Source organism: Mesorhizobium sp. M1342, from assembly GCF_040317955.1.
GTDB lineage: Bacteria > Pseudomonadota > Alphaproteobacteria > Rhizobiales > Rhizobiaceae > Mesorhizobium.
Genome location: NZ_JAMYLI010000016.1, coordinates 1 through 57671 on the forward strand (window position 1 = coordinate 1; position 57671 = coordinate 57671).

General features: G+C 63.0%; 51 protein-coding genes (1 of these 51 running past the window's edge). 18 read left to right on the forward strand and 33 right to left on the reverse strand.

Features of this window, described 5'->3' with window-relative positions; genetic code table 11:
- Positions 1-146: 146 nt before the first annotated feature.
- On the reverse strand, positions 147-1196 hold the full coding sequence (locus NKH06_RS17765; protein ID WP_352441859.1) for a threonine aldolase family protein: 1050 nt from the start codon (positions 1194-1196) through the stop codon (positions 147-149).
- Between the two features lie 493 nt (positions 1197-1689).
- Between NKH06_RS17765 and gltB the strand changes: the two genes are divergently transcribed.
- Together gltB and NKH06_RS17775 are read left to right on the forward strand one after the other, a co-directional pair.
- Positions 1690-6426 (forward strand): glutamate synthase large subunit, encoded by a 4737-nt coding sequence (gltB, locus tag NKH06_RS17770; protein ID WP_352893568.1) that lies wholly within the window; start codon positions 1690-1692, stop codon positions 6424-6426.
- A 140-nt stretch (positions 6427-6566) separates the two neighbouring features.
- Entirely contained in the window at positions 6567-8021 is a 1455-nt protein-coding gene (locus tag NKH06_RS17775) for a glutamate synthase subunit beta (RefSeq protein WP_352893570.1), read from the forward strand.
- A 161-nt stretch (positions 8022-8182) separates the two neighbouring features.
- On the opposite strand, the gene NKH06_RS17780 is transcribed toward NKH06_RS17775, so the two are convergent.
- Together NKH06_RS17780 and NKH06_RS17785 are read right to left on the reverse strand one after the other, a co-directional pair.
- A complete protein-coding gene (locus NKH06_RS17780; RefSeq protein WP_352893572.1) occupies positions 8183-9397 on the reverse strand; it encodes an SGNH/GDSL hydrolase family protein in 1215 nt (404 codons plus the stop codon).
- A gap of 128 nt (positions 9398-9525) precedes the next feature.
- On the reverse strand, positions 9526-10746 hold the full coding sequence (locus NKH06_RS17785) for a lytic murein transglycosylase (RefSeq protein WP_352751630.1): 1221 nt from the start codon (positions 10744-10746) through the stop codon (positions 9526-9528).
- Positions 10747-10955: 209 nt separating this feature from the next.
- Between NKH06_RS17785 and galU the strand changes: the two genes are divergently transcribed.
- Positions 10956-11861 carry a UTP--glucose-1-phosphate uridylyltransferase GalU gene (gene galU, locus NKH06_RS17790; protein ID WP_352610320.1) on the forward strand — a complete coding sequence of 302 codons (906 nt, stop codon included), beginning with the start codon at positions 10956-10958 and terminating at the stop codon, positions 11859-11861.
- Positions 11862-11901: 40 nt separating this feature from the next.
- Here galU and NKH06_RS17795 read toward each other — a convergent pair whose 3' ends face one another.
- Positions 11902-13692 carry an outer membrane beta-barrel protein gene (locus NKH06_RS17795; RefSeq protein WP_352677069.1) on the reverse strand — a complete coding sequence of 597 codons (1791 nt, stop codon included), beginning with the start codon at positions 13690-13692 and terminating at the stop codon, positions 11902-11904.
- A gap of 250 nt (positions 13693-13942) precedes the next feature.
- On the opposite strand from NKH06_RS17795, the gene NKH06_RS17800 reads away from it, so the two are divergent.
- Positions 13943-14944: a KpsF/GutQ family sugar-phosphate isomerase gene (locus NKH06_RS17800; RefSeq protein ID WP_352893573.1), complete on the forward strand. Its 1002-nt coding sequence runs from the start codon at positions 13943-13945 to the stop codon at positions 14942-14944.
- Positions 14945-15009: 65 nt separating this feature from the next.
- Here the strand turns inward: NKH06_RS17800 and NKH06_RS17805 are convergent, their stop codons facing one another.
- The 8 genes from NKH06_RS17805 to NKH06_RS17840 form a co-directional block, all read right to left on the reverse strand.
- On the reverse strand, positions 15010-15474 hold the full coding sequence (locus NKH06_RS17805) for an NfeD family protein (protein WP_352632051.1): 465 nt from the start codon (positions 15472-15474) through the stop codon (positions 15010-15012).
- Between the two features lie 11 nt (positions 15475-15485).
- Positions 15486-16436 (reverse strand): SPFH domain-containing protein, encoded by a 951-nt coding sequence (locus NKH06_RS17810; protein WP_352893575.1) that lies wholly within the window; start codon positions 16434-16436, stop codon positions 15486-15488.
- Positions 16437-16557: 121 nt separating this feature from the next.
- The gene (locus NKH06_RS17815; protein ID WP_352893576.1) at positions 16558-17769 is read right to left on the reverse strand and encodes an NAD(P)/FAD-dependent oxidoreductase; all 1212 of its coding nucleotides are present in this window, start codon (positions 17767-17769) and stop codon (positions 16558-16560) included.
- A gap of 52 nt (positions 17770-17821) precedes the next feature.
- Positions 17822-18886 (reverse strand): ferrochelatase, encoded by a 1065-nt coding sequence (hemH, locus tag NKH06_RS17820; RefSeq protein WP_352893577.1) that lies wholly within the window; start codon positions 18884-18886, stop codon positions 17822-17824.
- 236 nt (positions 18887-19122) lie between these two features.
- Positions 19123-21147: a 5'-nucleotidase C-terminal domain-containing protein gene (locus NKH06_RS17825; RefSeq protein WP_352893579.1), complete on the reverse strand. Its 2025-nt coding sequence runs from the start codon at positions 21145-21147 to the stop codon at positions 19123-19125.
- A gap of 187 nt (positions 21148-21334) precedes the next feature.
- Entirely contained in the window at positions 21335-21712 is a 378-nt protein-coding gene (gene omp10, locus NKH06_RS17830; protein WP_127259982.1) for an outer membrane lipoprotein Omp10, read from the reverse strand.
- A gap of 183 nt (positions 21713-21895) precedes the next feature.
- Positions 21896-23341, reverse strand: coding sequence for a homospermidine synthase (locus NKH06_RS17835; protein WP_128303116.1), 1446 nt, complete (start codon positions 23339-23341; stop codon positions 21896-21898).
- A gap of 219 nt (positions 23342-23560) precedes the next feature.
- On the reverse strand, positions 23561-24592 hold the full coding sequence (locus NKH06_RS17840; protein WP_352893581.1) for a LacI family DNA-binding transcriptional regulator: 1032 nt from the start codon (positions 24590-24592) through the stop codon (positions 23561-23563).
- A 213-nt stretch (positions 24593-24805) separates the two neighbouring features.
- Here NKH06_RS17840 and NKH06_RS17845 point away from each other — a divergent pair, with 213 nt between their 5' ends.
- Both NKH06_RS17845 and NKH06_RS17850 read left to right on the forward strand, forming a co-directional pair.
- Positions 24806-25135, forward strand: a complete 330-nt coding sequence (locus NKH06_RS17845; protein WP_023810059.1) for a MoaF-related domain-containing protein — start codon at positions 24806-24808, stop codon at positions 25133-25135.
- Between the two features lie 95 nt (positions 25136-25230).
- Positions 25231-25674, forward strand: a complete 444-nt coding sequence (locus tag NKH06_RS17850; RefSeq protein WP_031212814.1) for a hypothetical protein — start codon at positions 25231-25233, stop codon at positions 25672-25674.
- Here NKH06_RS17850 and NKH06_RS17855 read toward each other — a convergent pair.
- The 5 genes from NKH06_RS17855 to NKH06_RS17875 form a co-directional block, all read right to left on the reverse strand.
- Positions 25671-26621 (reverse strand): heme-dependent oxidative N-demethylase family protein, encoded by a 951-nt coding sequence (locus NKH06_RS17855; protein WP_352751637.1) that lies wholly within the window; start codon positions 26619-26621, stop codon positions 25671-25673. The two genes, NKH06_RS17850 and NKH06_RS17855, sit on opposite strands and share 4 nt — an antisense overlap.
- Positions 26622-26624: 3 nt before the next feature.
- Positions 26625-27287 carry an aminotransferase class IV family protein gene (locus tag NKH06_RS17860; protein WP_352751639.1) on the reverse strand — a complete coding sequence of 221 codons (663 nt, stop codon included), beginning with the start codon at positions 27285-27287 and terminating at the stop codon, positions 26625-26627.
- On the reverse strand, positions 27236-28381 hold the full coding sequence (locus NKH06_RS17865; protein ID WP_352893583.1) for an aminodeoxychorismate synthase component I: 1146 nt from the start codon (positions 28379-28381) through the stop codon (positions 27236-27238). The genes NKH06_RS17860 and NKH06_RS17865 overlap by 52 nt, the downstream gene beginning before the upstream one ends.
- Before the next feature lie 181 nt (positions 28382-28562).
- Complete coding sequence (locus NKH06_RS17870; RefSeq protein WP_352893584.1) at positions 28563-29315, reverse strand: helix-hairpin-helix domain-containing protein; 753 nt, start codon at positions 29313-29315, stop codon at positions 28563-28565.
- Positions 29316-29676: 361 nt separating this feature from the next.
- Positions 29677-31524, reverse strand: coding sequence for a M3 family oligoendopeptidase (locus tag NKH06_RS17875; RefSeq protein WP_502914501.1), 1848 nt, complete (start codon positions 31522-31524; stop codon positions 29677-29679).
- Between the two features lie 160 nt (positions 31525-31684).
- Here NKH06_RS17875 and NKH06_RS17880 point away from each other — a divergent pair, with 160 nt between their 5' ends.
- From NKH06_RS17880 to NKH06_RS17890, 3 genes are all read left to right on the forward strand, one after another.
- Complete coding sequence (locus NKH06_RS17880; protein WP_352893587.1) at positions 31685-33220, forward strand: sigma-54-dependent transcriptional regulator; 1536 nt, start codon at positions 31685-31687, stop codon at positions 33218-33220.
- A gap of 368 nt (positions 33221-33588) precedes the next feature.
- Positions 33589-35415, forward strand: coding sequence for a peptidoglycan L,D-endopeptidase MepK (locus NKH06_RS17885; RefSeq protein WP_352893588.1), 1827 nt, complete (start codon positions 33589-33591; stop codon positions 35413-35415).
- Between the two features lie 165 nt (positions 35416-35580).
- Positions 35581-35772, forward strand: a complete 192-nt coding sequence (locus NKH06_RS17890; RefSeq protein ID WP_023810050.1) for a hypothetical protein — start codon at positions 35581-35583, stop codon at positions 35770-35772.
- Between the two features lie 73 nt (positions 35773-35845).
- Here the strand turns inward: NKH06_RS17890 and NKH06_RS17895 are convergent, their stop codons facing one another.
- Positions 35846-36484, reverse strand: coding sequence for a 2-dehydro-3-deoxy-phosphogluconate aldolase (locus NKH06_RS17895; protein ID WP_352610349.1), 639 nt, complete (start codon positions 36482-36484; stop codon positions 35846-35848).
- Positions 36485-36781: 297 nt separating this feature from the next.
- Here NKH06_RS17895 and trhO point away from each other — a divergent pair, with 297 nt between their 5' ends.
- The 3 genes from trhO to NKH06_RS17910 all read left to right on the forward strand — a co-directional run bounded on the left by trhO (position 36782) and on the right by NKH06_RS17910 (position 39570).
- Entirely contained in the window at positions 36782-37702 is a 921-nt protein-coding gene (gene trhO, locus NKH06_RS17900) for an oxygen-dependent tRNA uridine(34) hydroxylase TrhO (protein WP_352893590.1), read from the forward strand.
- A 116-nt stretch (positions 37703-37818) separates the two neighbouring features.
- Complete coding sequence (locus tag NKH06_RS17905; RefSeq protein WP_127809400.1) at positions 37819-38556, forward strand: tellurite resistance TerB family protein; 738 nt, start codon at positions 37819-37821, stop codon at positions 38554-38556.
- A gap of 258 nt (positions 38557-38814) precedes the next feature.
- Entirely contained in the window at positions 38815-39570 is a 756-nt protein-coding gene (locus NKH06_RS17910; RefSeq protein ID WP_352893592.1) for an SDR family oxidoreductase, read from the forward strand.
- On the opposite strand, the gene NKH06_RS17915 is transcribed toward NKH06_RS17910, so the two are convergent.
- On the reverse strand, positions 39571-39945 hold the full coding sequence (locus NKH06_RS17915) for a YciI family protein (RefSeq protein ID WP_352893594.1): 375 nt from the start codon (positions 39943-39945) through the stop codon (positions 39571-39573).
- A gap of 58 nt (positions 39946-40003) precedes the next feature.
- Positions 40004-41188, reverse strand: a complete 1185-nt coding sequence (locus tag NKH06_RS17920) for a pyridoxal phosphate-dependent aminotransferase (protein ID WP_352863312.1) — start codon at positions 41186-41188, stop codon at positions 40004-40006.
- A gap of 83 nt (positions 41189-41271) precedes the next feature.
- Between NKH06_RS17920 and NKH06_RS17925 the strand changes: the two genes are divergently transcribed.
- From NKH06_RS17925 to denD, 4 genes are all read left to right on the forward strand, one after another.
- A complete protein-coding gene (locus tag NKH06_RS17925; RefSeq protein WP_352893595.1) occupies positions 41272-41958 on the forward strand; it encodes a GNAT family N-acetyltransferase in 687 nt (228 codons plus the stop codon).
- 26 nt (positions 41959-41984) lie between these two features.
- Positions 41985-42968, forward strand: a complete 984-nt coding sequence (locus NKH06_RS17930) for a cation diffusion facilitator family transporter (protein ID WP_352893597.1) — start codon at positions 41985-41987, stop codon at positions 42966-42968.
- Positions 42969-43046: 78 nt separating this feature from the next.
- Entirely contained in the window at positions 43047-43259 is a 213-nt protein-coding gene (locus NKH06_RS17935; protein ID WP_352632630.1) for a hypothetical protein, read from the forward strand.
- A 16-nt stretch (positions 43260-43275) separates the two neighbouring features.
- Positions 43276-44253: a D-erythronate dehydrogenase gene (gene denD / locus NKH06_RS17940; protein ID WP_352893599.1), complete on the forward strand. Its 978-nt coding sequence runs from the start codon at positions 43276-43278 to the stop codon at positions 44251-44253.
- A 25-nt stretch (positions 44254-44278) separates the two neighbouring features.
- On the opposite strand, the gene NKH06_RS17945 is transcribed toward denD, so the two are convergent.
- The 4 genes from NKH06_RS17945 to NKH06_RS17960 form a co-directional block, all read right to left on the reverse strand.
- Complete coding sequence (locus NKH06_RS17945) at positions 44279-45442, reverse strand: nickel/cobalt transporter (protein WP_352893601.1); 1164 nt, start codon at positions 45440-45442, stop codon at positions 44279-44281.
- Entirely contained in the window at positions 45439-46107 is a 669-nt protein-coding gene (locus NKH06_RS17950) for a DUF1007 family protein (protein ID WP_352863322.1), read from the reverse strand. Before NKH06_RS17950 ends, NKH06_RS17945 begins: the two co-directional genes overlap by 4 nt.
- 88 nt (positions 46108-46195) lie before the next feature.
- Positions 46196-47095, reverse strand: coding sequence for a LysR family transcriptional regulator (locus tag NKH06_RS17955; protein WP_352441886.1), 900 nt, complete (start codon positions 47093-47095; stop codon positions 46196-46198).
- Positions 47096-47097: 2 nt separating this feature from the next.
- Positions 47098-48294 (reverse strand): amidase, encoded by a 1197-nt coding sequence (locus NKH06_RS17960; RefSeq protein WP_023810037.1) that lies wholly within the window; start codon positions 48292-48294, stop codon positions 47098-47100.
- A gap of 540 nt (positions 48295-48834) precedes the next feature.
- Here NKH06_RS17960 and odc2 point away from each other — a divergent pair.
- Both odc2 and NKH06_RS17970 read left to right on the forward strand, forming a co-directional pair.
- Positions 48835-49968 (forward strand): ornithine/lysine decarboxylase, encoded by a 1134-nt coding sequence (odc2, locus tag NKH06_RS17965; RefSeq protein ID WP_023810036.1) that lies wholly within the window; start codon positions 48835-48837, stop codon positions 49966-49968.
- 171 nt (positions 49969-50139) lie between these two features.
- The gene (locus NKH06_RS17970) at positions 50140-50709 is read left to right on the forward strand and encodes a GNAT family N-acetyltransferase (RefSeq protein WP_023810035.1); all 570 of its coding nucleotides are present in this window, start codon (positions 50140-50142) and stop codon (positions 50707-50709) included.
- Between the two features lie 92 nt (positions 50710-50801).
- Here NKH06_RS17970 and NKH06_RS17975 read toward each other — a convergent pair whose 3' ends face one another.
- The 9 genes from NKH06_RS17975 to NKH06_RS18015 all read right to left on the reverse strand — a co-directional run.
- Complete coding sequence (locus tag NKH06_RS17975) at positions 50802-51110, reverse strand: SCP2 sterol-binding domain-containing protein (RefSeq protein WP_196815312.1); 309 nt, start codon at positions 51108-51110, stop codon at positions 50802-50804.
- A gap of 173 nt (positions 51111-51283) precedes the next feature.
- Positions 51284-51799 carry a hypothetical protein gene (locus tag NKH06_RS17980; protein ID WP_023810033.1) on the reverse strand — a complete coding sequence of 172 codons (516 nt, stop codon included), beginning with the start codon at positions 51797-51799 and terminating at the stop codon, positions 51284-51286.
- Positions 51800-51896: 97 nt separating this feature from the next.
- Positions 51897-52322 carry a hypothetical protein gene (locus tag NKH06_RS17985; protein WP_023810032.1) on the reverse strand — a complete coding sequence of 142 codons (426 nt, stop codon included), beginning with the start codon at positions 52320-52322 and terminating at the stop codon, positions 51897-51899.
- A gap of 13 nt (positions 52323-52335) precedes the next feature.
- The gene (locus NKH06_RS17990) at positions 52336-52947 is read right to left on the reverse strand and encodes a rod-binding protein (RefSeq protein ID WP_352441887.1); all 612 of its coding nucleotides are present in this window, start codon (positions 52945-52947) and stop codon (positions 52336-52338) included.
- A gap of 129 nt (positions 52948-53076) precedes the next feature.
- Complete coding sequence (locus tag NKH06_RS17995; RefSeq protein WP_023810030.1) at positions 53077-53970, reverse strand: carbohydrate ABC transporter permease; 894 nt, start codon at positions 53968-53970, stop codon at positions 53077-53079.
- A gap of 1 nt (position 53971) precedes the next feature.
- Positions 53972-54823 carry a carbohydrate ABC transporter permease gene (locus NKH06_RS18000; RefSeq protein WP_372337954.1) on the reverse strand — a complete coding sequence of 284 codons (852 nt, stop codon included), beginning with the start codon at positions 54821-54823 and terminating at the stop codon, positions 53972-53974.
- Between the two features lie 193 nt (positions 54824-55016).
- On the reverse strand, positions 55017-56342 hold the full coding sequence (locus NKH06_RS18005) for an ABC transporter substrate-binding protein (protein WP_352677083.1): 1326 nt from the start codon (positions 56340-56342) through the stop codon (positions 55017-55019).
- A 37-nt stretch (positions 56343-56379) separates the two neighbouring features.
- The gene (locus tag NKH06_RS18010) at positions 56380-57465 is read right to left on the reverse strand and encodes an ABC transporter ATP-binding protein (protein WP_352722611.1); all 1086 of its coding nucleotides are present in this window, start codon (positions 57463-57465) and stop codon (positions 56380-56382) included.
- A 179-nt stretch (positions 57466-57644) separates the two neighbouring features.
- Positions 57645-57671, reverse strand: the 3' portion of a protein-coding gene (locus NKH06_RS18015; RefSeq protein ID WP_352677085.1) for a hypothetical protein. Its footprint extends 357 nt past the window's final position; only the last 27 of its 384 coding nucleotides appear in the window; its start codon lies beyond the right edge, outside the window; its stop codon occupies positions 57645-57647.

The following is a 57671-nucleotide window of genomic DNA, read 5'->3' on the forward strand; positions in this document are numbered from 1 at the left end:
CGCCCCCCCCCCAACTCCCCCTTCCCGGGTGCCCCCCCCACCCCAAACCCCCCCCCCCCCCCCCCCCCCCAAAAAAACCCCGCCCCCCCCCGCCCCGCCCGGCCCCCCCCCCCCCCCCGCTTTTTTGTTGTCCGGGATATCCGTTATCAGGCGATCAGCTGGCCAAAACGGTCGACTTCATCGGCTGTCGTCGCAAAGCTGGTGACGAAGCGGTAGAGCAACTCGTCCTCGCCGATGTGGCCGTCAAAGCCATGCGGCTTGTGCCAGTCGTAGAAGGCGGCCCCCGCGGCCTGCAGCCCCTCGGCCTCGGCTTTCTTGATCACCGCGAAAACCTCGTTCGCCTGCGGCAGCCATGCCAGCTTGGCCGTGGCCGAATCCTCGATCGCGGCGGCAAGGCGTGCGGCCATAGCGTTGGCGTGGCGGGCGGTGTCCAGCCACAGTCCATCCTTGAAATAGGCCTCGAACTGCGCCGCGACGAAGCGCGATTTCGAAAACAGCTGGGCGGCGCGCTTGCGCAGGAAGGCCAATTCCCTGGCACGATCAAGATCGAACAGCACGACCGCCTCGGCGCACCAGCAGCCGTTCTTGGTGCCGCCGAAGGAGAGGATGTCGACGCCGCGTTTCCAGGTCATTTCGGCCGGTGTCGTGTCGAGTGCGACCAGCGCATTGGCAAAGCGGGCGCCATCCATGTGCAGGGGCACCGAATATTGTTTGGCGATCGCGGAGATCGTCTCGATCTCATCCAGGCCGTAGATGGTGCCGACCTCGGTCGACTGGGTGATCGAAACGGCCATCGGCCGTCCCCAATGGACGATTTCCGGTGCGAAACGGCCGATGGTCCTTTCCAGATTGGGCGGATCGATCTTGCCCAGCGCGCCATCGATGTCATGCAGGCGAGAGCCGCCGGAAAAATACACCGGCGCGCCGCATTCGTCCTCGATGACATGCGATTCGCGATGAGCAAAGGAAATGCCGCCCGGCTTGTTGTAAGCGGTGAGCGCCAGCGAGTTGGCGGCCGTGCCGGTGGCCACGAAGAACACCGCGACCTCGCGTTCGAAAATCTCACTGAAGCGCTGGTAGACTGCCCGGTCGAGCGCACCGTCGCCATAGGCGGTGGAAAAGCCGCCGGCATTGGCCGACAGGCCGGCGGCAATATTGGGATGGGCGCCTGCCCAATTGTCGGAAGCGAAGAACATGCATCTGCCTATGTCTTGGGAGATCGGGGCTTTGGGGAAATCAGCCTGAAGTTGACCGGTTTCGCGAGCGGACCGCAAGGGGCCAGGCGCCGGAAAAATGGTAAAGCCAGCCAACCGACAAAGCCCAGGTCGAAGACTGAAGCTTACGTTTTCCTCAACTTCACGACATTTTCTGTCGCGGAAAGCCCAAGTTTTTTGTGAATCGGTCTTGTGTGCGTCCCAGATTTCTGCGATAAAAATTTAGGACAGTAGTGCTGTCTTATTTTGTCGCACAAAACGAGCTGGATTGGCGTATCATTTGGGCCTCTCCGGCTGTTGCCGCGAGCGACAGGTGGACAGCCAGACTCTGGCCTGTACGATTACCAGATGCGATCCATGCGGAAAGCCGCCTGGTTCGGCAAGGATTTCGCAAGACGTGCCACAAGGATCAGGGTGAGCCAAGCGCTTGCCGAGGCAAACCAGCGCCTGAATGGCTGGGAATGGAGGACAGGAGATGACGGACATGACGCACTCTGCGACGAACGGCCAGGCCGCGCAGACGAAAGCGGCAACCGTCAAAACCATGTCCCGGACCGATATTGGCCGAACCGCCAACGGCCTTTCCGCCCAGGGCCTTTACGATCCTCGCAACGAGCATGACGCCTGCGGCGTCGGCTTCATCGTCAATATGAAGGGCGTGAAGTCGCATCAGATCGTCAAGGACGGGCTGGCTGTGCTCGAAAACCTGACGCATCGCGGCGCCGTTGGCGCCGATCCGCTGGTCGGCGATGGCGCCGGCGTGCTGGTGCAGCTTCCCGACCAATTCTTCCGTGAGGAGATGGCGGCCCAGGGCATCGACCTGCCGCCGGCCGGCCAGTACGGCGTTGGACACTGGTTCATGCCGCAGGACGCGGCCCTTCGCGCCCATATCGAGGACATCATTGCCGAATCGGCGCAATCCGAGGGGCTTCCGCTCATGGGTTTCCGTGACGTGCCCGTCGACAATTCGTCGCTGTCGAAGGCGCCTGACATCGTGGCATCCGAGCCGTTCCATCGGCAGATATTCATCGGCCGCACGCCAGACATTACCGATGACGAGGAATACGAGGCCAGGCTCTATCTGCTGCGCAAGGTGATATCGGGCCGCATCTACGCCGAGAACGACAACAAGGACATCGGCGCCTATTGCGTGTCGCTGTCGGCGCGCACCATCGTCTACAAGGGCATGTTCCTGGCCTACCAGGTCGGCGCCTATTACAAGGACCTGATCGATCCGCGCTTCGAGACCGCGCTGATCCTCGTCCACCAGCGCTTCTCGACCAACACCTTCCCGTCTTGGAAGCTGGCGCATCCCTACCGCATGGTCGCCCACAATGGCGAGATCAACACCGTGCGCGGCAACAACAACTGGATGGCTGCGCGCCAGGCGTCGGTCGATTCCGAACTGTTCGGCAACAACATCTCGAAGCTGTGGCCGATTTCCTATGACGGCCAGTCCGACACCGCCTGCTTCGACAATGCGCTCGAGTTCCTGTTCCAGGGCGGGTACAGGCTCAGCCACGCCATGATGATGCTGATCCCGGAAGCCTGGGCCGGCAACAAGCTCATGGATGCCGATCGCAAGGCCTTCTACGAATACCATGCGGCACTGATGGAGCCGTGGGACGGGCCGGCGGCGGTGGTTTTCACCGATGGACGCCAGATCGGCGCCACGCTCGACCGCAATGGCCTGCGCCCGGCACGCTACATCGTCACCGACGACGACCGCGTCATCATGGCCTCGGAAGCCGGCGTGCTGCCGGTGCCCGAGGAGAAGATCGTCAAGAAGTGGCGGCTGCAGCCAGGCCGGATGCTGCTGATCGACCTGGAGAAGGGGCGTATCGTCTCCGACGAGGAGCTCAAGTCGGAGATCGCGACCAAGCATCCCTACAAGACCTGGCTCGCCAACACACAGCTCATCCTCGAAGATTTGAAGCCGGTCGAGCCGCGCGCGCTGCGCAAGGATGTCAGCCTGCTCGATCGCCAGCAGGCGTTCGGCTACAGCCAGGAAGACACCAAGCTTTTGATGTCGCCGATGGCGACAACAGGCCAGGAGGCGGTGGGCTCGATGGGCACCGACACGCCGATCTCGGCGATGTCGGACAAGTCGAAGCTGCTCTACACCTATTTCAAGCAGAATTTCGCCCAGGTCACCAATCCGCCGATCGACCCGATCCGCGAGGAGCTGGTGATGAGCCTGGTGTCCTTCATCGGGCCACGGCCCAACATCTTCGACCTGGTCGGCAATTCGCGCCGCAAGCGGCTTGAGGTGCGCCAGCCGATCCTGACCAATGGCGATCTCGAAAAAATCCGTTCCATCGGCCACACCGAGGACCGCTTCGACACCAAGACGATCGACATCACCTATGGCTCGGCCGAAGGGGCCGCGGGCATGCAGGGCGCCATCGACCGGTTGTGCGAGCGGGCGGAGGCGGCGGTCGCCGGCGGCTACAACATCATCATCCTGTCCGACCGCCAGGTCGGGCCGGACCGCATCGCCATACCGGCGCTGCTGGCTACGGCTGCGGTCCATCATCACCTCATCCGCAAGGGGCTGCGCACCTCGGTCGGGCTCGTCGTCGAATCCGGCGAGCCGCGCGAAGTGCATCATTTCTGCTGCCTTGCCGGCTATGGCGCCGAGGCGATCAACCCTTACCTTGCCTTCGACACGCTGCTCGACATGCACAAGCGCGGGGAACTGCCGAAGGAGGTGGACGCCTACGAAGTCGTCACGCGCTACATCAAGTCGATCGGCAAGGGCATCCTCAAGGTGATGTCCAAGATGGGCATCTCGACCTATCAGTCCTATTGCGGCGCGCAGATTTTCGACGCCATCGGCCTGAAGACCGATTTCGTGCAGCAATATTTCACCGGCACCGCGACGCTGATCGAAGGCGTCGGGCTGGACGAGATCGCGGCCGAGACGCTAAGCCGCCACAATGACGGTTTCGGCAACGACCCCGTGCTGCGCAACAGCCTCGAGGTCGGCGGCGAGTACATGTACCGCATGCGCGGCGAGGCCCATATCTGGTCGCCCGACGCTGTCGCCACCTTGCAGCACGCCGTGCGCCAGGGATCGTGGGAAACGTTCAAGGACTATTCCGCCCAGATCGACAGCGAGACGGCCCGCGCCCAGACCATTCGCGGCCTGTTCAAGATCAAGCTGGCCGGAGAAACCGGCCGCAAGAAAGCGGCGCTCGACGACGTCATGTCAGCGGCCGACATCGTCAAGCGGTTCTCGACCGGGGCGATGTCGTTCGGTTCGATCTCGCGCGAAGCGCACACGACGCTGGCGCGCGCGATGAACCAGATCGGCGGCAAGTCGAACACCGGCGAGGGCGGCGAAGAGGCCGACCGCTATCTGCCGCTGCCCGGCGGCGGCAAGAACCCCGAACGCTCGGCGATCAAGCAGATCGCCTCGGGGCGTTTCGGCGTCACGGCCGAATACCTCGTCAATTCCGACATGATGCAGATCAAGGTGGCGCAGGGCGCCAAGCCCGGCGAGGGCGGCCAGTTGCCCGGCCACAAGGTCGACGCGACCATCGCCAAGGTCCGGCATTCGACGCCGGGCGTCGGCCTGATCTCGCCGCCGCCGCATCACGACATTTATTCGATCGAGGATCTGGCACAGCTGATCTACGATCTGAAGAACGTCAATCCGGCGGCCGACGTGTCGGTCAAGCTGGTGTCGGAAGTCGGCGTCGGCACGGTTGCGGCGGGCGTTGCCAAGGCACGCGCCGACCACATCACCATTTCGGGCTATGACGGCGGCACGGGCGCCTCGCCGCTGACCTCGCTCAAGCATGCCGGCAGCCCTTGGGAAATGGGCCTTGCCGAGACGCACCAGACGCTGGTGCTGAACGGCTTGCGGTCGCGCGTCGCGCTGCAGGTCGACGGCGGCTTGCGCACCGGGCGCGACGTGATCATCGGCGCGCTGCTCGGCGCCGATGAATTCGGCTTCTCGACCGCGCCGTTGATCGCGGCCGGCTGCATCATGATGCGCAAGTGCCATCTCAACACCTGCCCGGTCGGCGTCGCGACGCAGGATCCGGTGCTGCGCAAGCGCTTCAAGGGCACGCCCGAGCATGTCATCAACTTCTTCTTCTATGTCGCGGAAGAGGTGAGGGAGCTGCTCGCCGAGATGGGCTACACCCATCTCGACCAGATCATCGGCGACACCGATCTTCTGGAGAAGCGCGACCTGATCGTGCACTGGAAGGCACGCGGGCTCGATTTCTCGAAGATGTTCTTCAAGCCGGATGCGCCGCATGAGGCGGTGCACTGGACCGAGCGGCAGAAGCACCCGATCGACGACGTGCTCGACCGCAAGCTGATCGAGTTGGCCAAGCCGGCGCTTGAGAGCAAGCTGCCGGTCAAGATCGAGGTCGACATCCGCAATGTCGACCGCTCGACGGGCGCCATGCTGTCGGGTGAAGTGGCCAAGCGCTTCAAGCACAAGGGCCTGCGCGAGGACACGATCCAGGTGAAGCTGACCGGCACTGCCGGCCAGTCCTTCGGCGCCTTCCTGGCGCGCGGCATCTCGTTCGAGCTTGTCGGCGCCGGCAACGACTATGTCGGCAAGGGCCTGTCGGGCGGCCGCATCGTCATCCGGCCGCCGGAAGGGGCCAAGATCGTCGCGGCTGAGTCCATCATCGTCGGCAATACGGTGCTCTATGGCGCAACCGAGGGCGAGGCCTACTTCGCCGGCGTCGCAGGCGAGCGTTTCGCCGTGCGCAATTCGGGCGTCGCCGCCGTCGTCGAAGGCGTTGGCGACCATGGCTGCGAGTACATGACCGGCGGCATCGTCGTCGTCATAGGCAAGACCGGCCGCAACTTCGCCGCCGGCATGTCGGGCGGCGTCGCCTATGTGCTCGATGAGGCAGGCGACTTCGCCGAGCGCTGCAACATGGCGATGGTCGAGCTGGAGCCGGTTCCCGAAGAAGACGATTTGATGGAGAGGCTGCTGCACCATGGCGGCGACCTCGACCACAAGGGCCGCGTCGACGTGTCCGGCGACATGACCAGCCATGACGAGGAGCGGCTTTACCAGCTGATTTCCAACCATGTGCATTACACCGGGTCGGTGCGTGGCCGCGAGATCCTCGACGACTGGACGACTTTCCGGCCGAAGTTCCGCAAGATCATGCCGGTCGAATATCGCCGTGCCCTGATCGAGATGGAACGCATGCGCATGGGCGTCGCGGCGGAATAGGCTTGCAATTGCCGGGGAGCCCAGGCTTCCCGGCCCATCTTCATCGACAGTTTGACCTCCGGCGCAAGGTTGCCATGGCTGCCTCAAGGGGTTAACGGGTGCGGCGAAAACCGTACCATCTGGACAGCAGGAACTGGACTATGGGCAAGGTAACAGGCTTTCTCGAAATCGACCGGCAGGTGCACAAGTACCAGCCGGCCTCCGATCGCATCCGGCATTTCCGCGAATTCACGCTGCCGATGTCGGACAATGAGGTCGAGAAACAGGCCGCGCGCTGCATGGATTGTGGCATTCCGTTCTGCCACGGGCCGACCGGCTGCCCGATCCACAACCAGATTCCGGACTGGAACGATCTCGTCTACAATGGCGATTGGGACAACGCGATCCGCAACCTGCATTCGACCAACAATTTCCCGGAGTTCACCGGCCGCATCTGCCCCGCGCCCTGCGAGGAAGCCTGCACGCTGAACCTGGAGGACATTCCCGTCGCCATCAAGACGGTCGAGCAGGCGATCGCCGACAAGGCCTATGAAACCGGCCATATCAGGCCCTATCCACCGGAGAAGAAAACCGGCAAGCGCGTCGCCGTCATCGGCTCCGGCCCTGCCGGCATGGCGGCCGCCCAGCAGCTTGGCCGCGCCGGACACGATGTCCATGTCTACGAGCGCGAAAGCCGGCCCGGCGGGCTGATGCGCTACGGCATTCCCGACTTCAAGATCGAGAAGCACTATATCGACCGGCGCATCGAGCAGATGCAGGGTGAGGGCGTGACATTCCATTGCGGCGTCAATGTCGGCGTCGACAAGCCGGTTGCCGAGCTGCTCGCCGAACATGATGCCGTGCTCTATTGCGGCGGCTCGGAAACGCCGCGCGCGGCCGGCATTCCCGGCGACGATCTCGGCGGCGTGCATGACGCGATGCCCTATCTGGTGCAGCAGAACAGGCGAGTCGGCGGCGAACCGATCCAGTCGGTGGCGTGGCCGTCGCATCCGATCATCGCCGGCGGCCAGCATGTGGTCGTCGTCGGCGGCGGCGATACAGCGTCCGACTGTGTCGGCACGGCCTTCCGCCAGGGCGCCGTGCGTGTCACCCAACTCGACATCCGCCCGCAGCCGCCGGAGAAGGAAGACAAACTTTCGGTCTGGCCCTACTGGGCGACCAAGATGCGCACCTCGTCCTCGCAGGCCGAAGGCGCGGAGCGCGAATTCCAGGTGGCGACGCTCGAATTCATCGGCGAGGAAGGCCAACTGACCGGCGTCAAGTGCTGCGAGGTCGATGACAAGCGCAAGCCGATCGCCGGTACCGAATTCGTCATTCGTGCCGATCTCGCTTTCATCGCCATCGGCTTTGCCGGGCCGGCCGCGGCCGGTGTGGCGAGAGAATTGGACGGGCAGATGAAGATCGCCACCGACAGCCGCCGTTCCAGGAATGTCGAGGCCAATGACCGCGACTACAGGACCAGCGTGGACAGGCTCTATGCGGCCGGCGACGTGCGTCGTGGCCAGTCGCTGGTCGTCTGGGCGATCCGCGAGGGCCGCCAGGCGGCACGCTCGATCGACGAGGCGTTGGTGGGGTCGAGCGTCCTCCCGCGCTGAGCCCGTTTGGAAACTCTACTCCTGCGGCCATCTGAAGGCGTTTTCTGCGCTTCCGGTGCTCGCGTACTCAAATGTACGCTCCGCTCCGGTTCTCGAAAACACCATCATATGACTCGCAGGAGCGAGTTTCGAAACGGCCTCGGAGCCGGTGCGAAGCGATACTAACGATTGATCGCGGTCGTGGTGTCGGTTGCGGCTGCAGCCTTCGGCGGCCAGGAGAAATCGTCGGCGCGGCCGGGCGATGCAATCGGTGCCTTGCCCTCGACCACAAGCTTTTCACCGGGCAGGTCCGGACTTGCCTTCGCCGGCGGGGCCGCGCCAAGCAGCTCGGAGCCGCCATCGAGTGCCGGATCGCTGAGCAGCATCGGCGCGGTGCGGTCGATGACGATGGGTGCCGCGGCCGGCGCCGGCGCCTCGACAGGGGCGCCCGCCGGAGCGGACGGCGTAACCACGCTTCCCGGCGCGGTCAGGCCGAGGATCTTCAGCAGCGGTTTTTCGGTATAGAAGGCGAGCTTGCGCTTGCCCGCCCTCGAGACGTTGATGCCGTCATCGGCGCGCAGCCGCACCGGCTGGCCGTTGATGTCGGGGCCGCTGGTGACGAAAGCACCGTTCTCATCGACGAAGCCGTCCCAGACGTCGACGAATTCACCGCCATGGCTTTCAGCGGCCTGATGGTAGATGTCGTTGAAGGCCAGCATGTCGGAGGTCATCTTCGGCACCCGGAACGCCGGCATGCCGACCCATAGGAAAGGTACCTTTGCCTCCGCGATAGCTTTGCCGAACGCCTCGGTCCGGCGCTCATATTCCTTGGTCCAGGTTTCAGAGCGGGGCTGTTCGCGCACGTCACCCACCTTCATCTGCTGGCGGTCGTTGGAACCCAGCATGACGATCACGGCGGCGGGTTTTTCGGTCTCGATCAGCGATTTGATCTGTTCGGGCCAGTTGTAGAAGTCGTCGCGTACGAAGCCGGACGAGCCATTGCTGCGAACGACGATCCTGACGCCGGTATTCTCGGCAAAGGCGGTGTCGAGGCCTTCGGCGAGGCCGGCCGCCATGAAGTCGCCGACTACCAGGACGGTGCGGGCGTCCGGTGCCTTGTCGACCACCGGGATTTCCGGTTCCGCGGGCGGGCGAGGGGCGCGGGGTTTTTTTGCCTTGGGCCTGGGCCTTGCTTTCTGGATGTCCTGCGGCGGCTCGATGCGCTCGCTGCGGCGCGGGAACAGAAGGTCGCGCAGCGACCAGCCGCGGTTTTGCTGCTCCTGCGCCATGGCGGGCGCATGAAAGGCGCCAGCCACACCGACGGTGAGCACGATCGCGGCCAGGATGAGCACCGGCATGCGACGAACAAGCCCTGCGATGCGCGCAGCCGAAGCCAATCGTTTCCTCCATCCCTTGGCGCGGTCCTTTTTTTGAAAAGTCGTACTTTTCAAACGGACTTTGCGCCAACCAGATTGCTACAGCGTCCTTTGCGCGGCCGAAAGGCCGCGCGGCACCGCAGGCGGCTCTATTTCTGCCGGAGCCACTTCAGCACTTCCATGCTCGGGTAACCGTCCTGGGTCAAGCCGGCCTTGGCCTGGAAAGCCAAGATGGCTGATTTCGAGCCGTCGCCGATCTTGCCGTCGAACTTGCCGTCATAAAGGCCATGTTGGGAAAGCCGCTGCTGCAGCTCCTGCCTTTCCTCGAAAGTGAGCTTGGTGAAAGGCCGCTTCCAGTCCTGCACGAGACCGCTGGAGCCGGCGATTTCGTCGGCAAGAAGGCCGACGGCCAGCGCATATTTGTCGGCGTTATTGTAGGCTTTGATGACCGTGAAATTCTTGATCATCAGGAAGGCCGGCCCGTTGCGGCCGTCCGGCACCTTCAGCGTCGCTTTGTCGGAGCCGTTCTTGAACGGCTTGCCGTTGGCCCTGACCACGCCGAGCGCCTGCCACTGCGACAGCGTCTTGGAACCGCCGGGAAGTTTGCCAGCCGGCAGGGCGACCTCATAGCCCCAGGTCTTGCCGGCCTGCCAGCCATTCTTCTTCAACAGATTGGCGGAGGTCGCCAGCGCATCGGGAATCGAATTCCAGATGTCGCGTTTGCCGTTGCCGTCCATGTCGACGGCATAGTGGAGATAGCTGGTCGGGATGAACTGGGTATGGCCCATGGCGCCGGCCCAGGATCCGCTCAGATGGCTTTCGTCGATATCGCCGGTCTGCAGGATCTTCAGCGCGGCGATCAGCTGGGTGCGGGCGAATTTCGCCCGCTTCGGATCGGCATAGGCTAAGGTCGCCAGCGAGCGCACGACATTGCGCATGACGTCGTCGCGCTTGAGGATCTCGCCATAGTTCGATTCCATAGACCAGATGGCCAGCAGGATGTAGCGGTCGACGCCGAACCTGGCCTCGATCCGGTCCAGCCACGGCTTCCATTTCCTGGCCATCTGCTGGCCGACGGCGACCGACTGGTCATGGACGCGGTTGTCGAAATAGTCCCAGGCAGGGGCCGTGAATTCAGGCTGCGTACGCGCCTTTTCCAGCACCACCGGATCTATATCCCTGATGTTCCTGAAGGCCTGGTCGTAGAGGGCGCCGGAAACGCCGCTCTGCACGGCGGTGGCGCGGAAGCCGGCGACCCACTGCCGGAAACCGGCATCGGCGAAAGCGGGGCCAGGCATCAGCAGAGCGAGCGATAGGCTGGCTGCCGCTATGACGCTGGTAAAACGTTTTGCGGCATTGCGAACGGACACCTTTTCCTCCTTCTCTGTCTCAGGAAAGACCATTCATCGCCGAACCAGGTTAGGAATTAGTTTACCATAGGCGCCACCGGGAACGAAAAGACGCTTCGAAGCTTTACCGGTGGACATTCCTCTCAGTTGCCCAGTAGTCCCCAATTCCGGCGTGAAAATGTCTTGGAACGGGGATTGCGGAGCTGGCCCTCAAACGGATAATTGAAAGCATGAAGAGAGTTCGCAAGGCAGTCTTCCCGGTCGCTGGTCTCGGCACACGGTTTCTCCCGGCCACCAAGGCTGTCCCGAAGGAAATGCTGACCGTCGTCGACCGGCCGGTGATCCAGTATGTGGTGGATGAAGCGCGCGAGGCCGGCATCGAGCATTTCATCTTCGTCACCGGCCGCAACAAGGCCGTCATCGAGGACCATTTCGACATCCAGTTCGAACTCTATGACACGCTGGCCCAGCGCGGCAAAGACGACCAGCTCGCCCGCCTGCAACGGCTGCAGCCGGCGCCGGGGCAGACCAGTTTCACACGCCAGCAGGTACCGATGGGACTTGGTCACGCCGTCTGGTGCGCCCGCGAGCTCGTCGGCGACGAGCCCTTCGCGCTTTTGCTGCCCGACATGATCATGCAGTCGGAGAAGAGCTGCACGAAGGCAATGGTCGAGCTCTACGAGGAGACCGGCAACAACATCATCGCGGTGCAGGAATGCGCTCCCGCCGAAACCCACAAATACGGCATCGTCGGCCGCGGCGAGGACACGCATCACGGTTTCCGCATCACCGAGATGGTGGAAAAGCCGAAGGCCGGCACCGCGCCGTCCAATCTTTACATCAACGGCCGCTACATCCTGCAGCCGGAGATATTCAAGATCCTCGAAGGCCAGGAAAAAGGCGCCGGCAACGAGATCCAGCTCACCGACGCCATGCTGAAGCTGGAAAAGCAGCAGCCTTTCTACGGCTACCACTATCGAGGCCGCACGTTCGACTGCGGATCGCCGGAAGGCTTCGTCGAGGCCAACGTCGCCTTCGCGCTGTGGCGCAGCGACATGAACGAGAACATGGCCGGCGTCATCCGCACGCTTCTCGACGAGCTGAAGCCGTCTGAGCGCCGCGGCGCTGCGTTTTAAGGTATTCTAGCGAGCGGCCGGATGTCGTTGGTGCGGCCGTTCAGCGCTGCACCTTGACGCCGAGGAAGATGCTGTTGGCGGTGTAGTCCCGGCCCGGCAGATTGCTGGTCAGCTTCTCGGTCCTCACTCTTGTGGTCAGGCCGGCGTAGCGGTTCAGCCACCAGGTCAGTCCGGCCTCGGCGCTCAATACCCTGTCATGGCCGTCGATGCCGATGTAATCACGCCAGTCGAGGCCCAGAGCCGCGTTGGCGGTGAGGTTGGCGCGAATCTGGCGTTCGCCTGTCAGGCGACCGGAATAGAGGATGTCGCCGCTTTCGCCCGATGTGGTCGTGGGCTCGACGGTAGTCCGCCCGGTCAGGCCGATCGTTGTGCCGCGCTCGGGTGACCATTTGAGGTCGGCGTTGACGGTGGCACCGGAGATCGCATCAAGATTTTTGTCGTCGATCGCTTCCCTGAGCCAGCCGGCCGAGAATTCGCCCGACAGCTTCTCACCCATATCGAGTGCAAGGCCAGCGCGGGCGCCGAGCCGCGTCGACGAGCGCTCGAAGCCTTCATTATCGATGCGTTGATCATAGGTCCGGCGGCCGACCTCGATTTCGGTGAAAGGGGTCAGGGCAGGGGAGATCTCGTAGCCGGTGCGCAACGTCGCCGTGTAGAGCGTGGAGTCCTGATCCTTCTGCGACAGCGAGGTGCCGTCCGAGAGCTTGGCGTCGCCGTAGAAGTCGTGCGAGACCGCGCCGGTCAACGTGTACTGCATCTTGCCGAGATGCTTTTCGACGGCGAGGCTGCCATCGATGGTCTGCCGCAGCGGCTGCTTGCTGACGCCCGCGATGGCGTCCGGCGATGATGCCGATTCCGGCACGGCCTCGTAGCCGAGCTTGGCGATGGCGCGCAACTCATTGTCGAGGTCGACATTGAGCTGGCCTTCGATGCGCCCTTGCTCGTCGTGAACCGGGTAACCCGAGACGGTCTCGCGAAAAAGGCCATAGCCGTCGATCGTGGCTGAGTTCTCGCGCCAGTCGGAGGCGGCGGAAAAGCGCAGCGCCGTCTCGGACAGCAGCGCCGACGTGCCGGCACTGCTCGAATCGCCGTTCGATGTGGCGGTCAGGCCCTGTTCGATCGTCGGCCGGATGACGAAGGAACCCCATTTGACGCCGGTGGCGGCGAATGGATCATCCTCCGGTTTCTTCTTCTGGCCTTCGATGGCGTCCGTGCGCTCCGCTCCTGGGTCAAGCTTCTGCCTGTCGGCACTGTCGATGGTGAGGGCGCGGCGGTTGGCCGTGTCCGCATCGGTCTCTGCACCATCGGCAGCGTCCGTCGTGGAGGCCGTCGTGGAAGCGGTGATGTCGGAGGCGCCGGCCGTCGATTTCTTCTTCTTTTTCGATTTGTCGGCAGCCTTGTCCTTGGCCTGGTCAGCCGCATTCTGCCTGGCGGTCGATGAGCGGCGGCGAGGCTTGGGCGGCGCCGCAGTGTCGGCGGACGTGTCGTCAGTGGCTGCCGGCGGGTCGAAGAGGCTGCCGGTCGCGGTGGCGTCGCCAGTGTCGGCGTCGTCAGGCACGGCACCGGCGCTGGCCGGCAGATAGGTGCGGGCCGGCGCATTGTCCTGCGCTGCATTGGCCGGCTGTTGACCCTGCGCTGCCAGGGCCAGCTGTCTCGCCTTGCGCTGCTGGTCGGACAGGATCGCCGATTCCGAAACCTCTCCGCGCAGTTCGGTTTCCTGGGCATGGAGCGCAGTCGGGCGCAGCAAGGCAAACATGCTGGTTGCCAGCAGCAAGGCGCAGACCGCCTTGCCCTTTCGTCCTGTCGAATTTTCTGGCTGGGCCCCGGACATCGCCACCACTGCTTGCGCGGCGCACGCGCGCCATACTTACCGAACCGTAAATGGGGATGGTTAACGGAGGGTTGAGGCGGCGGCCCGTCAGCCGCCTGAAGCGCTGATTTCCAAAGGCATTCATACCGCGTGCGTCAAGCTTTTGGTTTTCGCCCCTGCCGTCGTCAAAAACCACCGCACACGTTCGGGCAACACGCCTTGGGCCATTTCTGTTGGACAGCGCGCCGGCAAAGCGCTAATCGCATCAGCCATGCATGCGGGATCCATGGATAAGAAACCTTCGGACAGGCAAGCCTCGATCGCTTCGGCGCTGAGGACGGTGGCGACAGAACAGGCTGGTGTAGCAGCCCTTGCCGAGGCGCTGGAGAATGGGCTGGCCGGGCATTTCGCCCAGGCCGTCGAGATGATCTCGGGGATTGAAGGCCGGCTCATCGTCACCGGCGTCGGCAAAAGCGGCCATATCGGTTCGAAGATCGCGGCGACGCTGGCCTCGACCGGCACGCCGGCTTTCTTTGTCCATCCCGCCGAAGCCAATCACGGCGATCTCGGCATGATCGCCAGGGACGACGCCATCATCGCCATGTCGTGGTCGGGCGAAAGCAAGGAACTGATGGGCATCGTCGCCTATTCCAGGCGCTTTTCCATTCCGCTGATCGCCATCACCGCCGGAGAGACATCGGCGCTGGCGCGGGCGGCGGACGTGGTGCTGCTTTTGCCGCGCGCTCCAGAGGCCTGTCCGCACGGCCTGGCGCCAACGACATCGACGCTGCTGCAACTGGTGATGGGCGACGCGCTGGCGATCGCGCTGCTCGAAGCACGCGGCTTCACGCCGGATCATTTCCGCACCTTTCACCCGGGCGGCCAGCTCGGCGCCAACCTGACGCAGATCCGCGAGATCATGCATGTCGGCGACAGGCTGCCGCTGGTGGTTGCGGGCACCGGCATGCAGGACGCGATCCTGGAACTGTCGCGCAAGGGGTTTGGCTGCGTCGCTATCACCGACGCCGACGGCGCGCTGGTCGGCATCATCACCGATGGCGACATCCGCCGTCACATCGGCAGCAATCTGCTGGCGATGACGGTGGATCAGGTGATGACAAAAGGCCCGAAGACCGCAACGCCGGACACGCTGGTGGCAACGGCGCTGCAAACGATCAACAATTCAGCCATCACCAGCCTGATGGTGGTGGAGGGCCGGAAACCAGTCGGCCTCATCCACCTGCATGACCTGCTGCGTATCGGCGCGGCCTAAGGCGCGTCGATATTCAGGTGATGCCGGCCTGACCCGGATCTCGACACACTCTTAACGCCGCTCGTTCAGACCGCCTCGACGGTCAGTTCCAGATCCGTATCGGCCGCGCCCGTCACGCGCACTTGCGTGCCGGCCGGCAAATCCGGGCCGGAGACACGCCACAGCGTATCGCCCAGCTTGATGCGGCCGCGTCCGTCCCGGATCGGCTCGGCAAGTGTCGCCATCCTGCCGACCATTTGCGCGCCGCGCCGGTTGAGCAGCGGCTGGTCGGTCGGGTCGTTGCGGCTGCCGACCAGCTTCTTGCCGACATAGGCCGAGACCAGCGACAGCGCCAGGAAGGCGAGGACCTGGACCTGCCAGGTCCAGAAGCCGGCGTCCCAGACCAGCAGCGACACGGCGCCGATGATCAGCGCGGCGATGCCGATCCACAGCATGAAGATACCCGGTGCGATGATTTCCATCACCAGCAGGACGAAACCGAGTACCATCCAGTTCCACGGGCCGAGTTCGGAAACGATGCGGTCAATCATTGGTTTCGACCTCAGTTGTCGGTTGGGCGAACGACCGGCGGGCGCGCGGCCTGCCTTTGCGAGCCGGTCGTGCCTTCGCTGCGGAAGACTTCCTTGGCGATCTCGCCAATACCGCCGAGCGAACCGATCAGCGACGATGCCTCGAAGGGCATCAGCACGATCTTGCTGTTGGTGGCCGTGCCGATCCTGCCAAGCGCTTCAGTGTATTTCAGCGCTACGAAATAGTTCAGCGCCTGCACATCGCCTTTGGAGATCGCTTCCGACACCACCTGGGTGGCGCGGGCTTCCGCCTCGGCCGAACGTTCGCGCGCCTCGGCATCGCGGAAGGCGGCTTCCTTGCGGCCCTCGGCCTCGAGGATCTGCGACTGCTTGAGGCCTTCGGCGGCAAGGATCTGGGCACGCTTGTTGCGTTCCGCGGTCATCTGCCGGCCCATCGATTCGATAAGGTTGGCCGGCGGGTTGATGTCCTTGATTTCGACGCGGGTGATCTTGATGCCCCACGGGTGGGCTGCTTCATCGACGACGCGCAGCAGGCGCTCGTTGATGGCGTCGCGGTTCGACAGGAGTTCATCGAGATCCATCGAACCCATGACGGTACGGATGTTGGTCATCGTCAGATTGAGGATGGCGTTCTGCAGGCCGGAAACCTGGTAGGCGGCCTGCGCCGCGTTGAGTATCTGGAAAAAGGCGATGCCGTCGACACCGACAATGGCGTTGTCGCGGGTGATGATTTCCTGGCTCGGGACGTCGAGCACCTGCTCCATCATGTTCATCTTGGCGCCGATACGGTCGATGAACGGGAAAATGAAATTGAGGCCTGGGCTCAGTGTCTTGGTGTAACGGCCAAAACGCTCCACCGTATAATTGTAACCTTGCGGGATTGTCCTGATGCCTTTGATCAGCAGCACCAATACCAGAAGTGCAAGTGCACCAACCGCAATATCGAAACCACTGAAATTCATTTGGCTCTCCCTCAGACGAAGGCCGCACAAGCCATTCTCGCGCTGCCGACTTCACCAAAGACTTAAGTGTATTTCAGATGCGTTACAATCAGGTGATGATGGATTGTTTATAGGGTTGCACTCAGCGGTTGAAGGCAAACAACCTTGCATCCGTGTCATCCAGCCCGTTGATCGAAGCCGGGACAATCTCGGAAGCGATCTGCGAGAAGGTGATGCCGTTGCCGCCGTAGCCCAGCACCGCATGGATGCGCGGGTGGCGGGGAATGGCGCCGATATAGGGAAGGCCGGTGGTCGTGGTGCCGAACGAGCCGGTCCAGGCAAAATCGGGTCTGGTGTCGAGATGCGGAAATATCAGGCCGAGCTTCTCGGCGATGCGTGTGCTCTTGTCGGCGATCAGCTCGTCGCGCCGCGCTTCGTCGATAAAATCCTCGTCCTCGCCCCCGCATATGACCCGGCCGTCGACCGTGGTGCGCATATACAGATACGGCTCCGACGCTTCCCAGATGAATGCTGCGTCCGGCCAGAGCTTTCGCGGTTGCGGGCGTGTCGCAATCGCCCATGTCGAGATGATCCGGTGGGCCGCGGCCGGCACGATGTCGACAAGTTCGTAGCCGGTGGCCAGAACAACATGTCGTGCGGTTATGGTCGGGCCATCCCTGGTCGCGACGACAACAGCTTCGGCGCTGTCCTCGATCATTGTGGCTTCGACGGGGGCATAGAAGCGTGCCTTGCGCTCCAGGGATTTCAGCAGCAGCCCAGCCGTCAGCTTGCGCGGGTCGAGCGCGATGTTGCCGTGGCCGAGAATGGCGCCTTCGCGGTCGATGCCGAATTTCTCGGCTAGCTGTTGTCGGGTTAAGCAGATGGCGCCGATGCCGGCTAGCCGACGTGCCTCGGCCTCGTCGCGCAGTTCCGACGGACCAAGCATCGTGCCGGCCAGATAGAGTGATGGCATGCGGCTCAGGCCACAGTTGATGCCGAGTTCGGCGATGCGTCCGGCGAGATTGGAGACGGCGAGCCGCGAGCGTCGCCAGGCCTGCTGGGCCGAGGCTCTGCCGACTATCTTCGAGAGCGTGGAGAGGGGCTGGTCTATTTCGAATGCCACCAGTGCGGTGGTTGCGGCGGTCGAGCCCTTCAGCGGGCCGCGCCGGTCGATGCAGATCACCCGATGGCCATCGGCCGTCAGCGCCTCGGCCATCATGGCGCCGCTGATGCCCATGCCGACGATCAGCACATCCGTCTTGACATCTCGGGTCAGACTGTCCGTCGGCACCGCAGGCGCCCGATAGGCGGACCACACGGGCCGGCCACTACTGAGGTCGAGTTTGCGGGACATCGCATTCTCCGGAGGGCGCGCCTTAACGCCTCGGAGCAGGCGTTGTTCCGGTTCAGACCCAGCCGGACAGTTCGCGCCGCACCATCGCCTCGATCACCGCCATCCCTTCCGCGCTATCGTTGAGGCAAGGGATATGGGCGAAATTCTTGCCGCCGGCATGGTGGAAGGTTTCGGCCGCCTCGCGGCCGATCTCGTCCAGCGTCTCGATGCAGTCGACGGAAAAGCCGGGATTGACGATGGCGATCGACTTCACGCCGTCCTGCGCGAGTTTTTCCACCGTCTTGTCGGTGTAGGGCTGCAGCCATTCCTGCGCGCCGAAGCGCGACTGGAAGGTGATGATCAGTTTCTTGTCATCCCAGCCAAGCCGTTCGCGCAACAGCCGCGTCGTCTTCTGGCAATGGCAATGATAGGGGTCGCCCTTCTCGAAATAGGGTTTTGGAATGCCGTGATAGGAGGTGATGACCACCTCCGGCTCGAAGTCCAGCGTCGCCAGATGCCGTTCAATCGAGCGCGCCAGCGCTTCGATGTAGACCGGTTCGTCATAGTAGGGCGGCACGCTGCGGACGGCCGGTGCGCGGCGCATTTTCATCAGCGCGCGAAACAGCTGGTCGTTGGCTGTTGCCGTGGTCGTCGCTGAATATTGCGGATAGAGCGGGAAGGAAAGAATGCGGTCGCAGCCCTGGTCGACCAGACGCTGGGCAATGCTGGCGGTTGAAGGGTTGCCGTAGCGCATCGCCCAGTCGACGACGACATCAGGCAGGTCGCGCAGCGCTTCGGCCAGCTTTTCGGCCTGGGCGCGGGTATAGGTGCGCAGCGGCGACTCGTTCTTTTCCCGGTTCCAGATCCGTGCGTAGTTGGCGCCCGACTTCTTGGGCCGCGTGGTGAGCACAAGGCCATAGAGGATCGGATACCAGATTGCCCTGTTGAGTTCGATGACGCGCGGGTCGGACAGGAATTCACGGAGATACCGCCACATCGGCTTGAAATCGGTGCCGTCGGGCGTGCCCAGATTGACCAGCATGACGCCGATCTTGCCCGCCTTGACCGGCGGATGCCCAGCGGGCAACGGGCCGAGCGCCTTTGCGGCCTTGGGTTCGGCAGGGGTGGGAAGCGTCATAAGGGTTCTCCGGAAGACGCGAACCTAACCATCTTGCGCGCGCATTCAATGCAGCGTCTGGCCGCACCTTAAAGCGGATTGTCTGAATGGATTCAGACGACCCGCTTTAAGTCTTTGTTTTTATACATGTCGTTCTCCCAAAACCGAGTTCACTTTTGGGCGACATGCATTAGCCCGAAAACAGGACGCCCGTCCGGTTTTCGGGCGGGCGGTGACATTCAGGCATATAAGCGAGGCTATTTCGGCGGGATGGTCAGTGTTGCGCCAACAGGAAGCCGGCGCGGCTCATAGCCCTTGTTGGCGCCCGAAATGACCTTCCATTTGGCACCGTCGCCATAGACCTTCTTGGCCAGATCCCAATAAGTGTCGCCGGCTACGATGACATGGCTGGCTTCGGTCGGCGTGGCCTCCGCGGGCTTTGCCGGTTCTGCAGGTGCGGGAGCTGCTTCAGCGGGCTTTGCTGGCTCGGCCGTTGCCGGCAAAGCCGGTGGCGCTGGTGGGGGAGGCGCTCCCTCGGTCGATACGGCCGGTGGTGTGTTGGCGATATCGCCCGAGTTGGCCGGCAATTCAGGCATTGCAGGTGCCGCTTCAGCAGGCTTGGCGGCTTCAGCCGGATCGGTTGCCGGGGCCGCAGGCGCCGCAGCGACGGTCGCGGCTATTTCGGTGATGCGGCCGTCGAGCTCCGGCGTGTAGGGTCGGTGGGCACCGAGATAGTCGGCAACCACCTGTTCGAGGCCGGGGCCGTAATCGTAGGCATTCTTGGCCTTGTCGGCGAAGACCTTGTAGCCGTCGCCGCCCTGGCGGACATAGTTGTTGGTTGCGACCAGATAGTCCTTGTCCGGCTTGATCGGCGTCCAGGCGCCGCCTTCCATGACTTCCACCGACTTGACGCGGCCGGCATTGGGCGCGACGGATTTGTCGAAGGAATATTTCAGGCCGGCGACCTGCGGGAAGCGCCCGGCGCCGTCCTCGACCTGGCTGAGGCCGCCCTCGAGGCCAGCCACCAGGTCCTTGCCGGAAATCTGGAAGGTCGCCAGTGTGTTCTGGAACGGCAGCACGGTCAGCACCTCGCCCATGGTGACGGTGCCCTTGTCGATCGAGGCGCGCAGGCCGCCGCCATTGGAGATGACGATCTCGACGCCCTGTCCCTTGACGCGGTCGAGGATGGCGTCGGAGACGAGATTGCCCATCGCGCATTCACGGGTGCGGCAGCTCTCACGACTGCCGTCGATGACGTCGGTGGTTTCCGCCACTTCCTTGTTCTTCAACGCCTCGATCGGCGCTCCAAGCTCCTTGATACGGGCGAGCACGGCCGGGTCGGGGGTGATCGACTTGTCGAGATAGATCGGGTCGCCGCTGGCCGATTTGACGACGCCATTGTCGTCGAACACCACCTTGAACTCGCCGAGATATTTCGAGTAGGACGCCGCCTGCACCACCGGCACCTTGTAGCCGTCCGGATTGTCGACCATCGTCGGGTAAGGGCCTTCCGCCTTCGGATCGGTGTTCGACAGCAGGGAATGGCTGTGGCCGCCGACGACGACATCGACGCCCGGGATCTTGGCAATCACGTCGCGCTCGCGCCTGTAGCCGATATGGGTCACGGCGATGATCTTGTTGACGCCTTCGCCCTTGAGCTTTTCGACTTCGGCGGTGATCGACTTGACGTCGTCCTCTATTGCGACGTTGGGTCCGGGGGAGGCGAGGTCCGGCGTGTCGTTGGTGATCGCGCCGATGATGCCGATCTTCTGGCCGTCGACCTCGACGACGATCGATGGCTTGACGCGGTCGCCGAGCTTGGATTGCGCGTTGGCCTTCACATTGGCGCCCAGCACCGGGAACTTGATCATGTCGAGGAACGGCGCCAGGGCCGCCTCGCCGTCGTCGAATTCATGGTTGCCGAGGGCCATGGCATCGAACTTCATGTCGTTGAGGAATTCGCCTTCGACCTTGCCCTTGTAGGTCGTGTAGAACAGCGATCCCTGGAAATTGTCCCCGGCGCTGAGCAGCAGCACGTTCTGGCCTTCCAGCTTCTTGCGCTCCTGGGCGATCGCGGTGATCAGCCGGCCCGCGCCACCGATGCACTCGCCCTTGGTCTCCTCGTCCGCCGAGCAGGTCGATTCATACTTGTTGTTGCCTTCGATGCGGCTGTGCCAGTCGTTGATATGCAGGATGTTCAGCGTGTAGTCGGCAAAGGACGCGCCGGCCGACAGGCCGAGTACTGAGGCTGACAGGGCTGCAATGGCGGCAAGCTTCTTCATCTTCGTCTCCCGGAAAGCTGATCAGAGGCCATTAGCGCCGTTGCTTGACTGGAACATAACAGCCGGCGCTTCGGCCATGTTCCCATCGCGTTCCGGATGACGCAAGCGGAATCCGGAACCCTTTGCCGGCATAAAAAAGGACGGCGGCCAACCGGCCGCCGTCCTTGGAAAACCAATAGTCGTGGGTTCAGACGCGCCTTGTCAGCACGAAATTCTGACCGCTGGAGCTGGTGCAGTTGAGCTGGCTTGTCGACACCATCAGGCAGTTGAAGCTGACCGCGGTCTGGCGGATCAGCGAGGTGCCGTTGATCTGCACCGACGTGGCGCCGGTCATCGTGTAGCTGCCGTCGGCAAGCTTCTGGCCGGTGTCGGTGGCCACGGTCGTGAAGGTACCGCCGGCAAAGGTCGACAGGCCGGTGCCCTTGGCGTCGATCCACGAGCCCTCGACGCCTTTCGGCGCCGCTGCCATCGGCGGTTCATCGGGGCCGCTGGTCGCACAGGCGGCGAGCATCGTCGCAATGGCACCCGCCACGCTCATCGAAAGAATTTTGCGCGCAATGATCATGTGAAAATCCTCTCCTCTCGCATCGGCCCGAAAATCGGAATCGATTTTCGACAGGCACGAGGCGTGCATCCAAGTTTCCAGAGCGACGTGCGTCCAGATGAACACGTATCGCTGTGGTCCGCATCCCTTCAATCGCCCGATTTCCGGGCGATTGCAAGGCAGTGAGGCAGGTAGGCGGTGCTGCTATCGCACAAGGATGTTGCGGAACTGCCACGGGTCGTTGCGGTCGAGGTCTTCCGGGAACAGGCCGGGACGGTTATCGAGCGGCGTCCAGTCGGTGTAGTAGCCCTTGACCGGTCCGAGATACTGGGACTGCACTTCCAGGCACCGCCTGTAGTCCATCTCGTCGGCTTCGACGATGCCAGCCTCGGGGTTTTCCAGCGCCCAGACCATGCCCGAGAGCACTGCCGAGGTGACCTGCATGCCGGTGGCGTTCTGATAGGGCGCCAGCTTGCGGGCCTCGGCGAGCGACAGCTGCGAGCCGTACCAGTAGGCATTCTTGTCGTGGCCGTAGAGCAGCACGCCGAGTTCGTCGACGCCGTCGATCAACTCGTTCTCGTCGAGCACATGATGCACCGGCTGAGGCTTGCCGGCGGCGCCGAACATCTCGTCAAGCGACAGCATCGCGTCGTTGCAGGGATGGTAGGCATAGTGGCAGGTCGGGCGGTAATGCACCTTGCCCTTCTTCGAACGCACGGTGAAGAAATCGGCGATCGAGATCGCCTCATTGTGCGTCACCAGCAGGCCGTATTGCGCGCCGGGCGTCGGGCACCACGAGCGCACGCGCGTGTTGGCGCCCGGCTGCTCCAGATAGATAGCTGCCTTCGAGCCGTGCTTGTGCTTCTTGGCGTTCTTCGGCATCCATGTCTCATGTGTGCCCCAGCCAAGTTCCGCGGGCTGCAGGCCCTCGGAGATGAAGCCTTCGACCGACCAGGTGTTCCAGAACACATTCATCGGCTTCGGCTTCTTGGTGCGCTGGGTGTCGCGTTCGGCGATGTGGATGCCCTTGACGCCGGCCTTCTTCATCAGCTTGGCCCAGCCCTCGCGGTCGTCCTGCGCGGGCTCCGAGAATTCCAGGCCAAGATCGGTGGCGAGATTGACCAACGCCTGCTTGACGAACCACGAGACCATGCCTGGATTGGCGCCGCAGGTGGAGACCGCCGTGGCGCCGCCGGGCTTGTCGTGCTTTTCCTTGAGCAGCGACTCGCGCAGCGTGTAATTGGTGCGGCTGGCGTTGTCCGCCTTGGCGTCGAAATAGAAGCCGAGCCACGGCTCGACGACGGTGTCGATGTAGAGCACACCGAGCTTGCGGCAGAGCCGCATCAGATCCACCGAGCCGGTATCGACCGACAGGTTGATGCAAAAGCCCTGGCCGCCGCCATTGGTCAGAAGCGGGGTCAAGAGCTTTTTGTAGTTCTTCTCGGTCACCGCTTCCTGGACGAAGGCGATGCCGCGCTCGTCGAGCAGCTTGCGGTCGGTGTCGCGCGGGTCGATGACCGTCATGCGCGACTTGTCGAACTTGAAATGGCGTTCGATCAGCGGCAGCGTTCCCCGGCCGATCGAGCCGAAGCCGATCATCACGACGGGGCCGCTGATCTCACCGTAAACGGGCCAGTTTTCATTCGCCATTTTATCGAGCACTCCTTCAAAACCCAGGAAACTGGGAAAACACGCGCAAAACCGGGAATTTCTGCCCGGCGGCCATGCGCTACATCATAGATCATTGTCACAAACCAGCGAAAAGCGCCAACCAGCGGCTACGCTGCGTTGGCTACGTGGTTAAGGCCGAAACCGTGGATGAGTGGCTCTATCCGAGCCTGAGCTTGCCCATTCGCCAAGCGCACCGGTTTAACGGATTTTTGCCCTCGGCGCGGCTGTGGACGCCCGAACCACCAGTTCCACGGGCAGAACGACTTGGCGGGGCGGTTGATTGTCAAGAACCATGCGGGCGGCGAGCCTGCCTTTTCCGATCACGTCTTGCGCGACAGTCGTCAACGGAGGCGTGGTGCGTGCGGATTCGGCAGTGCCATCGAAGCCGATAACCGACACATGGCGCGGCACCTCTATGCCACGACGAACCGCCTCGTCGAGTATTGTGATCGCTTGCCAATCCGACATGGTCAGGATTGCGGTTGCTTCGGGCACATTGTCGAATACCACCGCCCCAGCAGATGGATCGCCCGGCGTCGTCTCGATGATCGGAACATCGTCGATCGACAAGTTCGCCTCCGCCAAACCCTGTTTGAAACCGTCGAGCCTTTCGTCGTCGAGTGAGAAGCCGGCTAGAAGCGGGCGCTCTGCCTGTCCGGGCATGTGCACGATCGGAGGGCCTGGAGTCCTCCGTATGGAAAGGATGGCAAAATGCCGGTGCCCTAACCCGGTCAGATGCCGGACGGCGGCGACCGCGCCACTTCTGCCGTCGATCTTTATCGAATTGATGTCGGGACCTGCGTCATTTTCGAGAATGACGAAGGGCAGGCGCCGTCGTTGTGCCGATGTTATGAGATCGATGTCCCCGCTGTGACCAAGGATGAAGCCGTCAACGAGGGCCTCGCGGATGCTGGCGAAGCGGGTATTGTCGGTGCCGTTTACAAGGCTGAGCGTCGTTCCGGCCTCGTCGCAGGCGAGCGAAACGCCCAGCACCAACTCGCGGCCATAGGGGCTTCTCATCACCTCGGCGATGGCGTAGGCGCCAGGTGGCATGAACCCGATGGCATTGAACTTGCCATCCCGCAGCAATCGTCCTTTCGGGTCGGGGCCGCCAAATCCGAGCGCTCTCGCGGCCGCTTCAACACGTTGGCGCAATTCAGGCCTGACCAGTTCCGGCCGGTTGAAGACGTTGGAAACAGTGCCCCGGGAGACACCGGCAGCCTTGCCCACATCGGCTAGCGTTGGCATTGTGATTCACCCATTTCCCTTCAGTTAGACCATTTTTTGGAGCGCTCCAAGAATTTCGTTGACTCGAAAGTGAAAAAGGCGGATCGTATCACTTGGAGCGCTCCAAGTAAACATATCTGGTATATTTCGCGTCTGAAACAACGGAGATTGTCAAAAGGCTTGGTCACAGCGGCGGCCATGCCCAAGGAGAGAGTCATGGCAGAAACCAATGTTTTTCCAGCCTCGCTTGTCGGTAAGTCTTTCGACTGCGTTTTCGGCCCGTTCGTACCCCGGCTAACGTTTTTCTCGCCGGAGGAATTGCATGTGCAGGCGTCGATCGGTGCCACCGAAATTGACGAGATGGTCAAGATCGACATGACCAGCGTACGCCCGAACCTCGTTCTCATGAGCTGGACGGAGCAGAGCGGCAACTTCATCGTGCAGTTGCAGGATCATGAAAACGGGATCGTCCATAATTATGCGCGTCTGGCCGATGGGCAGCTCTTCTGTGCCCAAGGTGCCATTCAATCCGTTGCGGTGGCGTGACACTGCCGCGTCTTGGCCCGGCCGACCGCGTGCGGCCGGACTCCGATCTGCTGAAGTGCCTGTCATCGATTTCCCTAATGGAGGAGGAAAGTGCGATGGAACTCGCTTACGACAGTCATCTGCTTGCCCGAATTCTGTTGAGCGTCGCGACCGTGGGCTACGGTGTGGTGACGATCAAAGCCGACCTCAACGCCACCCACGCCACCAATCCGCTGTGGACCCCGCACGCCCGGTTTCACGTCGTTTGGCAGGTGCTGAGCTACACCGGAGTTGCGCTGATTGCGCTGGGGCTTATCTGGATCGAGGGGCCACTCGAAGCCGAGCGGCTCTATCTCGCAGGGGGATTGGGCGTCGCTATGTACGGAGCGTTCTTCGTGGCAATGCTCTCACGACCGATTTATGGCGGCGTGCTCTACGACGAGAACGGCTATCTGCCATTCCGACCGCCGTTCGGACCGGCGGGTTGGCGGTGGGATGTCAACGTCACCGTCTTTAGCGCGATGTCCGCGATCCTGCTGCTGGGCCTAGCCGCGATTTAGGACAGCGCCAGCGCCCCGAGCCGGTCGACTAGCCGATCGCGGTCTGATGTCAGGCCCTTGTAGTCGAGCTGCGCGAGATCGAGCGCCTTGAGCTGGGCGGCGAAAGACGCCGCGAGCTTCGCCCGATCAGGGTGCCTGGCCAGCACGGCGAGCGGGTCGAGATGGATGCGGATGGTGAACAGGATATCGCGTGAAACAGGCAGTTTGCGCAGGGTTTGCCGCTCGACGCGGATGAAGGCATGGGCGTCGATGTCGCCATCGGGAAAGCGCGACGGCCGATTTGTAGCGCGGTCGATGCGCTGCAGGTCGGAAAGCGGATGGTAGAGCGCGTTATCGGACTGGATCGACCAGTTGTAGCGCTCGACGGCCTGCCCCTGGAGGCCATCGAACATCCGGTTGATGAGTTCCGCCGGACGCGTGCCCGGGCCGAAACCCGGCACCGGCGCGTGGATGTCCTGCAGCGGCTTGCCAAATTTTTCCAGGAGCGACCAGGACGAGGGAAAGCAAAGCGAGCCGGCAACCAGCCGCCAGCCGCTGTCACTGCTGCGCATCAGGATGAGGTCTTCCTGGACGAGCTGTGAGGCCTTGGCCAGCGGCGCATCGGCAAGGGAAACAGGCAGACGGTTCGCCGCGCCCGCCACCTCGACGCCTGATCCGCCGAGCCGATGGGTTTCGGGGAACCTCTCCAAGAGATGCGCAGCGAGCAAGTCGAGCACTTCCTGCTGGGCGTCCCGCGTGCCGTTTTCCTCGACGAAAACGCGCTCTGGGATTTCGGCATAGAGCCGGCGCTTTTCGGCGAGATACGGCAGCAGATGGGCGTCGACCTCGATCCAGTCCGCCGGGTCGAGCGGCTTCAGCCCGATACTGAACAGTTTCGACGAGCCGTCATAGGGCGTGTGGGTGGGCGGCGTATGCTCTGGGGGTGTGTGAGTGGGCACAGTCGTCATGTTTCAGGTCAGTCTTGCGGGGATTAGTCCGCGCAGCGAATTGCCGACGAACAGGGACTTGGCGGATTTCAGATCGTCCAAGCTGTAGATTGCTTCGCGGGCGCGGCCTTCATCCAGAAGCTGCGCGCGCAATACACCAGGCAGCAGGCCGCAGTCTAGCCGGGGTGTGACCAGCACGCCGTCGCCGAGATCGGCAAAGACATTGGTGATCGTGCCTTCACAGATCTCGCCGCGCTCGTTGGCCATAAGCACCTCGTCGGCCTGGGTGACGAGATATTCGGCGCGGGCATGCGTGTAGAGCTGTCGTCGGCTGGTCTTGTGGCGCAGCAGCGTGTCGTTCGAATCGAGACTCGTCCGCGCCAGCCGCAGTATCCAGACCTTGTCGGCGGCGAGCGGTTCATAAGGTTGCGCCGAGGCCGTCACCTCACCATCGTGCGACAGGACAAGCCGCGTGCGCATGGCAACGCCGGAACCGCCGGCCGCGCTGCTCAGCGCCTCGCCGACCGTGCCTGGATCACAGTGGAAGCCGAGCTCCGCCGCCGAGCCATAGAGGCGCGCAAGATGACGATCGAAGCGCAGGAAGCCCGAGCCGGGTTCCCAGCGCATGGTCTCGATCAACTGAAAGTCGGCGGTGTTCCCGTCGCGAAGCGCGCTTTCAGCAGACACTCCTGATACTCCTCCTGCGCCGTCGAATCGAAGACGACGCCGCCTCCGACATTGTAGACGGCCTCGCCGCCCGAAAAGAGCGAGATGGTGCGGATCGCCACGGAAAAGCGCATCGGTCCGCCGGGCGCGATCCAGCCTATGGCGCCGCAATAGGCATCGCGGGGCGTGCCTTCCAGGTCGCGCAGGATCTCCATGGCACGGATCTTGGGCGCGCCGGTGATCGAACCGCAAGGAAACAGCGCCGCGAAGATCTGGCGGATAGAGAGACCCGGCAGCAGTTTGGCCCTGACGTCGCTCACCATCTGATGCACGGTCGGGTAGGTCTCGATGCGGAACAGCGCCGGCACGTCCAGCGTACCGACCTCGCTGATCAGCGAGATATCGTTGCGAAGGAGATCGACGATCATCCGGTTTTCGGCCTGGTTCTTCTCGTCATTGCGCAGGAAGATCTTCTGCCGTTCGTCCTCGGCTTTGGTGGCGCCGCGCGGCGCCGTGCCCTTCATCGGATGCGTCTCGATCATGCCCTCGGCGTCGATCTCGAAGAACAGTTCAGGCGAGCGCGACAGCACGATGGGTTCACCGAGCGCGATCAGCGCGCCGTATTTCACCGGCTGACGTTCAGTCAATGCATTGAAGGCGGCCAGCGGCCCGCCCGACCACTGCGCATGCACGGGAAAGGTCAAATTGCCCTGGTAGCAATCACCTTGCCGGATGTGCTGGTGCAGCCGCGAGAAGCGTTTTTCATAATCCTCGGGCGACCACGTCGCACGGGCGTCGAAGATCGGGCCGTTGGTCGCCGTGGTGTCGCGCGGCGGCACCGCCTCTTCGACCGGGGCATCGAAAACCCCAAGGCACACGAGTGGGGAGCGGCGTCCGTTAGGCAGCAGGGGAACGAGCTTGGGTTCGAGCAGGTAGCCCGCCTCATACGAGAAATAGCCGGCAAGCCATTTGCCTGCATCATGCGCGGCTTGTGCTGCTTCCAGAGCCGGCCCGAAATCCCCTGCTTCGTGCGCCACGATGATATCGGCCGGCCGGTCGAAAACGAGCTGGCGCGCGCTTTTGTCATTGCGAAAAATTGCGGCGGGCAGGGACATGGGCACCGAATGCTGCGGTCAATGAAGCCATCAACCGCTCTATATGGGGTGCCGCCCGCGCGCAATCGAGGGAACGGCACGCTGCCTCTTAAAGCCGACCTTAGGGCCAACTCAGGAACCAAGAGCAAACGGCGGCGCCGATATGGCGCCGCCGCTTGCAATCGTCAATATTCGCGAGCGATCAGCTGTTGCCGGTGGTTCCGGCTGTTGGAAACTGCTTGGCGAATTCCTTCTCGTTGCCGGAGGCGAGCAGCTTGGCCTGCTCGATCCAGCGTTCGCGCGCGATACGGCCGTCGAAATTCATGACGTCCTCGATCCGTTTGATATCGGCCGCGGTCCAGGACGCGATCTGGGCGAAGTTGGTGACGCCTTGCGCCTTGAGCAGCTTCTCGTTGACCGGACCGATACCGATCAGCCGGCGCAGATTGTCGGGCTTGCCGGATGCTGGGCCGGCTGCTGGCTTGGCTGTTGTTGCAGGCTTGCTCGTCGCGGATTTGGCTGGAGCCGAGGCTTTGGTGGCGGCGGGTTTCGCCGCCGGCTTGGCAGAGACCGCCTTGGCAGAGACCGGCTTGGCAGAGACCGCTTTCGCAGCGGCGGCCGGTTTAGCCGGCGCGGGCTTTGTGGCGGCGGCCGGCGCGAGGGTCGACATCAGGGCCGCCGGCGCCTGGCTTGCCGGCTTTGCCGCGCTGCTTCCGGCGGCAGGTGCGGCCGGCGCGTCGCGCAGCCGGCGCTCGAGGTCGGCGCGGGTCTTGCCGCATGCATCGAGTTCGCCGGTCAGGCGGTCGCTGTCGGTGCGCAGCCTGTCGCGTTCGCTGCGTGTACGGTCGAGGTCGCCGCGCAAGCTGTCGAGTTCACCGCGCAGGCGCCCCCAAAGGAACCAACCGACCAACACGCCTATCAGGAACGCCAGGACCACGTAGAAAAAAGTGCCCATTGTCTCTCTCCAGTCAGATCCGTCTGCCGTGGGTCATGACCTTCGGCGAAGGACTACTCTTGGTGGTTCCGCGGTAAGCAGAACAGCCGGCTTCGGTTCGAGCTGCGGCGATCGGCTTTGCTTGCCCATGGCCAACGGCCGTTGTCGCGTTCGCCTGAGCGCCACGGCCGGCTGAGATTTCTCCTCGCCGATCCGCATGCGCTCCGGCTGAGCTTGGAGCGAAGGCTATCATAGAGCTTGTGGAAAGCTATCGGAAAACTTCGGTGGAGAGTACTTCAAGAACAGATATTTAGGGCGATAGTAGAGCTGTCCCAACATGCATTCCGGCTAAACTGTTAGAGCGACGCCTGAGGGACGCATCTCAGGTGTCGAGCGCTTCCAGCTCGTCGATCAGGCCACTGATGACGCCAAGTCCGATCTGCCAGAAGGCGGGATCGGTTGCGTCGAGCCCGAAGGGTGCCAGAAGCTCGGAATGATGCTTGGTGCCGCCCGCGCGCAGCATTTCGAAATACTTGTCCTGAAAGCCGCGCTCGGCGTTCTGGTAGACGGCGTAGAGCGAGTTCACCAGGCAGTCCCCGAAAGCATAGGCATAGACATAAAAGGGCGAATGGATGAAGTGCGGGATGTAGGTCCAGAACACCTCGTAGCCTTCGCGCAGTTTGATAGCGGGACCCAGACTTTCGGCCTGCACTTCGAGCCAGAACTGGCCGAGCCTGTCGGAGGTTAGCTCGCCGTTCTTGCGTTCGGCATGCACCTTGCGTTCGAATTCATAGAAGGCGATCTGGCGCACGACCGTGTTGATCATGTCCTCGACCTTCTGGGCGAGCATGGCCTTGCGCTCGCGCCTGTCGGTGGTCTGGTCGAGCAGCGAGCGGAAGGTCAGCATCTCGCCGAAGACGGATGCCGTCTCGGCCAGCGTCAGTGGCGTCGAGGCCATCAGCGCACCCTGGCCGCTGGCCAGCACCTGATGCACGCCATGGCCAAGTTCGTGCGCCAGCGTCATCACATCGCGCGGCTTGCCCATGTAGTTGAGCAGCACATAGGGATGCGCCGACGGCACGGTCGGATGCGCGAAGGCACCGGGCGACTTGCCCGGACGCACCGGCGCGTCGATCCAGTTGCGGTCGAAGAAGGTTCGCGCGATCTCCGCCATGTCGGGCGAAAAGCGCTGATAGGCGGACAGCACGGTGTTCCTGGCCTCGTCCCAGCCGATGATCGCCTGGGGCGTATCCGGCAACGGCGCGTTGCGGTCCCAGTGGTTCATCACCTCCATGCCCAGCCAGCGCGCCTTCATCGCGTAGTAGCGGTGCGACAGGCGCGGATAGGCATCGCGCACGGCGGACGCCAGGGCATCCACCACGCTGCGCTCGACGCGGTTGGCGAGATGGCGTGAATCGGCGATGTCCTCGAAGCCGCGCCAGCGGTCGGATATTTCCTTGTCCTTGGCCAGCGTGTTGGTGATCAGCGTGAAGGTGCGCAAATTTTTGCGGAAGGTCGTGGCCAGCGCCTCGGACGCCCGGCGGCGCACCTCGCTATCGGCGTCCTGCAGGCGGTTCAGCGCAGGCTCCAGCGTCAGTTCCTCGCCGTCGATGTCGAACCGAAGGTCGGTCATCGTCTCGTCGAACAGGCGGTTCCAGGCGCCGCGCCCGGTGATCGATTTTTCGTGGAAGAGCTGCTCGACGCGGTCCTCGAGCTGGTAGGGCTTGTCCTTGCGCAGATCGAGCACCCACGGCCGATAGTGGCCGAACGTCGGATCGCCGGCGAGCGCGCCTTCGATGGCGGCATCGTCGATCAGGTTGAGTTCGAGCGCAAAGAACAGAAGATGCGCGCTGGCGTCGGTCATCTTCTCCTGGATATCGCCATAGAGCTTGGCGCGCTGCGGATCGGCGGTGTTGCCGGCATAGACCAGTCCCGCATAGGAGACGATGCGGCCGATCAGTTCCTCCAAGGCCTCGTAGGCGACAAGCGCCTCGCCCAGCCTGCCGGCGCTGCCGCGCTCGGCCTCGGCGGCCAGCGTGCCCTTCCAGCGGCTCTCGAAGCTGATCGCATCAGTGGCGGCCTTGGCGATGTCGCGCTTCAGTTCCGGCGCATCCATGCCGACATAGAGATCGGAAAGGTTCCACTCCGGCAGGTCGCCAAGCTCGGCCGCGCCCTGACTGGACGCTGGCGCCGCAAGCTGCCGAGCAGAAACCATGTGCCCAGAGACCATGTGCATTGCCGACACCTTCCGTGGCCGAGGTTCAAGGGGAAACGAGAAGCCGGTCAAATCCTAAGGAATTCATTCACCGGGTTTTTTGAAACCTTATTTAGAACCCTGTGCCAAGATGGTCCACAGGGCAGAATTCCTCGGGCGGGCAGTCGTACCAGTCATGACAGGTTCCATACTCATAGTCGATGACGATCCCGTGCAGCGCCGGCTGCTCGAAGCGGCGGTGACGCGGTTCGGTTACACGGCAATCGTTGTCGACGGCGGCGCGGCCGCTCTCGATATGCTCGACGGGCCCAGCGCCCGCGAGGTTTCGGTGGTCATCCTCGATCTGGTCATGCCCGGTCTCGACGGCATCGGCGTGCTGAAGGCGATGCGCGAGCGCGACATAAATGTCCCGACCATCGTGCAGACCGCGCAGGGGGGCATCGAGACCGTGGTCTCGGCGATGCGCCACGGCGCCTTCGATTTCGTCGTCAAGCCGGCGTCTCCCGACAGGCTGCAAGCGTCGATCGGCAATGCGCTCAAGGTCGAGGCCGTCGAGGGCGAGGTCAAGCGCACGTCGCGCCGACGCAGCGGCCTTCTGACCTTCAAGGACATGATCACGCACAGCCCGGCCATGGACAGGGTGATCCGCCTCGGCCAGAAAGCGGCGGCATCCAACATTCCGATCCTGATCGAGGGCGAGTCCGGCGTCGGCAAGGAGCTGGTGGCGCGCGCCATCCAGGGCAGCGGCGACCGCCGCTCGAAACCCTTCGTCACCGTCAATTGCGGCGCCATTCCCGACAATCTGGTCGAATCGATCCTGTTCGGCCACGAGAAGGGTTCGTTCACCGGCGCCACCGACAAGCACACCGGAAAATTCGTCGAAGCGCATTCGGGAACCCTGTTTCTCGACGAGATCGGCGACCTGCCACTCGACGTCCAGGTCAAGCTGTTGCGCGCCGTGCAGGACGGTGAGGTCGACCCGGTCGGCGGACGCTCGACCGTCAGGGTCGACATCAGGCTAATTTCGGCGACGCACCGCAACCTCCTGCAGCAGGTCAAGGACGGCAAGTTCCGCGAGGATCTGTTCTATCGGCTGAACGTCTACCCGATCTTCGTGCCGCCGCTGCGCGACCGCCGCGACGACATCCCCTACCTGGTCACCCATTTCATGGAAAAGGTGGCGCCGGCCGACCCGCGTCATCGCCTGCAAGGCATTTCGGCCGCAGCGCTCGCCGTGCTGCAGGCCTATGACTGGCCCGGAAACATCCGGCAGCTCGAAAATGCCGTCTTCAGGGCGTCGGTGCTTTGCGAAGGCGATGTGCTGACCACGGAGGACTTCCCGCAGATCCGGGCGCAGGTGGAAGGCACCGTCAACCTCGATACTGACGGCGGTGTGCTGTCGCCGTCCCTGTCTCCGGAGGGTCGCGATGAAGAAGCCTTGCCCGGCGAGGGTAGCCCGGCAACCGCGTCCGATCCGCCGGCCCGGCTGCAGCCTCGCTTCGGCACGTTGCGGGCGCTCGACGAACGCGGCAATGTGCGTGCGCTGGCCGATGTCGAACTCGAAATGATCAAGCTCGCCATCGATCACTACAACGGCCAGATGAGCGAAGTCGCCCGTCGACTCGGCATCGGTCGCTCGACGCTCTATCGCAAGCTCAAGGAATACGGCATCGACCCCGAAACCGGCCGCGTCGACCGACTCGCTTCCTGAGGCACAAGGCCGGCGCCAGCTTGCAATGCCACAACAGGCCGTATACCGGGCCTTTGGCGGATTGTGGCGGGCCTATGGGCGGCTCTGTTCACGCATTAAGGCTAACGGTAACAGATCGTGTTCCGAACGAAGGCGGAAACATGATCTAAACCAGCGGTTTACCAAGAAACCCTGTGAACAATTTTTGACTGGATATCGCCACGGTGTTACCGCATTTCGGCTTCAATAAGCGATGATTAACCATTAGGATCGATATTCGGATGTGATAACGACACATCCGTTTGGACAAATCCGGGGACAAACGGCAGCCTGCAGGGCCTTTTGATTTGAACAGAATCGAACGACACACAAACGGGCGGCATCATCATTTGAGCGTCTGGCCGAAATGGCTGGCGGTGTTGATTGTCGCTTTTGGTTTTGTTGCCGCGGCTGCGAGCGGAGCCAGCGCCGAAACACGGTCGCTGAAGCTTTATCATCTCCACACCCATGAGAAGGCCGAGATCGTCTACAAGCGCAACGGCCGCTACGTTCCCGAGGGTCTCAGGAAGATCAACATCATTTTGCGCGACTGGCGTCGCAACGAGCCGACCAAGATGGATCCGCGTCTGCTGGATCTGGTCTGGGAGGCATATCGGGAAGCAGGTGCCACGGACTACATCCAGGTCGTCTGCGGCTATCGTTCGCCGTCGACGAACTCGATGCTGCGCGGCCGCAGCAGGGGCGTCGCCGAGAAGAGCCAGCACATGCTCGGCAAGGCGATGGATTTTTACATCCCCGGCGTGCCGCTGAAGAAGCTGCGTAACATCGGTCTCAAGATGCAGGGCGGCGGCGTCGGCTACTATCCGTCATCCGGTTCGCCGTTCGTCCACATGGATGTCGGCAATGTGCGCCATTGGCCGGGTATCAGCCGGCAGGAACTGGTCAGCCTGTTCCCCAATGGCAAGACGCTGCATGTGCCGAGCGACGGCAGGCCGCTGCCCGGCTTTGAGCAGGCGCTCGCCTCCTACAAGGCGCGCAAGGGTTCAGGCTCGCCGGCGATCGAAATGGCCAGTGCTGGCGGCAGCAGCAAGAAGTCAGGTGGCTTCCTGTCGGCTTTCTTTGGCGGCGGCGGCGACGACGAGGCCGACGACAGCGCCGATGTGCAGACCGCTTCGGCCGCCCCCCCGCCCAAGGCGAGAAACCTGAAGCCGGCAGCGGCAGCCAAGACCAGCAACCTCCCGGGCATTGCCATCGTGGCGCCGGAGAATGCGCGGCGCGCCGAGATTCCGCAGGTGACCGAGCAGCAGGCTCCGGAGCCGGAAGAGGACACGCCGGAGACGATCATCGCGGCATTGCCGGCCCGAAGCATTCCGCTGCCGGATTTCGCACCGCGGCCGAAAGCCGATGTCGGCGCTCAGCAGCCTGAGAACGTTCCTTTTGCGATGGCGGAGGCGACAGCCACCACCGAGCAGGCCGTGGCGACCGCGCATGCGCCGGCGAGCGTTCCTTTCGGCTTGGCCGATGCAACGGCTTCGGCTAATCCGGCCCAGATCGCGGTCAACAACATACCGTTGCCGACATGGCGTCCCGACAATTCGCTGCCGGCCGCTCTGGCTGCGCCGCCCAGCAAGGATGTGCTGATGGCGCTGGCCGAGACGGCTGATCAAGGCAAGACCGCGACCGATGCGTTCTCGGTGCTGCCGACGGCGCGGCCCGAGATGGCCAGGCCGGATGCGGTCAAGGCCGTGCTCGACGAGGCCAATGCACAGGTCGGTGCGGCCGATTACCAGCTTGCTTCCTTGTCCGGATCCGAGCCGCGTTCGGCGTTCAACGATCCGGGCACCAACGCCGCATCGCCGCGCGATGCTGTCGTTGCCCGTCCGGCCGGTTCCGATCCGGCCGCCGCGATCGGCGCCGGCGTCAAGACGACCCGCAAGGAATCGAGAGCCACCGCCCGCGACCTGAAGCCAGGCCCCAAGGCCATGGTGGTTGCAGCCGCACCGCAGGCCGCCCGCTGGGCGCTGACCAGCGGCGAGCATGTCGCCACCGTTTCAAGCGCGACGACGGCGCCGGGCTACGCCTACAGCATCGTGCACACGCCGCCGAGCGAGGTCTACACGGCCGGCTTCCAGCCGAGCAGCCAGGTGGCCGATGCCAATCGCTTCACCGGCAACGCCGTCAAGTTCATGTCGGTGGCCCGCTTCCAGACCAAGTGACGGCAAATCAATCGACAAAGCCGCGCCGGGCAACCAGCGCGGCTTTTTGTTGTTCAGCGAACCGGGCCAGCCCGCACGGTCACGCGCGGCTGAACTTCTCGTGAAGCCGGAACGGTCGGCCTATTCCCCGGGTTAATGTAGGTTCGTTCAAACCCGGGGAGATCCATGAAGAACATCCTATTGGCATCGGTCATCGCATTGGCAACCGCTTCGGCGGCCATCGCCCCTACGCAGGCCGAGACCATTGTCGTCAAGACTCATGACCGTATGCACATGAAGAAGCATTGCCGGACCAAGGTGGTCACAAGCTGGAAGCATCACCACAGGGTGGTTGAAAAGGTTCGGGTCTGTAGCTGATCCGGTTCGGAGCCGATTTGGCAAACCCGGTCGACGCGAGTCGGCCGGGTTTTTTCGTGCCGTGGCCGAAGCCTTATTTCGCAAGCTTGCTCGCCGCGCGCGCCAGGGCTTCGATCTCGTCCCACTTGCCGGCCTTGACGAGGTCGTCGGGCGCCACCCAGGAACCGCCGACGCAGACCACGTTGGGCAGGCTTAGATAGTCAGCCGCGTTCTTGGCCGAGATGCCGCCGGTCGGGCAGAATTTCACATCGGCGAGCGGTGAGGCGAAGGCCTTCAGCGAAGCGATGCCGCCCGACTGCTCGGCCGGGAAGAATTTCAGGAAGCGCAAGCCGGCTTCCCGCGCGGCCATGATCTCGCCGGGTGTGATGGCGCCGGGCAGCAACGGAACATCGCTGCCGGCGGCTGCCGACAGAAGCTCGCGGGTGATGCCGGGGCTGACGATGAAGCGCGAGCCCGCGGCAGCCGCCTCTTCGAACTGCCTGGCATTGAGAATGGTGCCGGCGCCGACGATGGCGTCCTCGACTTCACCAGCGACCCGCCGGATCGCTTCCAGCGCATCGGCGGTCCTCAGCGTGATCTCGATTGCCGGCAGGCCGCCGCGCGCCAGCGCGCGCGCCAGCGGCACGGCATTGGCGACATCAGAGATCTTCAGCACCGGGATGACCGGCTGGCCGTTGAGGAGCGACAGGAGTTTTTCGGTCTTGCTGGGCATGTGTCTCTCCGTGGCGTGGGACAATTCAACCGATTAGCAGAAGGCCGTTTTCCTGTCCACGAAACCGGCCGTGTCGCGATGTCACGCGTCGCCCATGCTCGCCAGGCTTAGCTCACAAAGGCGGCTGTCAGCTCGGCGGTGTCGGCAGTTTTGTTTCAGGATAGGAATTTTTTCTTGACTCCCTGACCTCAGCTATGGTACAAATTCGCCCATGGTGCAGATTTGCGCCAGTGACCTCCGAACAGGATGCTTGCTCTGCCTTGAATCGGCTTTCGTGAGCGTTTAGTGGCTTCGGCAATGACATCCCTTCCGCCCTTCCGCGTCGCAGCGCTCTATCGGTTTGCCCGGCTCGACGCTTTCGAAGAACTGCGCGCGCCGCTCGCCGCCTTCTGCTGCGGGCGCGGCATCAAGGGCACGCTGCTTCTGGCGCATGAAGGCATCAACGGCACCGTCGCCGGCAGCGAGACGGCAATTGCCGAACTGATCCTGTACCTTGAAGCCATCGAAGGGCTGGCTGGCCTCGAGGTCAAGTACAGCGCAGCCGCGGACATGCCGTTCCACCGCATGAAGGTGCGGCTGAAGCGCGAGATCGTTACCATGGGTGTCGACGACATCGATCCTTCGAAAAGTGCCGGCACCTATGTCGCGCCGGCCGACTGGAACGCGCTGATTTCGCAGCCCAGCACTGTCATCATCGACACGCGCAACGCCTACGAGGTGTCGATCGGCACATTCAGGGGTGCGATCGACCCGGCCACCGCAAGCTTCCGCGAGTTCCCGGCCTGGGTGGAGGCGCACCGGGGGGCGTTCGAAGGTCGCAAGGTGGCGATGTTCTGCACCGGCGGCATACGCTGCGAAAAGGCAACCGCCTATGTCAAATCGCTCGGCTTCGAGGATGTCTTTCATCTCAAGGGCGGCATCCTCAAATACCTTGAAGAGGTTCCGGCCGAACAGAGCCTCTGGCAAGGCGAGTGCTTCGTCTTCGACGAGCGCGTTTCGGTGTCGCACGGCCTCGCCGAGGGCGAAGCGGAACTGTGCCGGGCCTGCCGCCACCCGCTGACACCGGGCGACCTGACGTCGCCCAAATTCGCCGCCGGTATTTCCTGCCCGCATTGTTTCGATGCGCGTTCGGACGAGGACCGCCAGCGTTATGCCGAGCGCCAGCGCCAGGTCGAGCTTGCGCAGGCGCGGGGCAGAGAGCCGCATATCGGCTCCTGATCCAGGCATCGAGCTGCTGCAAAGCGGCCGCTGTCATTGCAATGTCAAGTTTCGGGACTTACGTCTTCGACGTTCGAAACCTGCCCGTTCGGCCGGGCAAATCCTGGAGGCACTGAATGTTCGATCCCAAGAAGCTTCTCGACGATCTGCTCGGCTCGCAAATCCCCGGCACCAGCGGCACCGTTCGCGACAAGGCGGGGCAGGCCGTGCAGATGGCCAAGGACAATCCGCTGGCCGCCGGCGCACTGGCCGCCGTGCTACTTGGAACTGGTGCCGGTCGTAACGTAACGGGCGCCGCGGTGAAGCTTGGCGGACTGGCTGCCATCGGCGGTCTCGCCTACAAGGCCTACCAGAACTACAAGGCCGGCAACGCACCCGCCGAAGCACCGGCGGCCGGCGAACCGGAATTGCTGCCGCCGCCCAAGGACACCGCCTTCCACCCGTCGCAGGCGCCGCAAGGCGAGGACGAATTCACGCTGACCCTGATACGGGCGATGATCTCGGCGGCGAAGGCCGATGGCCATATCGACGATGAAGAGCGCCAGAAGATCGCCGGCAAGCTCAGCCTGGCCGGCATAGACTCCGATGCCGAAAAGTTCCTGATGGCGGAGCTGGCAAGCCCGCTCGACCTCGACACGCTGGTGGCCGGCGCCAAGACCGACGCGCAGAAGCTCGAACTCTACACGGCATCGCGCCTGACCATCGATCCCGACACCCGCGCCGAGCGTGGCTATCTCGACCTGCTTGCAGGCCGGCTCGGCCTGCCGGACGCGCTGGTCGACCATGTCGAGGCAACGGTTTCGGCGGCCAAGGTGCCGGCCAAGGCAGGGACATCACCCAATCCGCGCTGGTAGGCCAAAACGGCACAGGAGGCACTTTCCGGGTTAACCTCTCGTTAACCCAGCAAGCGCATCATTCAACACAGTCGGATCGGCTTTTCCTCCTCCCAAGCCCGGTTCAGATCAGGGGCGGTCGCCAATGGCCGCCCTTTTTGTCGGCCCGATCGGATGGACACGCTTGCCATCGCCGCCGTCATTTGCGATGCCTTCCTTTTTCGAGCCAAAACCCGAAAATCAGTCGAGCAAGCGCAGCTCTGCCGGAGGACAACAGCCATGACCGAGCAAAGAACCGCCATCGTCACCGGGGCCGGCACGGGCATCGGCAAGAGCGTCGCCACGGCGCTGCTCAAGAACGGCTGGAACACGGTATTTTGCGGGCGCCGCAAGTCGGTGCTGGACGCTGCGGTCGCCGAGGCCGGCCGCACCGACGCCAAGGCCTTGGCGGTAGCCTGCGATATCAGCAAGGCAGGCGAGGTCGACGATCTGTTCGAGACCGTGGCGGCGGCCTTCGGCCGTGTCGACCTGCTCTTCAACAATGCCGGCATGGGCTACAAATCGGCGCCAATCGACGAGATACCGGTCGAAGTGTGGAACGATATCGTCGGCGTCAATCTCACCGGTTCGTTCCTGTGTGCCCGTGCCGCCTTTGGCGCCATGCGCAAGCAGAAGCCGATGGGTGGCCGCATCATCAACAACGGTTCGGTGTCGGCCTATACGCCGCGCCCGGGCTCGGTGCCCTACACGGCGACCAAGCATGCCATCACCGGGCTGACCAAGACGCTGGCGCTGGACGGAAGACCCTATGACATTGCCTGCGGGCAAATCGACATCGGCAACGCGCTGACCGACATGGCGCAGCCGATGACGGTCGGCGTGCCGCAGGCCAACGGCTCGATATCAGCCGAAGCGGTGATGGACGTTCAGCACGTTGCCGACGCCGTTGTCCACATGGCCAGCCTGCCGCTCGACGCCAACGTGCTGTTCATGACGGTGATGGCGACCAAGATGCCGTTCGTCGGGCGTGGATAGTTATTTCCCAGCCAACGGCACGCCCGGCAGGTAGAGCGCGATTGGACGGATTTCGTAGATGGCGGTCGGATTAACGCGGCGCAGGTCGCGGGCGATAACGATCGCATCGTCACGTGTCGCGCAGTCGACGACATAGAGACCGAGGAGTTGCTCCTTCGTCTCGGCGAACGGCCCGTCAAAAACGGTTCCGTCGCCCGGTCCGCGCAAGGTGCAGGCCGACTGGGTCGCCCCAAGCCGCGCCGATGGGCCAAGATTGCCTTCCCGGTAAAGCCGATCGTTAATTTCGAGCAGGTCGACCATCAATGCCGCGTCCTGCTCCGGCGTCAGCGCGGTGATGGCTCCTTCCACATGGTAGGCGAGGATGGCGTAAAACATCGAGTCACCTTCTGTCGTGATTGCAAACATCCAGCGCCGGTCGCTAGGCCCGACAGCCTCACTTGCCCAGGAACGCTCCGATCCGCTCCAGTGCCCGCAAGATGTTCTCCTCGGAGTTGGCGTAGGAGAGCCTGATATAGCCTTCGCCGAGAATGCCGAAATCGGGGCCGCCGATCAATGCCACGCCGGCCTCGTCGAGCAGCGTCGAAGCGAGCTTCTTTGCTTTCCAGCCGGTCTTCGAGACGTTGGGGAAGGCATAGAACGCGCCCTTGGGCGTGATGCAGGTAATGTTGGGCAGGGCGTTCAATCCCTCGACCACGATCTTCCTGCGGCGGTCGAAAGCGCGCATCATCTTGTCGACATCGTCCTGCGGGCCGTCGATGGCCGCGATGCCGGCAAACTGGCTCGGCGCGTTGACGCAAGACCAGCAATTGACCGCCAGCTTGCGCACCTTGTCGTAGAGGTGAGCGCCCTTGTCGCCATTCGGCCAGATCGACCAGCCCATGCGCCAGCCGGTCATCGCCCAGGTCTTCGACCAGCCATTGAGCACGATCAGCCGGTCGCGGATCTCGGGAAAGCCAAGCAGCGAGCAATGCGTCTCGCCGTCATAGGTCATCACGTCGTAGATTTCGTCGGAGAGGATGGCGACCTGGGGATGCGCCTCCAGCCCCTTGACCAGCTTCTCGATCTCGGCCCGCGGCGTGACGCCGCCGGTCGGGTTGGCAGGTGAGTTGAGGATCAACAGCCTGGTCTTCGAGGTGATCAGCGCCAGCGTCTCCTCGGCGGAGAAGGCAAAGCCGTTTTCCTCGCGCATGGGTACTGGAATAGGTGCCGCACCGGTGAACTCGATCATCGAGCGGTAGATGGGGAAGCCCGGATCGGGATAAAGGATCTCGGCGCCAGGCTCGCCGAACATCAGGATCGCGGCGAACATGGTCGGCTTGCCGCCGGGCAGGATCATCACCGTTTCAGGCGATATCTCGACGCCGGTGGTGGTCAGCGTGCGCCGCACCACCGCCTCGCGCGTTGCCAGCAGGCCATTGGCCGGCGTGTAGCCGTGATGGCCGTCGCGCAGCGCCTTGATCGCCGCCTCGACGATGTGCTGCGGCGTCTTGAAGTCGGGCTGGCCGATGCCGAGATTGACGATGTCGCGGCCCTGTTGGGCCAGTGCTGTTGCCCGTGCCAGCACCGCGAAGGCATTTTCCTCGCCGAGACGGTCGAAAGCCGAAATCGTGTGGAGCATTTTTCCCGTCCGTGTGGTTCTTGCTGTTGGGTCGCGTTTTTGTGAGCTTCGGCTGGCAAAAGTCAAACGGATTGGAGCTTTCGGTGACGGAAAATCTGAAAGATTGGCAACCGCGCCCGCGGCCCGAACGCAAGGCCATCGACGGAAGCTATGTCCGGCTTGAGCCGCTGAGCGCCGCAAAACACGGCGATGAGCTCTATGAGGCGTCTTCCGTGTCCGATGTCGATGGCCGCTTCGCCTGGCTGCCCGACTATCCGCCTGAAACCCGCGTTGCCTTCCAACCCTGGCTGGACAAGGTCGAGGCCAGCGAGGATCCGCTGTTCTTTGCCGTCATCGACAAGGCCAGCGGCAAGGTCGCCGGGCGCCAGACCCTGATGCGCATCGATCCGGCCTACGGCGTCATCGAGATCGGCAACATCTATTGGGGTCCGCTCATCTCGCGCAAGCCGGGAGCGACCGAAGCGCAGTTCCTGTTCATGAAATACATCTTCGACGAACTCGGCTATCGCCGCTACGAATGGAAGTGCAACAACCGCAACGAGCCGTCGAAGCGGGCCGCCGAACGGTTCGGCTTCAAGTTCGAGGGCATTTTCCGCCAGCATCTGATCGTCAAGGGTGAAAACCGCGATACGGCATGGTATTCGATCATCGACAAGGAGTGGCCAGCCTTAAGCAAAGCCTATGAAGCGTGGCTCGATCCGGCCAATTTCGATAGCGACGGCCAGCAGAAGCGACGGCTTGAGGATTGTCGCGCGCAGTTCGGTGCGTGAGATCAGGCGCGTAACGGGAGTTGCCATTGGCCCACACCCACGATCACAGCGGGCATGATCACACTGGGCACGATCATGGGCCGGGTCATGTGCATGGCTCGACCGACAAGAAACGCGTGCTTATCGCGGCCTGCCTGACCGGCGGCTTCATGGTCGCCGAAGCGCTTGGCGGTATCCTCACCGGGTCGCTGGCGCTGCTGGCCGATGCAGGCCACATGCTCGCCGATTCGATCGCGCTCGGCCTTGCCTGGTACGCGTTTCATCTCGCGGGACGTCCGGCGACCGTTCGCCTCACCTATGGCTTCGGCAGGGTCAAGACGCTGGTGGCCTATACAAACGGCATTGCCATCTTCGTCATCGCGCTGTGGATCGTCTACGAGGCCTGGGGGCGGCTGCAGGCGCCGGCGCCGGTGCTTGGTGGGCCGATGCTGGTGGTGGCGATCCTCGGCCTGCTGGTCAATATCGGCTCCTTCCTGGTGCTGCATGGCGGCGACCGCGAGAACCTGAACATGCGCGGCGCCATCCTGCATGTGCTGGGCGATCTGCTCGGCTCAGCCGCCGCCATCGCGGCGGCGTTGGTCATTCTGACGACCGGCTGGACGCCGATCGACCCGATCCTGTCGGTCCTGGTCTCGCTGCTGATCCTGTATACGGCGTGGTCGCTGATGCGCGCCGCCGCCCATGTCCTGCTCGAGGGTGTGCCACCCAGCCTCGACCGCGATCTGATCGCCAGGGACATCGAAGCGACGGTCCGGGGCGTCCGCGAAGTGCATCACATGCATGTCTGGTCGCTCGACGGAACCAGCAACATGGCGACGCTGCATGCCTGTCTCGACGAGGGCGTCGACGCGCACCAGGCGGTCAGCGCCGTCAAGAAGCGGCTTGCCAGCGAGCACGGCATCAGCCATGCCACCGTGGAACCGGAATTCGGACAGTGCGCCGACGATAGCCACGAGCACGGCCACGGGCACGGGCATGAAGCGGCCGCGCACCACGACCACCATCACTAGGACCGATCGATTGGTCCTGCCTCAGGAGTTCCAAACCTTGAAAACCAGCTTGATGAACGCCCACTGCCCGGACGCGTCATGATGGATCGTGACACCAGGAATGCGGCCATCGCAGCGGTGTGGATCATGCTTCTGTTCGGCATCGGCGCCTACTATCTGCCGACCGTGATGCTGGCCCTCGGCAGCCTTTCGACCGTGCTGGCCGGCGCCTTCGGCATCGTCTTCGTGCTAGCGTTTTTCTCGGTGTTCTGGCTGCGCGCGCGCAACCAACGCAAAAACCAGGGTAAATAGGCAAGGGATTTTCGACATGCGCATTCTGATCACCGGCGCCGCGGGCATGGTCGGCCGCAAGCTCATCGCCCGGCTGGCCAAGGACGGCATGCTGCGCGGCGGCAAGATCACCGCGCTCGACCTGCACGATATCGTGCCGCCGCAGGCGCCGGTCATGGACGGGGTCAGCATCACCCTCCACACCAGCGATCTTGCCGAGGCGGGTGCCACCGAACGCCTGGTCGCATCGCGCCCCGATGTCGTCTTCCATCTCGCCGGCATCGTGTCCGGCGAGGCGGAGGCGAATTTCGAACTCGGCTACCGCGTCAATCTCGACGGCACGCGGGCGCTGTTCGATGCCATCCGCCTGGCGGGCTTTGCACCGCGTGTCGTCTTCACCTCGTCGATCGCGGTGTTCGGTGCACCGTTCCCGGATGTCATACCCGATGACTTCCATCCGACGCCGCTGACCTCCTACGGCACGCAGAAGCAGATGAGCGAAGCGCTGCTGGCCGACTATTCCAGGCGCGGTTTCTTCGACGGCATCGGCATCCGGCTGCCGACCATCTGCGTGCGGCCCGGCAAGCCGAACAAGGCGGCGTCCGGCTTCTTCTCAGGCATCATCCGTGAGCCCTTGAGCGGCCACGAGGCGATCCTGCCGGTGCCGCGCTCCGTCGTGCACACCCACGCCAGCCCGCGTTCGGCGGTCAATTTCCTGATCCATGCGGCCCAGATCGATGGCGCCGCCGTCGGGCCGCGCCGCAACCTGACGATGCCCGGCGTCGCCGTCTCCGTCGGCGAGCAGATCGAGGCGCTGGAAAGTATCGCCGGGCCGAAGGCGGCGAGCCTGATCCGCGAGGAGCCGGACGAAACGATCTGGGCGATCGTCAAGGGCTGGCCGACAAGGTTCGAGGCGCGGCGCTCAAGGGAACTCGGCTTTGTCGCCGAAAAGAGTTTCGACGAGATCATCCGCGCGCATATCGAGGATGAGCTGGGCGGCAAGATCGCGAGTTAAATCCGCAGCACCACGGTGGGGAAAATCACCCGCCTGACGCCAGGCTTGCCGACAAAAGCAACAGTCCGAACAGGAACACGAAGGCGGCGCCGCCGATCTCGACGATCGAGTGGATGCGGTTGCCCATGCGGCCGTCTCCGGCGAAGTACACCGCCCAGTTCTTGGCGGTCACCGCAAGTGTGGCCAGCGCCGAGACGGTGATCGCGGTCCCCAGCGACATCGCCAGCACCGACAGCAGACCGCCGAGCCAGAGCCCGTTGAGAAGCGCGAAGCTGAGCACGATCAGCGCCCCGGAGCAGGGGCGGATGCCGACCGCCGCCACCGCCGACCAGGCCGTGCGCCAGTCGAAGCGATCGCCCGACAGCAGGGCCGGGTCGGGCGCATGCGAATGGCCGCAGGTATCGCAGACCTCGCCCGCCGCGTGATCGTGTGTGCCATGATCATGGCCGTGCGCACCATGGTCGTAATGATCGTGCGAATGGCTGTGCGCATGGTCGTGATCGTCATGCGCGTGCAGGGCGTGCGAATGGCCATGGGCCGCATGCGAATGACCTGCATGCGAATGGCCACCATGAGAATGGCCGGCGTGCGCCGCCGACAGGCTGTAGGCTGGACCTTTGCCGAACAGGCGCAGGACGGCAGGGCCGAGCTTGCGCCACAGCAGCCAGGCGCCGAACAGGGTGACGAAGACAAAGCTCATGACCTCCATGAACCAGGCCGCGTCCGTCATCGACACGGAGGTGCCGCGCAGGACGAAATAGGCGACTCCCATCACCGCGACCGCTGTGAGGCCTTGCAGCAGCGCCGAGATGAAGGACAGCAGGATGCCGCGGCGTAGTGCCACTTCGTTGGCGACCATGTAGGACGAGATCACCGCCTTGCCGTGACCGGGGCCGGCGGCATGGAAGATGCCGTAGGCGAAGGACAGGCCGACGAGTATCCAAATCTTGCTGCCGTCCTGGCGCATCGCCTTCATCGCGGTTGCCAGCGCGCGATAGAATTCCTGCTGCCGCAGATTGATCCACATCAGGATGTGGGCGAAGGGGCCGGTGCTGGGCGCGATGCCGTCATTGACGCCGATGCCGAGCGAACTCTGAGCATGGGCGGAGTTGGCAAAATGCATCATGGCAACAGTGAGGGCTAACAGGCCGAATGCCAAACGCAGGGACGGTTTCGTCACCGGTTTCATCCTTCTGGCTGACAGGTCAGTTCGAGCTTGGTGGCAAAGATCTTGCTCATGTCGGTGCCGGTCGGATCGTTGAAGAAGGCATCGGTAAGGGTCTTCTGGTTTTCCTTGATCGCCTCGTCCGGGTCCGGACGGATCACCTTGCTGGTGCAGTTCGACGGCAGGCCTTCAACCGTGATGTTGGAGTCCTCGGTGAAGTCGATCGCCGTGTAGAACGTCGGATCGTAGACGCCGATGTCGATCTTGCCGTTGAGCTTGATCGGCTCCTTCGGTTCGGACTCGAACAGGATGATCAACTGGTCGTTGTCGAAATTGGCCATCAGATGCGGCGGCGGCGTCATCGCCACGTCCTTGCCGTCCACGGTGACGAGCTGGAAGTAATTGAACTCGGCCAGCGAGGCGTGGACGGTGTCGGCGACTTCCTTGAGCTCGTTGTCGTCGAGCTTCAGGTCGGAGTTCTTGTCAAACTCCATCATCACCGTGCTGGAAAACAGATCGTCGAAGCGCCAGAGATGACGCAGTGCCTTCACACTTTGGTGATCCGGGGAGAGGATCACATCGAGGCGGGCCTCGGCGAAGACGTGTGGATGCACCTCAGCCGGTCCGGTGGCGGCAAAGGTCGCCGCCAAGGCCGAAGCCAGCATGATTGCGTGCCGTTTCAGGTGCATTCTCGGTCGCGATTCCATTGGCCTCGGAGAGATGTCGAGAGTTACCAGAAAGGGGGCGAAATTGGGACCGCGAGAGGGCTAAAACCGATCAGGCAGCTTCACGCGTCCTGAACCACTGCACCAGGAAGTCGACAAAGACGCGGACTTTCGCAGGCAGATAGCGGCGGTGCGGGTAGACGGCAAAAATGCCGCCGCCGGACAGGATGCGGTCATCCATCACCGCCACCAGGCGGCCGCTCGCGAGGTCAGGCGCGGCGATGAAATCCGGCAGTACGGAAAATCCGAGCCCCGCCACGGCCGCGGCTCTCGCCGTCATCGGGCTGTTGACCTCGATCGGACCCGACACCGAAACGCTCACCGGATCGCCATTGTCGCCCTTGAACGGCCAATTGTTCAGTCCGCGGCCATTGGTGTCGACGATGCAAGGCATGCGGCTGAGATCCTGCGGCCTTGTCGGCATGCCATGCTTGGCGATCAGTTCGGGGGAGGCGCAGAGCTTTATCGAAAACGGCGCCAGCCGCCTGGCGATCAGCGACGAGTTCTCCAGCCGCGAGATGCGCACCGCAAGATCGAAGCCCTCCTCGACCAGATCGACGAAGCGGTCGTCGAGCTGGATGTCGAGGACGATGTCGGGATGCTGCTTGGCGAAGTCGATCAGGGACTGGCCGATCGGCGCATCGGCGAAGGTGCGCGGCGCCGACAGCTTGATCCGGCCGCGCACGTCACCGGAGGATTCACGCACCGCGTCGGCCAGGCTGTCGACCTCGCGCACGATCTCCGAGGCGCGCCGGTAATAGGTGTGGCCGGCCTCTGTCATCGAGAACTGGCGCGTGGTGCGGTTGAGCAGCAAAGCGCCGAGTTCGTCCTCCAACTCGCGCACATATTTCGACAGCAAGGCCTTGGAACGGCCGATCTTGCGCGCCGCCGCCGAAAAGCCCTCGGCCTCGACCACGTCGATGAAGGCACGCATGCGCGTCAGTGTGTCCATGGTCAGGCCTTTCGTGCCGCGTCGAGAAGTTTCCGGCCGAGCCGTATCAGGGCAATGTCGCTGCCGGAAGGGCCAAGCAGCGACAGGCCGAACGGGGCGCCGGCGACCGAGCCGACGGGCAGTGTGATCTGTGGAAAACCGGACAGGCCGGCCAGGCACAGAAGTTGGAGCGCCCGTTCGCGATAGGCCTGGAACTGCTCCGGCGTGCTGTCCACGTAAGGTGCCGGACCAGGCACCGTCGGCAGGACAAGGAAGCCGTTCTTGCCGAGCAGGGCGCTCAGTTCGCCGCGAAAGGTCAGACGTCGCACCTTCTCGGCCTGGGCTGTCTTGTCGTCGACGGCGCGGCCAAAGCCGAAACGCTCCTCGACGCCGGGGCCAAGGCCGCGCTCGCCGCTGGTGATCCATTCGCCATGCACCGCCCAGGCCTCCCTGGCCTGCAGCCGGCGAAAGCACCAGTAGAGTTCATCGGGAGATGAGGAGAAGCGCACTCCCGGCGTCATCGGCGCGCCGAAGACCTTGCCCGCCAGCCCCTTCATTTCACCATATTCGGCAAGCGCCGGGCGGGCGACCAATCCATCCAGCCAATCCAGTGCCAGCGGCCGGTCCAACACATGCTGGTGCGGATCGCGGCCGAGCAGCAGCTTGCCGACGGTTTCGTAGGTCTCGATGTCATCGGCGAACCAGCCGAACGTGTCGAGGCTCGGCGCCAGCTTCATCGTGCCGTCGAGCGGAATGCGGCCATGCGTGGTGCGCAGCCCGATCAGTCCGCAAAAGCTCGCCGGGGCGCGGATCGAGCCGCCGGTGTCGGAGCCGGTGGCGATATCGGCCAGCCTGCCCGCCACCGCCGCCGCCGATCCCGATGAGGAGCCGCCTGTGACGCGGTCGGGTGCCGCCGGGTTCACCGGAAACGAGAAATGCGCATTCTGGCCGAACAGCGCGAAGGCAAGCTCGTCGGTCTGCGTCTTGCCGACGAAGCGTGCGCCGGCATCGAGGATCATCTGCACGGCGGGTGCGGTGCGCGAGGCTGCGTGGCTTTCGGCGAATTTTTGCAAATTGCCGCAACCGGTGCGGTAGCCGGCGACGTCGTAGATGTCCTTGACGGCCAGCCGCAGGCCGGCCAGCGGGCCTAGCTGGGCATGTGCCACTGGCATCTGGCGAAGATCGAGAAAGGCGTTGAGAGGGCCGTGCGTGCCTGTCATCGTTCGATATCCGGATACGGTTGCCGCAACATTGTTCGACGCCAGAAATTTTACAACCTGCGATACGATTTTTATTGATTGTGAAAGTCTTCGCCCTTATATCGCGCTTGCCCAAAGTCGCACGTGCCTGTGGGTGTCCGCCGATCCTCGAATGGTGAGGGAAATCGGTAAGGTAACTGGAGCTAACCCCTCCAGTCGGTCTAGCGGCCAACCGCCAGCCCGAGGACACCTTGAAGCAACGACGGTGCGGGCCTTTCTGGTGTTCTGCCGGTTGTCCAAAAACCGGGGTTACTGAAGAGGCACACCTTCATTGCCGGCAGTGCGGACGGGTCTCCCATCCAAGCCAAGGCAGACAAAGCGAACCGAGGCCGGGCAAGGCCAAGGTTCACCGCCGCGAGACGGCGCTTCATGGTTCCGGGGTCTCCACCGGCTGGTTCCATGAATTTCCGTCCCGCCTTTGTCCACCGCGAGTTCGCGAGGCCGACAGCCCGCGTCCCGCAGCCTTATTGCGCGCCGAAAGGCGCTGATGGAGAGACCCCGATGGCCACCCAGCGCATTCTTGACTTTCTCGCCACCCGACGTCCGACCGGCCCCTGCCTCGTCGTCGACCTCGATGTCGTGCGCGACAATTTCCGCGCCTTCGAGAAGGCGCTGCCTGATTCCAAGATCTACTATGCTGTGAAAGCAAACCCGGCGCCGGAAATCCTGCGCCTGCTTGCTGCGATGGGCTCGTCCTTCGACACCGCTTCCGTTGCCGAAGTCGAGATGGCGATGGACGCTGGTGCGCCGGCGGACCGCATCTCCTTCGGCAACACCATCAAGAAGGAGCGTGACATCGCACGCGCCTACCAGCTCGGCATCCGCCTGTTCGCGGTCGACTGCGTCGAAGAGGTCGAGAAGATCGCCCGCGTCGCTCCAGGCGCGCGCGTGTTCTGCCGCGTGCTGACCGATGGCGAGGGCGCGGAATGGCCGCTGTCGCGCAAGTTCGGCTGCGTGCCGGCGATGGCCGTCGACGTGCTGCGCCATGCCAAGGGGCTCGGCCTCGACGCCTATGGCGTGTCGTTCCATGTCGGCTCGCAGCAGACCGACCTGACCGCCTGGGACCGTGCGCTGGCCGACGCCAAGGTGGTGTTCGCGACGCTCGCCGAAGAAGGCATCGTCTTGAAGATGGTCAATATGGGCGGTGGTTTCCCGACGCGCTATCTGCGTGACGTGCCGGCCGCCCAGGCCTATGGCCAGGCGATCTTCTCGGCGCTGCGCAAGCATTTCGGCAATGCGCTTCCCGAGACCATCATCGAGCCGGGCCGTGGCATGGTCGGCAATGCCGGCGTCATCAAGTCGGAAGTCGTGCTGATCTCGAAGAAAGCGGCCAACGACAATGTGCGCTGGGTGTTCCTCGACATCGGCAAGTTCGGCGGCTTGGCCGAGACGATGGACGAGGCGATCCGCTACCCGATCGTCACCGCGCATGACGGCACGGAGACAGCGCCCTGCGTGCTCGCCGGCCCGACCTGCGATTCGGCCGACGTGATGTACGAGAAGACGCCCTATCCGCTGCCTTTGTCGCTGACGATCGGCGACGAGGTGCTGATCGAAGGCACCGGCGCCTACACGACCACCTACTCGGCGGTCGCCTTCAACGGCTTCGAGCCTCTCCGATCCTACGTGATCTGACGGCGCTTCCTCAGCGCATTTTCGGACGGCGAACCGGACACAACTTCGCCTGAAAATGCGCTGAGAGAGCCGATCAGATCATCCCAGGTGGGCGCCTGTCGTCCACCCGGGCTCGCCTGTGGAACAGATCTCCGCTCGCCAGGGATTGCGGAAATGGAAATGTCATTTGAAATGGAAATGCCAGTTGAAATTGGGGGCCACGCACCGGCCTTTGGGATGGTCGCCGAAGCCGCCGCCGATGTTGCGGCGCGCGAGGCGTTGCTCGATCGGGCCATGGGGCCGAAGCGCAGGAAAAAGTCGTCGGAGAAGTTGCGGCGTGGCCGGCGGCCCTCGGAAGGGCTGGCCTTCGTCGCCCGCGATGCTTTGGGCGGCGTGGCCGGCACCGTGCGGCTGTGGGATGTCAGGCTGGGCGAGGGCGGTGCGGCCGCGCTGCTGCTTGGCCCGCTTGCCGTCGACCCGTCGCTCAAGAATGCCGGCATCGGCTCGGCGCTGATGCGCCATGCCATCGCCGAAGCGGCGCGTCTCGGCCATGCCGCTATCCTTTTGGTCGGCGATGCGCCCTATTACGCGCGCTTCGGCTTCTCGGCCGAGAAGACCGGTTCACTTGCCATGCCAGGACCCTATGAGCGGCACCGCCTGCTGGCGCTGGAACTGGTGGAAGGCGCGCTTGACGGCGTGCACGGCACGCTGAAGGCGGCCGGCCGCAAGCTGAAGGCGCAGGAACTGATATCGGCGGCCTGAGACACGAAGCCGGCAGCATTTCATGCAAAAACGCCGCCCGAAAAGGCGGCGTTTTTGCGCTTGGTGGGTGCCGCCTGGGCGGCTGGATGCCTTCAGCCGATCAGCTGGCTGAGCGCCATGGCGACGGTCATGTCGCCTTCGACCTTTATCTTGCCGGTCATGAACGCCATTGTCGGGTTCAGGTCGCCAGCGATCAGCGAATCCAGATCGTCGAGCGAGAGCTTGATGGTGCAGTCGGTGGGTGCATCGGTGTTCGAGACGGTTGCGCCGTCGATGACGATGACGCCGTCGCTGCCGGTGTCGAATTTCACGGAACGATCGAACCCGCTGCTGGCCACCCGCGACTTGATCTTCTCGGCAATCTTCTGAACGCTCACGCTGTTCTCCTTGTCTGGTTGCATCTGTCTCGCAACGGCGCTTCGATCCAGCCGAAGCCCATGCCGCGGTTTCGCGATCACGGTCGCTGCCGCATATAGCTTTGGGTTGACGTTTACGTCAACGCGGATTCGGGTGGCTGGTTCCTGCCCTTGCGGCAGGCGAGGCTCGATGTGACCAGGCCTGTGAGCAGGGCAACTCAGTGTTCCTTGAACGCCTTGGTCATTTCGGTCGCCGTTTCGCTTTTCTTGCGGCGCAGCCAGTTGTCGCGGATTTCGTCCTTCGACAGGAAATTGACCTGGTCGATCAGAACCTCATGCACCAAAGGCGCGCCGACACGCGCGTTGACGGTATCGCGGATTGCGGCGCGGAAGGCATCGAGATCGATGGTCGCCTTGTTGGTGAAGTCGATCTGCGGATTGGAATAGAGGTAGGAATAGACCTGGTCGGTGATCAGCGCTTCGGCCGGAATGGACAGCTTCTTTATCTGCTCGGGTTCGACGGTGTAGACGAGCTTGGTCAGGAAATAGCCGCCGATCTCAGAATCGCGGATCAGCGGCACCGAAATGATGTCGGTCTTGACGTAGTCGAGACCGCCCAGCATCGGCTTCGGCGTTTCGCCGACACCGCGCTCGCCGGCCGCCTGGAAAGAATAGAACACGGCGCCGAGGGTTGCGGCGCAAATCCAGACGGCGATGGCGATGACCTTGATCATCGGCTCTTGTCAGTCCCTTGATCCGTCCCTTGCGAAGGCGACGCGGCACTGCGCCGTTGCTTCGGCAGTATCTCCGAAGTGTCGCTCGTGTTCGGCATCATGCCTTCATCCAGCCGAACTCGCCGGCGGAGTAGGTGCCGTCGGTCTCGGCGCGCTGGATGGCGTGCCGCAGCAGGCTGGCGACTTCGTTGACCGCGCTGAGATGCGCCAGGATCGCCGCTTCGTTCTTCGCCAGCTTCTGGCGCAGCCGGGTCAGGCCCTCGCGGTGCTGTTCGAGGAATTCGGCTTCGCTGCCGCCCTTCATGGCGCGGGTCAACTCGTAGAGGTAGCGGCTCTTGCGGGCGTTCGACGCCTTGAGATCATAGTTGGTCGCGTTGCGGATACCGGCGGTCTCTTCCTCGACCACTTCCTCGATGCGACCGATGATGGCGGCGAGGTTGCCGGGCCGCGCGAACGGGATCGGCGCTTCCGACGCCGTCGTGCGTACTGGCAGGTTGGGGGTGGATTCCGAAAAGTCGGCCATGGCGTTTCCCAGTTTAGATCTTGATGTTTGTTTTTATGGTCGTCTCGTCACCGGTCATCGACCCCGCAGCCTTGCGCTGCAATTGGTGGACCAGCGAGGTCGACAGGCTGTTTTGCTGGTCGATCTCGGTCTTTTCCAACCCGCCCGAAACCGGACCGACCGGAACCACGCGCTTGCCTTCGAGATAGTGGTCGGCAAGCATCGACTTGGCGATGCCGATGCCACCGCGTTCGGCCATCACGTCCGCGACCCGCTCGGCAAGCTGCGATTTCCACATGTCGCCGGCCAGGCCCTTGCCGTAGACGCCCTCGGTATCCTTTGGCAGCATGTTCTGGATGAAGGTCTGCAGCACCATCGCCTCGAACTTCTTGAATTTGTTGGCCGGGTCGGTTGCAGCGGCGGCCTTGTCGGCGGTGGCGCGCGACAGGATCGAGCCGGCATCGACCGAAGCGGCGGTGTCGAGTGAAAACGTGCCCGCAGCGCCGCCGGCCCGCTTTGCCAGCGCGGCGCGGGCGGTCTCGATATCCGCCGGGTCGACGGCTCGGGCCACATCCATAACGATGTCGCTGGGTGGAGAAATCGCCAAGAAAGTCCGCCTTTTACCGGTTTTCCTTAGCCAGACCATGCCTCAACAAGCTTGTGGCAGGCTTGCGGGAAGGAGAGGGAGCGGAAGTGCGGGGATCGGATCGAAGCTGCCGGCTTCGCGCCATGCGTTGTCGGGCAGTTTTTTCCATCGTCGATTTCCGCCTCAGCTTCACTCCTTGACCGCGCCCGTCATCGAGGAGACGTAGTGCTCGACAAAGAATGAATAGAGCACCACCACCGGCAGGGAGCCGATCAGCGCGCCTGCCATCAGGGCTCCCCATTCATAGACGTCCGAACGTACGAGCTCGGTAAGCACGCCGACCGGCACGGTCTTGTTTTCGGACGACTGGATAAAAGTCAAAGCGTAGATGAATTCGTTCCATGACAGGGTGAAAGCGAAGATGCCGGCGGAAATCAGGCCAGGCACCGACAGCGGCAGAACTATCTTGGTCAGGATTTGCCAGCGGCTGGCGCCGTCGATCAGCGCGCATTCTTCCAGTTCGAAAGGGATCGAGCGGAAGTAGCCCATCAAGAGCCACGTGCAGAATGGAATGAGGAACGTCGGATAGGTGAGGATCAGCGCGAACGGCGTATCGTAAAGGCCGAGGTTGAAAACCATCACCGACAGGGGAATGAACAGAATCGAGGGCGGCACGAGATAGGCCAGGAAGATCGCCAAGCCGACCTGCCGCGCCCCGGAAAACCTCAAGCGTTCGATCGCATAGGCAGCGAAAACCGCCGCCAGCAGCGACAGGAAAGTTGCGGCGGTCGAGATGATGATCGTGTTGAGAAGCCAGCCCGGATAGGATGTGTCGAAGAGCAGATACCGAATATGCTCGAGTGTCGGATGGACGACCCAGAACGGATTGAAATTGGCATAATCCGTCATCTCGAGATTGGGTTTCACCGCCGTGATCGTCATCCAGTAGAACGGGAACAGCAGCACGATGACGAAGATCAGGAGCGGCAGATAAACGGTCACCACGCGCCGGGGCAGGCTCTGGAGATAGCCCATGCCGCCTTCATCCGTGTTCGGACGATTGTTCGTTTCGATCGCGGCCATGTCAGTCTCCACCGCCCTGCTGCCATTTACGACGTTGCAAGCCGAAATAGCTGAAAAGGATCGCCGCTAGCAGGAATGGGATCATCGCCACCGCGATCGCGGCTCCCTCGCCAAGCTGGCCGCCGGAAATGCCGCGCTGGAACGAGAGCGTTGCCATCAGATGGGTGGCATTCACCGGCCCGCCGCGAGTCAGCACATAGATCAGCTGGAAATCGGTGAAGGTGAACAGGACCGAAAAGGTCATGGTGATGGCGATGATCGGCGTCAGCAGCGGCAGCGTCACATAGCGGAACAACTGCCAACGGCTGGCGCCGTCGAGCGTCGCGGCCTCGTAAAGCGATTGGGGAATCGTCTGCAGGCCGGCCAGCAGCGTGATGGCCACGAAAGGAATGCCGCGCCAGACATTGGCAGCGATCACCGAGGCGCGTGCGTTCTCCGGATCGCCAAGGAAATTGATGCGGTGATCGATCAGTCCCATTTCCATGAGCGCCCACGACAGGATGGAGAACTGCGAATCGTAGATCCACCAGAAGGCGATGGCCGAGAGCACCGTCGGCACCACCCACGGCAGCAGGACAATCGCGCGGAAGAACGATTTGAAGGGAAGGTTCTGGTTGAGGAGGAGCGCTAGCCAGAGGCCGAGCGCGAATTTCAGGATCGAAGCGCTGATTGTATAGAGCAAGGTGTTGAAGACGGAGAGCCAGAAGACGGCGTCGCTCCACAGATATTCATAGTTTTCGATGCCGATGAAGATGCCGGGGCGGCCGATGCGGGCATCGGTGAAGCCGAGCCAAACGCCGAGCCCCAGCGGATAGGTCAGGAAGACAAGCAGCAGTGCAGCCGCCGGAAGCATGAAGCCGAAGCCAAGTGCGTTCCGACTTTCGCTCCAGCGCGACAGAATCCGTGAGAAGATCGAAGATCGCGGCTGGATAGCAGCTGACGGCACGGCCATGGGTTGGCTCCTGCTGAGGTCTCATTGATAGGCCGGATCGGCCGCGACGCAATCCGAAGCCAGCCGGGCAGCCGCGCTGCCCGGCTGAGCAGGCTCAAACGCGATAATAGCGATTTGCCCGCTTCTCGGCCTCTTCCATTGCCTCTTGCGGCGTCGCCTGGCCGGTCACCGCTTTGGCGAACATGTCGACCAGCACGTAGTCGGCCATGGTTGCCGCCGAGGCATAGCCGAGCGGCCCGGCATAGCCGTTAGGCCGCAGAGTAGCCGAAGCCTTGGCGTAAGCGGCGTTGTTGGGATCGGCGGTCCATACGGGGTTGTTGTCGAATGCCTTCAGTGTCTGGCAGCAATATCCGGCCGAGGAGGTGATCCAGTCCTTCATTTGCGGTTCCTCGAACATGAACTGCAAATACGCCTTAGCCGCGTTGGGGTAGGGCGTGTAATTGAAGATGACAGCCGTGGTCACCTGGAACAATTCGACGGATTTGCCGACAGGACCGATGGGCAGGTTGGTCGTGCGTATGTCCTTGGCGATTTCAGCCAGCTTTGGATCTTTGTCCTTGTTGATCTTGGCCGTGTTGTAGGCGGAAATTCCATTGGCGATCACCCCCAGTTCGCCGGCCAGGAAGGCGCGGTTGTTGTTGACGTCGAGCCAGCTTTCAGTGCCTGGAATGAAGGTCTTGTAGAGCTCCTGCGCGTATTCGATCGCCTTGAGGGTCTCGGGGCTGTTGATCGTTACCTTGCCACTCTCGTCTACCATCTGGCCGCCATGGCTCCACAGCAGCCAATGAGCATAGTTGTTGCCGTCGCCGACGCCATGGCCATGCGTGAAGCCGGCCGGATGTCCCTTCGCTTGCAAGGCCTTGCAAAGTTCCAGGAAGCCTTTCGTATCCTTGGGAAACTCCGAAAAGCCGGCCTCTTTCACCCAGCTTTCCCGATAGACGATGGCATTGCCGATCGTGGCCAGGGGCAGGCCGACGAACTTCCCGGCGCGTGTCGCATATTGCTTAGGTCCCTCGTGCCAGCCACCGTATTTCGCGCCTAGATACTCACCCAGTTCGCTCACGTCGTGCAGCTTGTCGGGATATTGGTGCGGGTCATCGAACCAGACGAACATCAGGTCGGGGCCGGACCCGACATTGGCGGCGACCGCCGCCTTGGGACGAATGTCCTCCCAGCTTTCCTTGTCGACGCGAACCTCGACACCGGTCGCTTCGATGAAGCGCTTGGTGTTGGCCAGCCATTGGTCCTCGTCGCCCTGGACGAAAGGCGACCAGCGCAGCAGTCTAAGCTTGGCGCCATCCTCGGGTTTGTATTTCAGTCCGTCCTGGGCAAGGGCCGGAGAGCTGATGAACCGACTTCCCAAGGCACCCGCCGCCGCGCCGGCGGTGGTGCGGATCACGTCGCGTCTGGTGAACTTCATGCTCGTTTCCTCCTGTTTGTTGTCCTTGCCTATGGTCCTACTGATCGGTACGTGTTTGGAATCTCTGTCCGGTTTCTGCGTGAAAGAGATGAATGAGGCTGGGCTCGGCCGTAAGCCGGATGGTTTCGCCCGGCGTAAAGGAATGTCGTTCCCGGAAATTCGCGACGATCTCTTCGCCGCCGGCTGTCCTGCCGATGAGCTGCACTTCGGACCCGGTTGGTTCAACCACCGCGACGGTGACCGGAATGCCCTGCTCGTCGGACAGCCGCAAATGCTCGGGCCTTATTCCCAGCACCACAGGCTCGCCATTGCGGATGGAAAGTGCCGAGGCCAACGGGACTGAAATCCCCCCGGCGCCGCGGAACGAGGGTGAGCCGTCGGAAGCGATCTCGCCCCTCAGCAAATTCATGGCCGGCGAGCCGATAAAGCTGGCGACAAAAAGATTGTTCGGCCGGTCATAAAGTTCCAGCGGCGGCCCTATCTGCTCGACGATGCCGTCATGCATGACCACGATCTTGTCAGCCATAGTCATGGCTTCGATCTGATCGTGAGTGACGTAGACTGTCGTGGTCTTGAGGCGCTGGTGCAGTTCCTTGATCTCGGCGCGCATCTGCACTCTGAGTTTGGCGTCGAGATTGGACAGCGGTTCGTCGAAGAGAAACACCGCCGGATCACGCACGATCGCGCGGCCCATCGCGACGCGCTGGCGCTGGCCGCCGGAAAGCTGCCGAGGATAGCGCGCCAGCAAAGGCACCAGCCCAAGGATTTCGGCTGCGCGGCGCACGCCGGCATCGCTCTCCGGCTTGGAAACTCCTTTGAGCATCAGCGAGAACGCCATGTTCTCGGCAACGGTCATGTGTGGATAAAGCGCATAGTTCTGGAAGACCATGGCGACGTCGCGCTCCTTGGGCGCAACGTTGTTGACGACACGTTCGCCAATCGCGATCTGGCCGCGTGAAATCTTTTCCAGGCCGGCGATCATTCTGAGAAGGGTTGATTTTCCGCAGCCCGACGGTCCGACCAGAGTGACGAACTCGCCGTCCTCGATGTTCACGCTGACCCCGTGCAGGATCTCGACAGCGCCGAATGATTTATAGACTTCGCCAATTGCGACAGACGCCATCGGTCCTCCCAACAATTCCCGCGACGTCGTCGAAGGAACAACGCTTCCGCTAGCGACAGCCCTGGCTCCTCCCAGGCTCACGCTAGGCCGAAACGGTAGCGCTACCAAACCGGGCTGTAAAGCGTTTACGGGAAAGCCGAACCTTGGAGCGTCCGCTTCGCGCCACACAATCCTCCCAGCTACTCCTGCGTCCGCTTCTGCGCGAT

Excerpts from the sequence above, each read along its gene's own strand:
- NKH06_RS17950 (WP_352863322.1), bottom strand. The coding sequence starts at position 46,107 with ATGCACCTGAAACGGCACGCAATCATGCTGGCTTCGGCCTTGGCGGCG.
- NKH06_RS17875 (WP_502914501.1), bottom strand. The coding sequence starts at position 31,524 with ATGGTCTCTGGGCACATGGTTTCTGCTCGGCAGCTTGCGGCGCCAGCG.
- NKH06_RS17990 (WP_352441887.1), bottom strand. The coding sequence starts at position 52,947 with ATGGTCTGGCTAAGGAAAACCGGTAAAAGGCGGACTTTCTTGGCGATT.
- hemH (WP_352893577.1), bottom strand. The coding sequence starts at position 18,886 with ATGACGCTTCCCACCCCTGCCGAACCCAAGGCCGCAAAGGCGCTCGGC.
- NKH06_RS17805 (WP_352632051.1), bottom strand. The coding sequence starts at position 15,474 with ATGATTGACCGCATCGTTTCCGAACTCGGCCCGTGGAACTGGATGGTA.
- NKH06_RS17880 (WP_352893587.1), top strand. The coding sequence starts at position 31,685 with ATGACAGGTTCCATACTCATAGTCGATGACGATCCCGTGCAGCGCCGG.
- NKH06_RS17980 (WP_023810033.1), bottom strand. The coding sequence starts at position 51,799 with ATGATCAAGGTCATCGCCATCGCCGTCTGGATTTGCGCCGCAACCCTC.
- NKH06_RS17915 (WP_352893594.1), bottom strand. The coding sequence starts at position 39,945 with ATGTTTTACGCCATCCTCGCCTACCATGTGGAAGGAGCCATCACCGCG.
- odc2 (WP_023810036.1), top strand. The coding sequence starts at position 48,835 with ATGGCCACCCAGCGCATTCTTGACTTTCTCGCCACCCGACGTCCGACC.
- NKH06_RS17870 (WP_352893584.1), bottom strand. The coding sequence starts at position 29,315 with ATGGGCACTTTTTTCTACGTGGTCCTGGCGTTCCTGATAGGCGTGTTG.
- NKH06_RS17945 (WP_352893601.1), bottom strand. The coding sequence starts at position 45,442 with ATGAAACCGGTGACGAAACCGTCCCTGCGTTTGGCATTCGGCCTGTTA.
- NKH06_RS17795 (WP_352677069.1), bottom strand. The coding sequence starts at position 13,692 with ATGTCCGGGGCCCAGCCAGAAAATTCGACAGGACGAAAGGGCAAGGCG.
- gltB (WP_352893568.1), top strand. The coding sequence starts at position 1,690 with ATGACGGACATGACGCACTCTGCGACGAACGGCCAGGCCGCGCAGACG.
- NKH06_RS17845 (WP_023810059.1), top strand. The coding sequence starts at position 24,806 with ATGGCAGAAACCAATGTTTTTCCAGCCTCGCTTGTCGGTAAGTCTTTC.
- NKH06_RS17905 (WP_127809400.1), top strand. The coding sequence starts at position 37,819 with ATGTTCGATCCCAAGAAGCTTCTCGACGATCTGCTCGGCTCGCAAATC.
- NKH06_RS17970 (WP_023810035.1), top strand. The coding sequence starts at position 50,140 with ATGGAAATGCCAGTTGAAATTGGGGGCCACGCACCGGCCTTTGGGATG.
- NKH06_RS17835 (WP_128303116.1), bottom strand. The coding sequence starts at position 23,341 with ATGGCGAATGAAAACTGGCCCGTTTACGGTGAGATCAGCGGCCCCGTC.
- NKH06_RS17960 (WP_023810037.1), bottom strand. The coding sequence starts at position 48,294 with ATGACAGGCACGCACGGCCCTCTCAACGCCTTTCTCGATCTTCGCCAG.
- NKH06_RS18000 (WP_372337954.1), bottom strand. The coding sequence starts at position 54,823 with ATGCTTCCGGCGGCTGCACTGCTGCTTGTCTTCCTGACCTATCCGCTG.
- trhO (WP_352893590.1), top strand. The coding sequence starts at position 36,782 with ATGACATCCCTTCCGCCCTTCCGCGTCGCAGCGCTCTATCGGTTTGCC.
- NKH06_RS17935 (WP_352632630.1), top strand. The coding sequence starts at position 43,047 with ATGATGGATCGTGACACCAGGAATGCGGCCATCGCAGCGGTGTGGATC.
- NKH06_RS17975 (WP_196815312.1), bottom strand. The coding sequence starts at position 51,110 with ATGCAACCAGACAAGGAGAACAGCGTGAGCGTTCAGAAGATTGCCGAG.
- omp10 (WP_127259982.1), bottom strand. The coding sequence starts at position 21,712 with ATGATCATTGCGCGCAAAATTCTTTCGATGAGCGTGGCGGGTGCCATT.
- NKH06_RS17910 (WP_352893592.1), top strand. The coding sequence starts at position 38,815 with ATGACCGAGCAAAGAACCGCCATCGTCACCGGGGCCGGCACGGGCATC.
- NKH06_RS17955 (WP_352441886.1), bottom strand. The coding sequence starts at position 47,095 with ATGGACACACTGACGCGCATGCGTGCCTTCATCGACGTGGTCGAGGCC.
- NKH06_RS17865 (WP_352893583.1), bottom strand. The coding sequence starts at position 28,381 with ATGTCCCTGCCCGCCGCAATTTTTCGCAATGACAAAAGCGCGCGCCAG.
- NKH06_RS18010 (WP_352722611.1), bottom strand. The coding sequence starts at position 57,465 with ATGGCGTCTGTCGCAATTGGCGAAGTCTATAAATCATTCGGCGCTGTC.
- NKH06_RS17810 (WP_352893575.1), bottom strand. The coding sequence starts at position 16,436 with ATGAATTTCAGTGGTTTCGATATTGCGGTTGGTGCACTTGCACTTCTG.
- NKH06_RS17985 (WP_023810032.1), bottom strand. The coding sequence starts at position 52,322 with ATGGCCGACTTTTCGGAATCCACCCCCAACCTGCCAGTACGCACGACG.
- galU (WP_352610320.1), top strand. The coding sequence starts at position 10,956 with ATGAAGAGAGTTCGCAAGGCAGTCTTCCCGGTCGCTGGTCTCGGCACA.
- NKH06_RS17800 (WP_352893573.1), top strand. The coding sequence starts at position 13,943 with ATGCATGCGGGATCCATGGATAAGAAACCTTCGGACAGGCAAGCCTCG.
- NKH06_RS17815 (WP_352893576.1), bottom strand. The coding sequence starts at position 17,769 with ATGTCCCGCAAACTCGACCTCAGTAGTGGCCGGCCCGTGTGGTCCGCC.
- NKH06_RS18005 (WP_352677083.1), bottom strand. The coding sequence starts at position 56,342 with ATGAAGTTCACCAGACGCGACGTGATCCGCACCACCGCCGGCGCGGCG.
- NKH06_RS17890 (WP_023810050.1), top strand. The coding sequence starts at position 35,581 with ATGAAGAACATCCTATTGGCATCGGTCATCGCATTGGCAACCGCTTCG.
- NKH06_RS17855 (WP_352751637.1), bottom strand. The coding sequence starts at position 26,621 with ATGACGACTGTGCCCACTCACACACCCCCAGAGCATACGCCGCCCACC.
- NKH06_RS17825 (WP_352893579.1), bottom strand. The coding sequence starts at position 21,147 with ATGAAGAAGCTTGCCGCCATTGCAGCCCTGTCAGCCTCAGTACTCGGC.
- NKH06_RS17850 (WP_031212814.1), top strand. The coding sequence starts at position 25,231 with ATGGAACTCGCTTACGACAGTCATCTGCTTGCCCGAATTCTGTTGAGC.
- NKH06_RS17995 (WP_023810030.1), bottom strand. The coding sequence starts at position 53,970 with ATGGCCGCGATCGAAACGAACAATCGTCCGAACACGGATGAAGGCGGC.
- denD (WP_352893599.1), top strand. The coding sequence starts at position 43,276 with ATGCGCATTCTGATCACCGGCGCCGCGGGCATGGTCGGCCGCAAGCTC.
- NKH06_RS17895 (WP_352610349.1), bottom strand. The coding sequence starts at position 36,484 with ATGCCCAGCAAGACCGAAAAACTCCTGTCGCTCCTCAACGGCCAGCCG.
- NKH06_RS17920 (WP_352863312.1), bottom strand. The coding sequence starts at position 41,188 with ATGCTCCACACGATTTCGGCTTTCGACCGTCTCGGCGAGGAAAATGCC.
- NKH06_RS17765 (WP_352441859.1), bottom strand. The coding sequence starts at position 1,196 with ATGTTCTTCGCTTCCGACAATTGGGCAGGCGCCCATCCCAATATTGCC.
- NKH06_RS17775 (WP_352893570.1), top strand. The coding sequence starts at position 6,567 with ATGGGCAAGGTAACAGGCTTTCTCGAAATCGACCGGCAGGTGCACAAG.